Consider the following 57,152-nt stretch of genomic DNA (forward strand, 5'->3'; position numbering starts at 1 on the left):
CCCATCAAGCCCTACACCGATCCCCCACCCCACGACCCCGCCTGGGACACATACCCCCACCACACCACCTGGCTCAACCCCCACGACCCCCTCACAAGCCTCACCGGCTGAACCCCCCGACACCCCACGCCAGCCCCATCACCAACCGGGATGGGGCCTACAGGCGCGCCTGCATTCAGGAGGTGCGCCCGCAGCGGGGACCGGTCGTCGCCGGTTCAGCCGACGACGGCGGCGATGACCTGGACCGCCACGATCTTGGCGATGATCCCCAGGGCGAACAGCGCCGCGTAGCCGGCTTCGATGCGGTCGTCGTCGACCCGCTCGTTCGCGAAGGCGAGGATGGCCGGTTGCCCGATGTACCCAGCGAATCCGCCAGCGGCCCGCGGCGCAGACAGCCCCATCGTCCGGGCCCCGGCCAGGTAGGCGACGGCCGACACCAGCACGATCGCCGCAGCGAGCGCACCCGCCTTGAGCCCTGTTCCCGTGAGCGCCTGTTGCGCAAACATCGGGCCGGAGGCCAAGCCCACCGTCGCGAGGAACAGCAGGAGGCCCAGCTGGCGGATCGTGAGGTTGACCGACAGCGGGATGGACCAGAGCAGCGGCCCGGTGCGGTGCATGGCGCCGAGGACCATGCCCACCAGCAGCGGCCCCGCCGCGGGGCCGAGCGAGAAGTCGATGCCGCCGGGCAGGGGCACCGTGATGGTGCCCAGCAGCAGGCCGAGGACCAGGCCCAGGCCCAGCGCCAGGGCGTCGACCTCCGAGACCTTGCGCTCGGAGTCGCCGAAGAAGTTGCCGATCGTGTCGAGGTCGCGCTGCGGCCCCACGGCGAGCACGCGGTCGCCGAGTTGCAGGACGAGGTCGTCGCGGGCGAGCAGGTCTGCATCACCCCGCCTCACGCGGGTGATCACGCCACCGAAGCGCCCGGGCAGGTTCAGCTGGGCCACGGTGTGCCCCGCCACGTGGTTCGACGACACCACGAACCGGCGGAAGTCCACCGAGCCGCGGTCGGTGGTCAGTTCCCGGTCGAGCCGGGTGCCCAGGTATTCGACGGCCCGTCCCACGGCGTTGGGCGAGCCGACCACCAGCACCCTGTCGCCCGGCAGCAGTTCCTCCCCTGGCGACACGACGCGGGTTCGGCCGTCGCGCACCAGGTAGCTCATCTTGATGGCCTCGTCTGCCCACCCGGGCACCAGCCGCAGCGACGTCGTGCGGTCCACCTCCACGGATTCTGCGACGATCCCCTCGGCGTTGGCCGAGGCCTCGTCGCGGCGCCCGGGCCATTTCCGCTGCACGACAATCGCCACCACGACGATCGCCAGCACCACGCCCACCGGGTACCCCAGCGAATAGCCGACGGCGGCGTTGGCACTGCCCGTCGCCTCCGTCGCGGCGGCGAGGGCGGGCGTCGACGTGAGGCTGCCGGCCAGCACACCGGCGATGAGGCCCGCGTCGAGCCCGAAGGCACCGCCGAGCAGGATCGCCAGCACCGTGACGACCACGATGACGCCCACGGCCAGCCCCATCAGGGGCAGCTGGCGCCGCAGGTCGGCGAAGAAGGTCTCCCCAGCCGCGACGCCCACCGTGTAGACGAACAGCGCCAGGCCCAGCGTCGAGACGATGCCGAGCCCCTCCCCCAGGGACGGCTCCAGCGCGCCGACGAACAGCCCCACGAACAGGGCACCGGCGGCCCCGAACCGCAGCGGCCCGAACGGGATCATGCCGACGGCAGCGCCGAGCGCCACCACCAGCATGATGGTCAGCAGGGGCGAGGCGGTGAGCAGGTCGAGCACACCGGTCAGGCTACTCCCCGGTCACGCGAGCAGCTGACGCACCTCCGGTCCGATGGGCCGCGGCAGCTTGGACGACCCGCTGAGGAACTCGTCGACGCCCCTGGCGCACGAGCGGCCCTCGGCGATCGCCCACACGATCAGCGACTGGCCGCGACCGGCGTCACCGCAGACGAAGACCCCCGGCACGTTGGTGGCGTACGAGTCGTCGCGCTGGATGTTGCCACGCGCGTCGAGGGCGACGCCCAACTCCGCCACCAGGCCGGTCTGCTCCGGGCCGGTGAAGCCCATCGCGAGCAGCACCAACTGGGCGGGGATGTGGCGCTCGGTGCCCTCGACCGGCTCGAAGCGCCCGGCCTCGAAGCGGACCTCGACGATGTCCAGCCCGGCCACCCGGCCGTCGTCATCCCCGGCGAAGCGCATGGTCGACACCGCGTAGACACGGTCGCCGCCCTCCTCGTGCGCCGAGGACACCTTGAAGGTCATCGGGTAGGTCGGCCAGGGCTGACCCACGGGCCTCAGCTCCGGCGGCATCGGCATGATCTCCAGCTGGGTGATGGAGCGCGCGCCCTGACGGATCGACGTGCCGAGGCAGTCGGCGCCGGTGTCACCGCCACCGATGATGACGACGTCCTTGCCCTCGGCCGTGATCTGGTCCTCGACGCTCTGTCCCACGGCGACCCTGTTGGCTTGCGGCAGGAACTCCATCGCCTGGTGGATGCCGGCCAGCTCGCGGCCGGGCACGGGCAGGTCGCGCGCTGCGGTGGCGCCGATGGCCAGCACCACGGCCTCGTACTGCTCCCGCAGCTCGGCACCGGTGATGTCGACGCCGATCTCGACGCCCGTCTTGAACTGCGTGCCCTCGAGCACCATCTGCTTCAGCCGCCGGTTCAGCACCGACTTCTCCATCTTGAACTCGGGGATGCCGTAGCGCAACAGGCCACCGATGGCGTCGGCCCGCTCGTAGACGACGACGGTGTGCCCGGCGCGGGTGAGCTGCTGCGCGGCCGCCAGGCCCGCGGGGCCCGAACCCACCACCGCGACGGTCTTGGCGGTGTGCCACTCGGGCTGCTGCGGCACCACGCGGGAGTCGTCCCACGCCTTGTCGATGATCGCGACCTCGACGTTCTTGATGGTCACCGGGTCACGGTTGATGCCCACCACGCACGCGGTCTCGCAGGGCGCCGGGCAGAGCCGGCCGGTGAACTCCGGGAAGTTGTTGGTGGCGTGCAGGCGCTCCAGCGCGGGCTGCCACTCCCCCCGCCACACCAGGTCGTTCCACTCGGGGATGAGGTTGCCCAGCGGGCAGCCGTTGTGGCAGAACGGGATGCCGCAGTCCATGCACCGGCCTGCCTGCTTCGAGATGATCGGCAGCAGGGCCCGGCCGGGCGTACCGGGGTACACCTCCTTCCAGTCGTGGATCCGCTCCTCGACCGGGCGGCGGGCCGCCACCTCGCGCGGCGTGGTCATGAAACCCTTGGGATCAGCCATGTGCGGCCTCCATCATCAGCTCGGTGGTCTGGTTCTCGTCGAGGCCGTCGGCCAGCGACTGGGCCTGGACGGCCATGATGCGTGCGTAGTCACGCGGCTCCACCTTCGTGAAGCGCAGCGCCAGTTCGTCGTCGCCGAGTGCCAGCAGCGCGTCGGCAACCGACGAGCCGGTTTCCTGCCGGTGCTCCTCCATCAGTGCCCGGACGCGCGCGACGTCGGCGTTGGAGAGCTGCACCGGGTCGACCAGTTCGGTGTTGAGGCGCAGCGGGTTGAGGTCGAACACCCACGCCACGCCACCGGACATGCCGGCCGCGAAGTTGCGCCCGGTCGGCCCGAGGACGAGCACCTCGCCACCGGTCATGTACTCGCAGCCGTGGTCGCCCACGCCCTCGACGACGGCGGTCGCGCCAGAGTTGCGAACGCAGAAGCGCTCACCCACCCGGCCACGGAGGAACAGCTGGCCCGACGTGGCGCCGTAGGCGATGACGTTGCCCGCCACGATCTGCTCGGCAGGGTCGAACGACACGTCCGACGGCGGGGTCACGATCAGGCGACCGCCCGACAGGCCCTTGCCGAAGTAGTCGTTCGAGTCGCCGACCAGGCGCAGTGTCACTCCCCGGGGCAGGAACGCACCGAAGCTCTGGCCGCCGGTCCCGGTCAGGGTGAAGTCGATGGTGCCGGGCTCGAGCCCGACGCCCTCGGTGACGCGGGTGACGTGGTGGCCCAGCATGGTGCCGACCGTGCGGTCGACGTTGCGCACCGGCAGCGTGTGGCGCACCAACTCACCGTGTGTGAGCGCGGGCTCTGCGAGTCGGATGAGTTCGACGTCGAGCTTTGCGTCGAGGCCGTGGTCCTGCTCGACGGTGCGGTACAGGCGGGTGCCTTCGGGCACGTCGATCTGCGCGAGGATCGGCGAGAGGTCGAGGCCCTGGGTCTTCCAGTGGCCGACGGCCCGGGTGACGTCGAGCAGGTCGACGCGGCCCACCGCCTCCTCGATCGAGCGCAGCCCCAGCGAGGCGAGCAGTTCGCGCACCTCCTGCGCGATGAACTCGAAGAAGTTGACCACGTGGTCCGGGTCGCCGTGGAACTTGCCCCGGAGCTCCGGGTTCTGCGTGGCCACGCCCACCGGGCAGGTGTCCTTGTGGCACACGCGCATCATCACGCAGCCGGACACCACCAGCGGGGCGGTCGCGAAGCCGAACTCCTCGGCACCCAGCAGTGCCGCCACGAGCACGTCGCGGCCGGTCTTGAGCTGGCCGTCGCACTGCACGACGATCCGGTCGCGCAGCCCGTTGAGCAGCAGCGTCTGCTGGGTCTCCGCCAGGCCGAGCTCCCACGGGGCGCCGGCGTGCTTGACCGAGGTCAGGGGCGCGGCGCCCGTGCCGCCGTCGTGGCCGGAGATGAGCACGACGTCGGCCTTGGCCTTGCTGACGCCCGCCGCCACGGTGCCCACGCCGATCTCGGAGACGAGCTTGACGTGGATGCGGGCCGAGGGGTTGGCGCACTTGAGGTCGTGGATGAGCTGCTTGAGGTCCTCGATCGAGTAGATGTCGTGGTGCGGCGGGGGTGAGATCAACCCGACGCCGGGCGTCGAGTGCCGGGTGCGGGCCACCCAGGGATAGACCTTGTTGCCGGGCAGCTGGCCGCCCTCGCCGGGCTTGGCGCCCTGCGCCATCTTGATCTGGATGTCGTCGGCGTAGGTGAGGTACTCCGAGGTGACGCCGAAGCGGCCGGAGGCCACCTGCTTGATGGCGGAGCGACGCAGCGGGTCGTGCAGGCGCTCGGGGTCCTCTCCGCCCTCGCCGGTGTTGGACTTGGCGCCCAGGCGGTTCATGGCGACGGCGAGCGTCTGGTGCGCCTCCATCGAGATCGAGCCGTAGCTCATCGCGCCGGTGGAGAACCGCTTGACGATCTCACTGACCGGCTCCACCTCGTCGATGCTGATGGGTTCAGCGCCCTTGAGCTCCATGAGGGAGCGCAGCGTCATGATGCGCGCCGAGTTGTCGTTGACGAGGGCGGAGTACTTCTTGAACGCCTCGTAGTCGCCGGTCTGCGTCGAGTGCTGGAGGCGGAACACCGTCTCCGGGTCGAACAGGTGCGGCTCGCCCTCGCGGCGCCACTGGTACTCGCCGCCGTCGAGCAGGTCGCGGTGCGCCAGCGGGATGCCGTCGGCCGGGTACCCGAGCAGGTGGCGGGCCCTGATCTCCTCGGCGAGGTCATCGAGGCTGAGGCCGCCCAGTCGGCTGGTGGTGCCGGTGAAGTACTTCCCGACGACCTGCTCGCTGAGGCCGACGCACTCGAAGATCTGCGCGCCTGTGTAGGACGCCACGGTGCTGACGCCCATCTTGCTCATCACCTTGAGCACGCCCTTCGACAGGGCCTTGGCCACGTTGGCGATGGCCTTCTCCGGCGAGACGTCAACGTAGATCTCGCGGCGGGCCAGGTCCTCGGCAGACTCGAACACGAGGTACGGGTTGACGGCGGCCGCGCCGTAGCCCAGCAGCAGCGCGACGTGGTGCACCTCGCGCACGTCGCCGGCCTCGACCACGAGGCCCACCTGGGTGCGGGTCTTCTCGCGCACGAGGTGGTGGTGCACGGCGGCGGTCAGCAGCAGCGACGGGATGGGGGCCAGTTCCGCCGTCGAGTGGCGGTCCGACAGGACGATGGCGCGGGCGCCGCCGCGGATGGCGGCGGAGACCTCGTCGCAGATCTCCTCCAGCTTGCGCGCCAGGGACCGCCCGCCGCCGGCCACCTTGTACAGGCCCCGCACGACGTGCGTGGCGTAGCCCGGCAGGTCGCCGTCGCGGCCGAGGCGCACGATCTTGGCGAGCTGTTCGGAGTCGATGATCGGGCGGTTCATGATGATCATGCGCGCCGCCTCGGGCGCCGGCTCCAGCAGGTTGCGCTCAGGGCCGATCTTCGCCGTCAACGACGTGACGAGCTCCTCGCGGATGGCGTCGAGCGGGGGGTTGGTGACCTGCGCGAACAGCTGCTTGAAGTAGTCGAAGATCAGTCGGGGCCGGCGGCTGAGCACGGCGATGGGCGCGTCGGTGCCCATCGACCCGATGGCCTCGACGCCGGTGTTGGCCATCGGCGCGATGATCGCGCGCAACTCCTCGTGCGTGTAGCCGAAGACCTGCTGTCGGCGCGTGACAGAGGCGTGCGAGTGGACGATGTGCGCGCGGCTGGGCAGTGCGTCGAGCTCGATCTTGTTGTCGGCCACCCACTGCCGGTACGGGTGCTCGGCGGCGAGCGCGCCCTTGACGTCGTCATCGGAGACGACGGCGTGGCGCTCGAGGTCGACCAGCAGCATGCGGCCGGGCTGCAGCCGGCCCTTGCGCACGACGTCGGCCTGCGGGATCGGCAGCACGCCGGCCTCGGAGGCGAACACGACGAGGCCGTCGCGGGTCTCCCAGTAGCGCCCGGGGCGCAGGCCGTTGCGGTCGAGGCAGGCGCCGATGACCGAGCCGTCGGTGAACGTCATGCAGGCAGGCCCGTCCCAGGGCTCCATGATCATCGAGTGGTACTCGTAGAAGGCGCGCCTGTCGGGATCCATCTCGGCGTGCGACTCCCACGCCTCCGGGATCATCATCAGCACGGCGTGCGGCAGCGAGCGGCCGCCCAGGTGCAGCAGCTCCAGCACCTCGTCGAACGACGCCGAGTCCGAGCCGTCAGGGGTGCAGATGGGGAACAGCCTCGTCAACGAGCCGGGGAACTTGTCGCTGGTCAGCAGCGCCTCGCGGGCCCGCATCCAGTTGCGGTTGCCGCGCACGGTGTTGATCTCGCCGTTGTGGGCGATCATCCGGTACGGGTGCGCCAACTCCCAGGCGGGGAACGTGTTGGTGGAGAACCGCGAGTGCACCAGCGCGATGGCCGAGGCGATGCGGTCGTCGTGCAGCTCGGGGAAGACCTCCTCGAGCTGGTCGGTGGTCAGCATGCCCTTGTAGACGAGCGTGCGCGACGACAGTGAGGCGAAGTAGACGCCCACCTCGTGCTGGACGCGGCGCCGCAGCACGAACGTGAACCGGTCCAGGTCGATGCCCGCCTGGTCCTCGCGCCCGGCGACGACGAGGTGCTCGAAGTGGGGCATGACGCCCACCGAGATCGGCGACAGCGTGCGGGTGTCGACGGGGACCTCCCGCCAGGCCAGCACGTCGAGTTCGACCTCATCGGCGATGGCCTCGATGGCCCTCTTCGCCTCGGCGCGCTCCGCCTCGTCGGCGGGCAGGAACGCCATGCCGACGGCGTACTCCCCGGCGTCGGGGAGCTTGACGTCGAGCGCCCCGCGCAGGAACGCGTCGGGGACCTGGATCAGGATGCCGGCGCCGTCACCTGCCGCCTCGTCGGCACCGGTGGCGCCGCGGTGGTCGAGGTTGCGCAGGGCCTCGAGGCCCTTGGCCACGATGTCGTGTCGGGCGACGCCGTCGAGGTGCGCCACGAAGGCCACGCCGCACGCGTCGTGCTCGTTGACGGGATCGTAGAGGCCGACCTTTTCGCGCTGTGGGAACACACGTCTCGTCATGGCGGAACCTCCTGGGATTCGGGGCGTGACACCACCGGCTCCCGGTGGCCGGAAAGTACAGTAAGTCCGTGACTTTTTCCGGCGCAACGCAATCCGGGGTCATACGAAAGAGCTTAAAAAGCTTGTAACGCAACCGAAACGAAACGTCGGCCCGGGCCCCGTCCAGAGGTCCTAGAAGTACTCGGTCCGCAGCCGGTCGGTCTCCGTGACGACGGCCTCCCTGGTGTGCGGATCGTTGAGATCGGCCCCACCTGAGGGCACCGCGTACCAGTGGGTCTGCGGATTGGCTGAGAGGTCGCGCCGGCCGATCACCTGCACCTGGCCCCGGGGGCTGGCATCCACGACGGACTGCACCAGCGTCGAGGCCAGCACCCGTTCGCGGAAGGCCTCCGGCACCCGGTTCTCCTCGGTGAGGACGGCGTCGAAGCGCTCATTGTCCATCGTGCGCCACCTGAAGGTCGACGTGTCGCCGTTCCACGAGCCGCCGGCGACGCGCTCCCAGCGCCACACGCTCCACTGCCCGTCGCGCCGCAGCGCGAGTTCCTCCCTGGTGACGGCCAGCACGAGGTCGGCGTCACCGACGCCATGGGCGAGCACCTGGGGTTTGGCCCCGAGGAGGGTCTCGAGCCCGGAGAAGTCGACGCGGGTGGGCCGCTTGAAGATCGCCATGGCCACCATTGTGCCCTGTGGATAAGAAGTGTTGTCCGTTGCTGCTTCTCCACAGCCCACCGGGGGTGCGTCGGGGTGCTCCGCCGCGCCAGCAGGGTGGGCGGCATGAAGATACCTGAACTCGACCTCCCCCACGTGACGCTCGCGCCCGGGGAGGACGCTGAGTTGGCCCGTGCCGTCGAGGCCGGCGTCTACGCGCGTCACCTCTTGGAGCAGGGTGCTTCCGACGAGGGGTTGCAGGCCGTCGTGGAATCCGGCCGGCAGGCCGCCGAGCGCTTCGCCTGGGTGGGCATCCGCATGGCCCTGAAGTACGCCCGCCGCACGTCCTACCTGTCCGCGTTGCCGGAGGACGAGTTGTTCCAGGACTGCTGCGTGGCGGTGAGCGAGGCGATCCGCCGGTTCGACCACACGCGCCAGCTGCGGTTCACCACGTTCGTGCACGAGTACATCATGCGGGTCCTGGCCGACGGCGGGCGCCACCGGATCGGCAGGCCGCAGGTCAGCAGGGCCGACAGGCGGGCCGCCCGCGCCATCGTCGCCGCTCTCGAAGCCAGGGGGCTGGAGGAGTCCGAGACCGCCGTCGACCAGGTGGTCGCCTCGCTCGGCCTGTCCCCCACCGCCGCCCGCCGCGGCCGGATCAGGATGGTGAGCCTGGACACGGCGCTGCTGAGCGTCGCCGCAAACCAGCCCCAGCCGGAGCCCGGTTCCGAGCACGAACTCGACTTCCTGGCGCTGCTGGCGCCCCGCCACCGGCGAGTGCTGGAACTGCGGTTCGGGCTGGCCGGGCGTGCCCACACGTTGGTCCAGATCGCCGAGGTGATGCGGGCCTCGCCGTCGACGGTGGGCCGGTGGGAGCGCGACGCGCTCGATGCCGCACGCCTGCTGCTGACCGGGGAACGGATGACGGCGGCTGCCGCGTACGGCGAGGCCGCCGTCGGATGAGTGCGCAGCGGGCTTGGGCGGCAACGTCAGGCCAGGCCCACGAGCTGGAGCTCCTTGCGCTTCATCTCCAGCTGGGTGAGGTGGGCGAACTGCGCCCGGTGCCCCGTCGGGTCCTTGACCGGGTCTGTGCGCTGCAGCCTCGACTTCACGTCGGCGATCTCGCGGGTCACGCGGCTGAGCTGCAGCCGGGCGCTGTGGGCCAGTGAGTAGTTCTCGTCCGGCTCTCGGAACAGCGGCTCCACGAGCAGCGCGACGACCAACTGGGCGACCAGGTCGTTGGGGGCCGCGGCCCGCACCCGGTCCGTCCAGCCGTCGCCGTACGGCACGCCGGACAGCAGGCGGAACACCGCGCGGTAGCCCGGGTGGGTGAAGTCGTCCTCCTGCACCGAGTTCCACGCCGTGTCGAACGTGATGGGGTGCTGCAGCATGAGCTTGAGGGAGTCGCGCTCGAGCCTGAGGTGCGGGTCGTCGGGGTTGGGCCACCCCGGTTCGACGGCGGACTCCTCCGGTTCCGGCGGCGGGGGTGGCTCATGGCCGGGGCCGCCACGGCGGTTGAACCGCCCGGCCTCGCGTCGCACGTCGTCCAGGTCCATGCCTAGCACTCCGGCCAACTCGCGCAGGTACTGGTTGACCAGGGACTGGTCACGGATGGCGCTGATCAGTTCGGCACCCTCGCGGGCGGCGGCGAGCCGGCCGTCGGCGCGGTCCAGGTCATAGCTCTTGGCGATGTTGTTCATCACGAACTGGTAGAGCGGGATGCGGCGCGCCACCAGTTCCCGGACGGCGGCCTCACCCTGCTGCATGCGCAGGTCGCAGGGGTCGAGGCCGGTGGGTTCGACGGCGACGTAGGTCTGCGCGATGAAGTTCTGGTCGCCCTTGAACACCTTGAGCGCCGCGGCCTGCCCGGCCTTGTCGCCGTCGAAGGTGAAGATGACCTCGCCATGCAGCCCGCCCTGGCTTCCCATGAGCCGCTGCAGGAGCCGCGCGTGGTCCTCGCCGAAGGCGGTCCCGCAGGACGCGACGGCGGTCTCCACCCCGGCGAGGTGCGCGGCCATGACATCGGTGTAGCCCTCGACGATGACCGCCTGCTGCTTGCGGCCGATCTCGCGCCGCGCCAGGTCCAGGCCGTAGAGCACGTGCGACTTCTTGTAGACGGGCGACTCCGGCGTGTTGATGTACTTCGCGGGGAGCCGGTCATCGTCGTAGATCCGGCGCGCCCCGAAGCCGAGCACGGCCTGTGCGGAGTCGCGGATCGGCCAGAGCACCCGGCCGGTGAAGAAGTCGCGGCCGCCGTCGCGGATCAGGCCTGCGGCCTTCAGCACGTCGTCAGGGAAGCCCTTCGCCTTCAGCGTCTGATGCAGCGCCCAGCCGTGGCGCGGGGCGTAGCCGACGCCGAAGTGTTGTGCGACGGCACGATCGAAGTCCCGGCCGTGCAGGAAGCGGCGCCCCTCGACCGCCTCCGCAGATTCGAGTTGGGCTGCGAAGAACTCCTGCGCCGCCTCGTTGGCCTCGAGCACCCGCTTCCGCAGGCCCGGCTGCTGGCCGGGCGCGCCGTCGTCCTCGATCCGCAACTCGACGCCGAACCGGTCCGCCAGGATCTGCACGGCCTCCTGGAAGCCCAGGTTCTGCTGCCGCATGAGGAAGTTGATGACGTCGCCGCCCTCGCCGCACCCGAAGCAGTAGTAAAAGCCACGCGCGGGCGTGACCGTGAAGCTGGGCGTCTTCTCGTCGTGGAAGGGGCACAGCCCCTTGAAGGAGCCAGAGCCGGCGTTGCGGAGCATGACGTAGTCGCGCACCACGTCATCGATCCGGGCACGTTCCCGGACCGCCGCGATGTCCTCCTCGTTGATCCGGCCAGCCACGCCCGCAACTCTAGCCGGATCGGACAGCGCTAGGCTGCGGGGTGGATCGGAGGCGGGATGGAGATAGCAATCGGCTGGCCGTTGGTCATCGGTTTGGTGCTGCTGGTCGCGCTGGGGGCCGCCGTCGCACTCTGGGGCCGGGTGCCCGTGTGGCGCACCATCCCCTGGGTCGCGCTGCGGGCCGGCGTGCAATTGCTCGTGGTGTCGTTCATCGTCGGGTTCGCACTGTCGCACTGGGCGCTGGCCTTCGCATTCGTGTTCCTGATGTTCCTCGTCGGCGTCCTCACCACCGCGCAACGCACCGGAATCAAGGGCCTCCGCGGACAGCTGGCCGTCGCGGTGGCGATGGCGGCGGGTGCCGTGCCGGTGCTCGCGATCATCTTCGGCACCGGCACCGCTCCGTTGACCGGCCCGTCGATCGTGCCCATCGCCGGCATCATCGTGGGCAACATGATGACCGCCCACACGCTGACGGGGCGCCGCAACTTCGCCGAGCTGCGCAGCCGCCACGACGAGTACGAGGCGTGGCTGGCGCTGGGCGTGGAGCGCTCCGGCGCCATCCGCAACGTCATCTCCCCCACGCTCCACGAGGCCCTCATCCCGTCGCTCGACCAGACCCGCACCGTCGGCCTCGTGACGCTGCCGGGCGCCTACATCGGCGTCCTGCTCGGCGGCGGCTCGGCCTGGGAGGCCGCGGCCGCCCAACTGCTGGTGCTCGTGGGCATCAACGCCGGCCAGGTGTGCACCGCCGTGGCTGCGCGGTGGCTGTCCATGAGGACGTGGCTGCTCCCGCCAGACCTCGCGGACAAGCTCCACGCCTGACGCGCGCCCCGCGCCCGGCTGGGCGACGATCAGGCCCCGCGGCCGATGCCCCTGGGCAGCTTCGACGGGTCCCAACCCAACCGACGCTGGGCCTGTTCGAAGGCGAACCGGTCCGTCATGCCGCCGACATAGGCAACCGCGCCCCGCACCAGGTCGTCGCCGTGGTACTCCTGCGGCAGCGCCCTGGGGTTCTCGAGGTAGAAGTTCACCAGGTCCCGCAACACCGCCACCACCGTCGTCGACTGTGCCACCGACTCGGCCCGGGTGTAGATCCGCTCGTAGTTGAAGCGGCGCAACTCCGAGAGGGCCTCCGCCGTGGTCGCGTCCATGCCGACGGTGCCGGTGGCGGCCGTGGTGTCGATCACCGCGTTGATGAAGGTGGCCAGCTGCTGCCGACGGGTGGTGCCCGCCACGTCCCGGATCACCGGGGGCAGGTCGGCCAGGTCGACGATGCCGGCGTAGACGGCGTCCTCGAGGTCGTGGGCGCAGTACGCGATCCGGTCCGCCCAGCTCACGATCTCCCCCTCGATGGTGGCCGGCGCCGGACGGGACCAGGAATGGTTGCGGATGCCGTCGAGGGTCTCCAACGTCAGGTTGAGCGGCTCCAGCACCACGTCTGCACCCCAGGGGCCGTGGTCGTAGCCAGTCTCGATGAACTCGTCGAACGCATCCTCCGACGCGTGCCCACCGGGGCCGTGCCCGCAGTCGTGGCCCAGCGCGATGGCGTCGGTGAGCGTCACGTTGACTCCGATGCCGCGCGCCATGGCGATGGCGCACTGCGCCACCTCGATGGCGTGGGTCAGCCGCGTGCGTTGGTGGTCCGTCGGGTAGACCACCACCTGGGTCTTGCCCGCGAGCCGGCGGAACGCCGCCGAGTGCACGATGCGGTCACGATCACGCTCGAAGCAGGTGCGGAACCTGTCGGGCGCCTCCTCCCGTGCCCGGTTGCCTGCCCCACTGGCGAACGTGGCCTCGGGCACGTAGAGCGCCCGCTCCAGTTCTTCACGCTGCTCGCGCGCCCGGGCCGCCCTGGTGCGCACGCTGGCCGACGACGACTGGTGCGCGGTGATCACCTCGTCGCCGTGGCCGCGCATGGTGTGCGCCCAGAGCTTGGTGCGGGGCAGGATCTCGTTCATCGACCCCCACCCTAACGGGCTGCGGGGACCCCGTGCCGATCAACGCTCGGCGCGCGGCACCCACTGGGAGAGGTTCGGCCCGACGTAGACCTGCCGCGGGCGGTTGATCCGCTGCCTGGGGTCGTCGGCGACCTCCTTCCAGTGCGCGATCCAGCCCGGCGTGCGTCCGATCGCGAACAGGACGGTGAACATGTCGAGCGGGATGCCGATGGCCCGCAGGATGATGCCGGAGTAGAAGTCGACGTTGGGGTACAGCTGGCGCGAGGCGAAGTAGTCGTCGGCCAGCGCCGCCTGCTCCACCTCACGGGCGATGTCGAGCAGGGGGTCGTCGATGTGCATCGCGTCGAGGAGGTTGTGCGCGGCCTCCTTGAGGATCCTCGCCCGCGGGTCGAAGTTGCGGTAGACGCGGTGCCCAAAGCCCATCAGCTTGACGCCCGAGTGCTTGTCCTTGGCCCGGTCGACGTACTGCTTGGCCGTCCAGGAGCCCTCGTGGATGTGCTCGAGCATGTCGATGACGCCCATGTTCGCGCCGCCGTGCAGCGGCCCCCACAGCGCGTTGATGCCGGCCGAGACCGACGCGTACAGGTTGGCGCCGGACGACGCCACCATGCGCACCGTCGAGGTCGAGCAGTTCTGCTCGTGGTCGGCGTGCAGCACCAGGAACATGTTGAGCGCGTGCGCCACCTCGGGGGTGGCCTCGTAGTCCCGATACGGCACGGAGAACATCATGTGGAGGAAGTTCTCCGCGTACGGCAGGTCATAGCGGGGGTACGCGATGGGCTGCCCGATGTGGGACTTGTACGAGGCCGCCGCGATGGTGCGGGTCTTGGCCAGCAGGCTGGCGGCCGCCTCGCGGAATCCGTTCTCGTCCGTGAACCGGTGCTCGGGGATGTCGTGCGCCTGGAGCGCGTTGACCATCGCCGACAGGATGCTCATGGGGTGCGCGTTGACCGGGAAGCCGTCGAAGTGCTTGCGCATGTCGCGGTGCAGCGCCGAGTTCTCCGTGAGCAGCGAGCGGAAGTCCGCCCGCTCCTCCTCGTCCGGCAGTTCACCGAAGATCAGCAGTTCGGCGGTCTCGATGAAGCTGGAACGCTCAGCGAGGTCCTCGATCGGCACCCCGCGGTAGCGCAGGATGCCCTTCTCGCCGTCGATGAACGTGATGGCCGACTTCGCGGACCCGGTATTGGCATAGCCGTCATCGAGCGTGATGAGGCCGGTGTCCTTCCTCAGCCGGGAGATGTCGATGGCGCGTTCACCCTCGGTCCCGGTGACGATCGGGAGCCGGTGCTCGACGCCGTCGATGATGATGGTGGCAAATTCCTGCATGGGCACCTCCATGGCGAGGCCCGCATTGATGGGCCGGGACCCCCAACCTACCGACAGGGCGTCGCCGTCCTCCCCGGGGGTTGCGTTAACCGCCCGAGACGTCCAGTTCGGCCTCCGAGAGGTCCAGCTCACAGCCCGAGGTGTCGTCGTACCAGCCGTGCGGCAGCACCACCTTCCCGCGGGGCGAACCCTGCCGCCCGCGGGGAGTGCCCAGTTCCGCGACGGGGAACTCGGCGTCGGCGTCCAGGAGGCCCACCAGTTCCGCGAGCTCCTCGACGGACGAGACCATGGCGAACCGTCGCCGCAGCTCACCCACCGGGTAGCCCTTGAAGTACCAGGCCATGTGCTTGCGCAGGTCCACGATGCCCCGGGGCCCCATCACCCGGGTCAGCAGCTCGGCGTGCCGCAGCAGCATCTGGCCGACCTCGCCCAGCTTCGGGCGCAGCCGCTGGCCCTCGCCGCGGAAGGCGGCAGCCAGGTCGCCGAACAACCACGGGCGGCCGAGGCAGCCGCGGCCGATCACCACGCCGTCGCAGCCGGTCTCGGCCATCATGCGCAGGGCGTCCTCGGCCTCCCAGATGTCGCCGTTGCCGAGCACCGGGATGTCGACCTCGTCGACCAGCTCCTTGATGCGTGCCCAGTCGGCCTCGCCGGAGTAGGCCTGCTGCACCGTGCGGCCGTGCAGGGCGATGGCTGCGGCACCCTCCTCCTGTGCGATGCGGCCGGCGTCCAGGAACGTCTCATGGTCGTCGTCGATGCCGATGCGGGTCTTGATGGTCACGGGTACGCCGAACTCGTCTGCGGCCTTGACGGTCTCCCGCACGATGGCTCGCAGCCGGTCGCGCTTGTACGGCAGGACGCCGCCGCCGCCCTTGCGGGTGACCTTGGGCACCGGGCAACCGAAGTTGAGGTCGATGTGGTCCACCCGGTGCTCCGTGATGAGGACGCGCGCTGCGCCGGCCATCGCGTCGGCGTCGACGCCGTAGAGCTGAACGGAGCGCGTGGTCTCACCCGGGTCGAACTGGAGCATGTCGCGGGTCTTCTGGTCCCCGACGACCAGCCCGCGCGAGGTGATCATCTCGCAGACGTAGAGGCCGGCGCCCTGCTCACGGCACAGCTGCCGATACGCCGCATTCGTCACGCCCGCCATGGGCGCCAACACGACGGGCAGGTCCACGACGACGGCGTCGGGGTTGCTCGGGGCGTGCAGGCGCAGGGGTGCGGCGGTGACGGTCATGGGGTGTTTCCTCGGGGGTCGGCGACGGACCAGTCTAACCGTTGGCCCACCGCGAGCCCGAACCGTCAGAGGCCGCGGGGCACGTTCTCGCCGAGCTCCTCGGGTGGCAGGAAGGCGCTGGGCTCGTCGATGGCGCGCGACAGCAGCGGGGTGAGCAGCATCTTGGCGTCGTAGCCGCTGAACGACCGCCGGTATGCGCCGACCGACTCCCAGCGCGACACCAGCGCCCAGAGCTCCGGGTCGTCGAGGTTCTGCACCAGGTCCATGCTGAGGCAGCCGGGGCGCTGCGCCCACCACTCGACGGCGGGGGCGGCCTCGGCGGCGAAGCCGTGGCCCGGAGACGCGAAGCGGCTGATGGCGAGCATGGTCCCACCCTACCGTTTGACTCCCGGCGCCCCTCTGTTGATAATGGTTCTCATGAAGCTCAGCATCCGTGCCTCCCTCGTCGCCGCCGCGGCCTCCGCCCTCGTCCTCACCGCCTGCGGTTCCCCTTCCTCCGGAGCCGCGGGCGGTGACGGGCCCACCGTCACCGCGGCGTTCTACCCGCTGCAGTGGGCAACCGAGCGGGTGCTGGGCGACACGGCGGGCAGCGTCGAGGTGCTGACCAAGCCGGGCGGCGAAGCCCACGGCCTCGAGTTGACCCCCCGCCAGATCGCCTCCCTCACCGAGTCGGATCTCGTGGTCTACCTGGACAAGTTCCAGCCCGAGGTCGACTCGGCCGTGGCGCAGACCGGCACCGAACGGGCGCTGGACGTGGCGGACGTCATCACGCTCGCCCCCATCGCCGAAGCACATGCCCACGACGAGCACGCGGAAGACGAGCACGTGGAAGACGAGCACGCCGAGGAGGACGCCCACGCCGAGGAGGACGCCCACGACCACGGCGACTTCGACCCCCACTTCTGGCTCGACCCCGAGCGCATGGGCACCGTCGTGGAGGCCATCGCGGAACGACTCGCCGAGGTGGACGCGGAACACGCCGAGACCTACCGCGCCAACGCCGCTGCCGCCGTCGCCGAACTCGAAGCCCTCGACCAGGAGTACCGCGACGGCCTGGCAGAGTGCCAGCGCCGTGAGTTCATCACGACGCACGCCGCCTTCCAGTACCTGGCAGACCGCTATGACCTGGAGGAGATCGGCATCTCCGGCATCAACCCCGACGGCGAGCCCTCGCCCGCCCGCATCGCCGAGGTGCACGAGGAGGCCGAGCGCCACGGCGTGACGACGATCTTCTTCGAGACCCTGACCTCCGACGCGGTCGCCCGGTCCATCGCCGGCGACCTGGGCCTCAAGACCGCAGTGCTCGACCCGCTGGAGGGAGTGACCGACGACTCCCCCGGCGAGGACTACCCTTCCATCATGCGCGCCAACCTGGAGGCGCTGAGGAGTGCCAATGAATGCAACTGACCCGCTCGACGCGCGGGGGCTCTTCGTGTCGCTGGGCGGCATGCCGATCCTGCGCGACGTGAGCATCCACGTGGACAGTGGCGAGGCCGTCGCGCTGCTGGGCGGCAACGGCTCCGGCAAGTCCACGCTCATCAAGACGCTGCTGGGCCTCGTGCCCTACCAGGAGGGCACCGTCGAGCTGTTCGGCGAGCACCTGCCCGGGTTCCGTGACTGGTGGCGGGTGGGTTACGTGCCGCAGCATTCGGCCATCACGGTGCCGAACGCCACCGTCCGCGAGATCGCCGCGTCGGGTCGCCTCGCGCATCGCAAGCCGTTCCAGTGGCTGGGCCGCGACGACAAGGTGGCGCTCGACGAAGCACTCGAGCTCGTGGGGCTCAAGGATCGCATGCACTGGCCGTTCGGCTCCCTGTCGGGCGGCCAGAAGCAGCGCGTCCTCATCGCCCGCGCCCTCGCCTCGCACCCCGACCTCCTCGTCATGGACGAGCCGCTCGCCGGCGTCGACCTGCACAGCCAGTCGGGACTGGCCGGGCTGCTGGGCCGGTTGCGCGACGACGGGTTGGCCCTGCTGGTCGTGCTCCACGAGCGCGGCTACATGGACCCCATCCTCAGCCGGTCCGTCACGCTCTGCGACGGCCGGGTCGTCGACGACGAGCACCCCTCGGCCGCGGCGTGCGCCGTCGACGAGGAACCTGCCTCCGCCTTCGGCGTGACGGATCCCATCTCGGGAGTGCTCGCATGATCGACATCCTCACGCTCCCCTTCATGCAACGCGCCCTCGTCGCGGCGCTGCTCAGCGGGCTCATCGCGCCGGCCATGGGCACCTTCATCGTCCAGCGCAAGATGAGCCTGCTCGGCGACGGCCTCGGCCACGTCGCCATCATGGGCGTCGGCCTGGCGCTCATGACCGGCACCGCACCCCTGCCGCTGGCCGTGCTGACCTGCGTGATCGGTGCGGTCATCGTCGAGTTGCTCCGCCAGCACGGCAAGGCCTCCGGCGACCTCGCGCTGGCCATCCTGTTCTACGGCGGCCTCGCCTCCGGCGTCCTGATGGCCGGCATCGCTGGGCAGGGCGCCGCCGGCCTCTCGGGCTTCCTCTTCGGGTCGCTCACGTCCGTGACCCAGGCCGAGATCTACGTGATCGTCGTGCTGGCCGTGATCATCCTCGGCATCACCATCAGCCTGGCACCGCGGCTGTTCGCGGTCTCGGTCGACGAGGCCTACGCCCAGGTGCTGGGCATCCGGGTCAAGTGGCTCAACCTCCTCGTGGTGGTGCTCGCCGCCGTGACGGTCACCGTGTCCATGCGCACCGTCGGCCTCCTGCTGATCAGCGCCCTGATGGTGATCCCCGTGGCGACCGCTCAGCAGTCGTTCGTGGGCTTCACGGCCTCGTTCTTCGGCGCGATGGGGATCGGGGCGCTCGCGGCAGTCGGCGGCACCGTCGGTTCCTTCTACCTCGATACCGCCACGGGCGCCACCATCGTCGTGACCTCCATCGTCCTGCTCGGCGTGTCCTGGTTGGTGGGCAACAGGTTGCGGCGCGCGAACCGTTTCATCCCGTACGTCGAGGACCACGGACAGCACCCGCACGAGCCCGCCGAGAACCACGACGACAGGCACGCACACCAGCAAGGTGTCACCGTCATCCAGCACGGCGACCACCTCGACTACGTCCACGACGGGCACCGACACGCCCGGCACGGAGATCACTATGACGAGCACTGACACCCCCCGCACCGCCACGCGTCACACCTGGCAGCGAGCCGCCGTCCGCGACCTGATGGAACGCGTCGAGGAGTTCCGCACCGCACAGCAGGTGCACGACCTGCTCCGCGACGAGGGCGCCAAGGTGGGTCTCGCGACCGTGTACCGGGCCCTGCAGGCGATGGCCGAGGCCGACGAGGTCGACGTGCTGCGCACCCCCGAGGGCGAGCTGGCCTACCGGTCCTGCTCGAAGGGGCACCACCACCACATGGTCTGCCGCTCCTGCGGCTATTCGGTCGAGATCCAGGCCGATGAGGTCGAGGAGTGGGCGGCGCTGATGGCGCGCAAGCACGGCTTCACCGACGCGGGCCACGAGTTGGAGATCTTCGGCCTCTGCCGCGACTGCTCGAAGCAGCAGGTCAGTCTCGGCTGAGGATCTCCTCGATGACGACGGCGACCCCGTCGTCGTCGTTGCTCAGGGTCACGTGGTCTGCGGCGGCCCGCGCCTCGGGCTCCCCGTTGGCCATGGCGACGCCCAGCCCGGCCCAGCGCAGCATCTCGAGGTCGTTGATGTTGTCGCCGAACACCACCACGTCGCTGCGGTCGATGCCCCGGGCCTCGCAGTAGCGGGCCAGCGCACTGGCCTTGGTCACGCCGTCGCGACCAACCTCGAGGAACGGCGCGCCGGACGTGGTGGCGTGACAGCCGGGCACCGCGAGTTCACGCGCCGCGGCCAACAGGTCGTCGGGGGCCACGTCGTCGTCGCGGAGCACCAGCTTGAGCGACGGCTCCGCCAGCACCTCGTGCCGCGGGCCGAACCAGTGGCGCACCGGCCACAGGGTCTCCAGCGCACCCGGGCCCTGGAGGCCCGTGTAGCCCTCCTCCGCCATGTAGCTGTTGCCGGCCGACCGGACGGAGACCACCTTGATGCCCGGGAACAGTTCCAGCATCCGGTCGGCGATCTCGCGCTGCGAGGCCAGTTCCATGGTCTCCTCGAACAGCACCCGGCGGGAGTCGAGGTTCATCGCCACGGCGCCGTTGGAGCCGATGGCGTCGCCGTCGAGCGCGGTGCCGTCGACGATGGCGGCGATCGAGTAGGGCTGCCGCCCCGAGATCGCCATCACCTCGATGCCGGCGTCCTTGGCCGCGCGGAAGGCCGCGCGGGTCCGCTCCGAGATCTGGTGGGAGGTGGTGATCAGCGTGCCGTCGACGTCGGTCGCCAGGAGTCGTGCCATGTCACTGACCCTACCGTTCGAAATACGGCAGCGATCTGAGTGCTCGGTCGAGATGCCACGTCGCGTAGGCGATCACCATGCCGTCGACACGCTTGGCCGTAGCCACGTCGGTGGCCGTCGCCGTGGGCCAGTCGCCGGCCAGGAGTGCGCCGAGGTGGGTGATGCCCTCGGGCTCCAGCTGCGCCGAGCCGGACGTCCGGCAGCCGGTGCACACTGCCCCGCCGCCCTGCGGAGAGAACCACCTGACCTCGGCGTTGTCGCAGCCGGCGCACCGGGTCGTCGCGACGGCGTAGCCGGCCACCGCCAGCGCCCGCAGCAGGTAGGAGTCGACGACGAGGGGGTAGGGCCGCAGCGGATCCTCCAGTGCCTTGAGGGCTCCCGCGAGGAGGCGGTACTGCTGGACGGCGGGGCTGCCCTCCTCGGACACGAGCCGGTCTGCGGTCTCGACGAGCACCTCGGCGGCGGTGAAGCGGGAGTAGTCCGCGGCCAACCTGCTGACGTGCATGGCCTCGACCTGCGTCACGACCTCCAGCGACCCGCGGCCCTCGGCGAACTGGATGTCCACCTGGCAGTACGGCTCGAGGCGGCCGCCGAAGCGGCTCGAGGTCTTCCGGATGCCCTTGGCCACTGCCCTGACCTTGCCGTTGCGGCGCGTCAGGAAGGTGATGATGCGGTCTGCCTCACCGAGCTGGTGGGTCCGCAACACCACGGCTTCGTCACGGTAGGTGGGCACCCACCGATGATAGGCCGGTAGTCTCGTTGCGTGCCTGAGCCTCGCCGTCGCCCCACCCCGCATCCCAGCGGCGCAACGCCGCCGCAGCTGAAGGGTGCCGTCCCGCGCCACGTAGCGATCGTCATGGACGGCAACGGCCGCTGGGCCAAGCAGCGCGGGCTGAAGCGCACCGAGGGCCACGCGATGGGTGAGGCGTCGCTGCTCGACGTGGTGCACGGGGCCATCGAGCTTGGCATCCCGTACCTGTCGGCGTATGCGTTCTCCACCGAGAACTGGAAGCGCTCCCCTGACGAGGTGCGCTACCTCATGGGCTTCAACCGAGACGTCATCCACCGTCGCCGTGACGAACTGAACGACCTGGGCGTGCGCATCCGCTGGGCGGGTCGTCGTCCGCGCCTGTGGGGTTCGGTCATCAAGGAGCTCGAGGTGGCGGAGGAGATGAGCGGCACCAACACGACGCTGACTTTGCAGTTCTGCGTGAACTACGGCGGCCGGGCGGAAATCGTCGACGCTGCCCGGGAGATCGCGCGGCTGGCCCGGGACGGCCGGCTGGATCCCGACCGGCTCACCGAGGACCGGTTCCAGAAGTTCCTCGACGAGCCGGAGATTCCCGACGTGGACCTGTTCCTGCGCTCCTCCGGCGAGCAGCGGATCTCGAACTTCCTGCTGTGGCAGTCGGCCTATGCCGAGTTCATCTTCATGGACCGGCTGTGGCCCGATTTCGACCGCCGCGACCTCTGGGCGGCCGTCGAGCAGTACGCCCACCGTGAGCGCCGCTTCGGCACCGCCTGATCCCCAGCGCTTGGTCGAGGGGCGACTCGTTCCCTGAGCCAGGCGCCGCGCGCCTGGTCGAAGGGCCGACGACCCCGCTCCCTGAGCCAGGCGCCCCGCGCCTGGTCGAAGGGCCGACTCCCCGCTCCCTGAGCCAGGCGCCCCGTGCCTGGTCGAAGGGCCGACTCCCCGCTCCCTGAGCCAGGCGCCCAGCACCTGGTCGAAGGGCCCCAAGCAAGCAGACCACCTCACCGCTCCTTCGACCGGCCGCAGACGGCCGGCTCAGGAAACCCCGACGACCCGCTCCCTGAGCCAGGCGCCCAGCGCCTGGTCGAAGGGCCCCAAGCAAGCAGACCACCTCACCGCTCCTTCGACCGGCCGCAGACGACCGGCTCAGGAAACACCGACGACCCGCTCCCTGAGCCAGGCGCCCAGCGCCTGGCCGAAGGGCCCCAACACTCAGACCACCTCACCCCTCCTTCGACCGGCCGCAGACGACCGGCTCAGGAAACACCGACGACCCGCTCCCTGAGCCAGGCGCCCCGCGCCTGGTCGAAGGGCCCCAACACGCAGACCACCTCACCCCTCCTTCGACCGGCCGCAGACGACCGGCTCAGGAAACACCGACGACCCGCTCCCTGAGCCAGGCGCCCCGCGCCTGGTCGAAGGGCCCCAACACACAGGCCACCTCACCGCTCCTTCGACCGGCCGCAGACGGCCGGCTCAGGAAACACCGACGACCCGCTCCCTGAGCCAGGCGCCCAGCGCCTGGTCGAAGGGCCCCACCAGACCACCTCACGCCTCCTTCGACCGACCGCGGACGGCCGGCTCAGGAAACACCACCGCTCCTTCGACCGCCGCAGACGGCCGGCTCTGGACACGCTCATTCGAAGTCGGGCGGAAGCTCTCTGGGTAGCGGGCGCAGCAGCTGGCGACGCAGCTCGATGACCTTCTTCGCGTGCTCGTCGAGCGCGATGTCACCCAGGAACTTCGGTTCCCAGGACGGGACGGGGCGCTTGCGACCCTCGGCGTCGACGCCGCAGTAGACGAACGTGCAATGCGTGGTCTCGCGCAACTCACGTGTGCGCGGGTCGCCGGAACGCACGGAGATCGACACGTGCATGCTGGTGTTGCCCGTGTGGATCAGCCGGGCGTCGACCTCCACGAGGTCGCCGATGAACATCGGCCGGTAGAACCGGACGCCACCTGCGTAGACCGACGACACCGGACCCGCGTGCCACCGCTCCGCCACGATGCGCGCAGCCGTGTCGATCCAGGCCATCACGTAGCCGCCGTGCACCTTACCGCCCCAGTTCACGTCCGTCGGCGCAGCCAGGAACCGGAGGGTCTCACGGCAGACCTCGGTCTCCTCGCTGTAGATCTGGGTACGCATGTCGGCCTCGATGGCGCGCCGGGCCGCGTTGAGCTCCACGGCGCGGGCGTGCTGCTCGAGCTCCCACTCGTCCTGGGGGAAGAACTTCGGGACCGGCACCGGCTTGCCGTCGTCCATGGCGACGAACTGCAGGATGCACTGCGTGTTGAGGACACGTTCTCCGGAGCGCGGGTCGCCGCTGGTCACGGTGCACACGATCTGCATCGACGTGGTGCCGGTGAACACCACGCGGGCCTGGACGACGACGAGGTCACCGACCCGGATGGGCTTGACGAAATGCGTGTTGCCGACGTAGCCGGTCACGGCATAGGTGCCGGCCCAGCCCACGGCGGCGGCGTAGCCGGCCTTGTCGATCCATTCGAGCACCTTGCCGGCGTCCATCATGCCGCGCACGTTCGCGTCGAAGGGTTCCGCCAGGAATCGCAGGGTCACCCCGCGTCGTTGTTCACTCATCGGCACTCCTCGTCCGGATCCGAGCCTAGTGCGGTTCGCTCAGCCGAGCCGAGCGAATTCCGCCGTACGGACGACGGCGACCCCCACCGCATCGCTGGCCGTCAGGTCGACGACGGCCCGGATGCGCCAGTCGTGGTTGCCGTCGGGGTCGTGGATCACCTGGGTGACCTGCCAGGTGTCCTTGCCCTTCTCGAGGCGGAAGAGGTCGGGCCCGCGGGCGTCCCCGTCGAGCAGTACCTCGTCGTAGTCGTCCCAGTAGTCGCCCAGCGCGTCGTCCCAGGCATCGCGGTCCATCAGCACCTCCAGCGGCGGCTCCGTGAGCGCGGCGGCCGCTTCGTCGAGGCTGCCCAGCTCCTCCCACTTGTCAGCTGCGATCAGCTCGACACGGCGGAACATCGCGGTGCGGATCATGGCGGTGAAGGCTCGCTCGTTGCCCGTGACGGGGCGCGGCGGCGGCGGGGGCGCGCCCTGGGCAGCGAGCGCGGCGGCGGCCGCGACCTTGTCCGGGTCAGTCAGCGACTCCCACTCGTCGAGCAGCGACGAGTCGGTCTGGCGGACGGTCTCCCCCAGCCACTCGACGATGTCGTCGAACTCGTCGGTGCGGTACTCGTCGGGCACGGTGTGGCGCAGGATGCGGTAGGCATCTGTCAGGTACCGCAGCACGGTGCCCTCGCTCCGCTGCAGCTTGTAGAGCGAGATCAGCTGCGTGAAGTTCATGGCGCGCTCCCACATGTCGCGCACCACCGACTTCGGCGACAACCCGCTCGGGTCCACCCAGGGGTGGGCGCCCGCATAGATCTCGAAGGCGGCCTCGAGCAGTTCGGCCAAGGGCTTTGGCCACGTGACCTCCTCGAGCAGTTCCATCCGCTGGTCGTACTCGATCCCGTCGGCCTTCATCTGCGCGATGGCCTCGCCGCGCGCCTGGTGCTGCTGGCCGAGCAGGACCTGGAACGGGTCCTCCAGCACCGCCTCCATGACCGAGACGACGTCCAGGTGGTAGGTGGGTGAGTCCGGGTCGAGCAACTCCAGGGATGCGACGGCGAAGGGTGCCAGCGGCTGGTTCAGCGCGAAGTTCTCGCTCACGCCGTCACCGAGGCTGCACCAACTGCCGGTGGCGTCCGGCTGGCCGAGCTTCACGAGCACGCCGGAGTTCAGCAGCCCCTTGGTCAGGGCGAGCGCGCGACGCCGCAGGCCCTTCTTGCGTTCGGTGGTCTCGTGGCTGGATTCGATGAGGTGCACCATGGCCTCGTAGCCGTTGCCGGGGCGCTGCGCGATGTTCAGGATGGTCGAGTGGGTGACCTGCATGCGCGAGACGAGGTTCTCCGGCTCGGCGACGATGATCTTGTCGTAGGCCTCCTCGTTCCAGCCGACGAAGCCCTCGGGCGGTTTGCGGCGCACGACCTTGCGGCGCTTCTTCTCGTCGTCGCCCGCCTTGGCCAGCGCGCGCTCGTTCTCGATCACGTGTTCGGGGGCCTGGACGACGACGAACCCGACGGTGTCGAAGCCGGCTCGGCCGGCGCGTCCTGCGATCTGGTGGAACTCGCGGGAGCGGAGCCGGCGCACCCTGTTGCCGTCGAACTTGCTGAGGCCGGTGAACAGGACGGTCCGGATGGGCACGTTGATGCCGACCCCGAGGGTGTCGGTGCCGCAGATGACCTTGAGCAGGCCGGTCTGGGCGAGCTGTTCGACGAGGCGTCGGTACTTCGGCAACATGCCGGCGTGGTGCACCCCGATCCCGCGGCGGACCAGCCCGGAGAGGGTCTTGCCGAAGCCGGGCCCGAACCGGAAGGCGCCGATCTCCTCCTGGATGCGCTCGGCGTCGTGCTTGGTGATGAAGTTGAGGCTGAACAGGCTTTGCGCCCGCTCCAAGGCCTCGGCCTGGGTGAAGTGGACGATGTAGACCGGCGCCTTCTGCTCCTGCACCAGGTCCGTGACCTTCTCCTGCAGCGGGGTCAGCGAGTACTCGAAGATCAGTGGGACTGGGCGTTCGGCGTCGTCGACGATGCTGGTGGTGCGCCCGGTGCGCTCCGAGAGTTGCGACATGAGACGGTCGACGTCGCCCAGCGTGGCGCTCATCAGCAGGAACTGCGCCTGCGGCAGTTCCAGCAGCGGCACCTGCCAGGCCCAGCCCCGGTCGGGCTCGGAGTAGAAGTGGAACTCGTCTGCGATGACCATGCCGACGTCGGCGTCACGGCCCTCGCGCAGTGCGATGTTGGCCAGCACCTCGGCCGTGCAGCAGATGATCGGGGCGTCCGCATTGACAGACGCGTCGCCGGTGACCATGCCGACGTTGTCGGCGCCGAAGACCTGGCACAGGGCGAAGAACTTCTCGCTCACCAGGGCCTTGATGGGGGCGGTGTAGAAGCTGACGCGGTCGGTGTTCAGCGCCGCGAAGTGCGCGGCCAGGGCCACCATCGACTTCCCCGACCCCGTCGGCGTGGCGAGGATCAGGTTGTTGCCGGAGAAGAGCTCGATCGCAGACTCTTCCTGATGGGGGTACAGCGAGATGGACTCGCCTTCCGCCCAGGCGGTGAAGTGCGCATAGAGGGAGTCGGCATCACCGGCTACGGGGTCGGTGAGTCTCGGCATGCGTGCCAACCTACCATTGCCGCCTCACGAGCCCCTTCGGCCGGGCGCTGGGCACCCGGCCGAAGGGAGTGGTGGTCAGCGGGCGGAGCGGTTGAGGGCGCTCAGGATTGCCTTCATCGACGCACTCGTGATCGACGGGTCGATCCCGACGCCCCAGAGCACCTCGGCGTCGTCGCCCTCGCCGATCTCGCATTCCACGTACGCCGCGGCCTGCGCGTCGCCACCGCTGTCCAGTGCGTGTTCGGTGTAGTCGAGCACCCGCACGTGCGCGCCCGCCTCCACCAGGCCGTCGACGAACGCGGACACGGGGCCGTTGCCCTCGCCGCCGATCTCGACGCCCTGGCGTGACGGCCCGTCCACGGTGGCATGGACGACGAAGCTGCCGTTGCTCGACGTGCTGCCGGCGCTGGTCAGGCGCCATGGGCCCTCGGTGAGGTACTCACGGTTGAAGATCTCGAAGATCTCCTGCGGCGTGATCTCGCTGCCCGTCGACTCGGTGTGCTGCTGCACGGCGCGGCTGAACTCGATCTGCAGGCGTCGCGGCAGGTCCATCTTGAACTCGGACTTCATCAGGTAGGCCATCCCACCCTTGCCCGACTGCGAGTTCACGCGGATGACCGCCTCGTAGGTGCGGCCCACGTCATGCGGGTCGATGGGCAGGTACGGGGCCTCCCAGGGCATCTCGGTGACCTGCTTGCCGGCCTCCTCAGCCAGGTATTCGAGGTGCTCCAGGCCCTTCTTGATGGCGTCCTGGTGTGAACCGGAGAACGCCGTGTAGACCAGGTCCCCGGCGTAGGGGTGGCGGGGATGCACGGGCAGGCCGGTGCAGTACTCGACGGTACGGCGCACGTGGTCGATGTCGTGGAAGTCCAGCTGCGGGTCCACGCCCTGCGTGTACAGGTTCAGCGCCAGCGTGACGAGGTCGACGTTGCCGGTGCGCTCGCCGTGGCCGAACAGGCAGCCCTCGACGCGGTCCGCCCCGGCCATCTGGCCCAGCTCCGCGGCGGCGACGGCGGTGCCCCGGTCGTTGTGCGGGTGCAGCGACACCGCGACGTGCTCGCGGTGCTTCACGTTGCGGATGAAGTACTCGATCTGGTCCGCGTAGGTGTTGGGCGTGGAGCGTTCGACGGTGGCCGGCAGGTTGAAGATGATCTCGCGACCCTCGGCCGGCTGCCACACCTCCGCGACGTTGTTGCAGACCTCGACGGCGAAGTCCGTGGGGGTCTGCGTGAAGATCTCCGGGGAGTACTGGTAGCCGAATTCCACGTCGCGCAGGTGCTTGTCGGCGTACTTCATCACCATCTCGGTGCCCCGGCGCGCCATCTGCACGCACTCCTCCTCGGAGATGCGGAACACGACCTCACGGAACAGAGCGGCGGTGGCGTTGTACATGTGGATGGTGGCCCGCTTGGCGCCGATCAGCGACTCAGCGGTGCGGCTGATGAGGTCCTCACGGGCCTGGGTCAGCACGGAGATCGTCACGTCGTCGGGGACGCGGTCCTCCTCGATGAGTTGCCGCACGAAGTCGAAGTCCGTCTGCGAGGCCGATGGGAACCCGACCTCGATCTCCTTGTAGCCGATCTCGACCAGCAACTCGAACATGCGCATCTTGCGCGAGGGGGTCATCGGGTCGATGAGCGCCTGGTTTCCGTCGCGCAGGTCGGTGGACAGCCAGCGGGGCGCCTTCTCGATGCGCTTGGCGGGCCACGTGCGATCAGGTACGTCGACCGGCACGAAGGGGGTGTAGCGGTGCACCGGCATGCCCGTGGGCTGCTGGACCGGCTTGGGCTGCGGGCGGTGATGGATGTCAGTCATTGGAGTTCTCCTGGGCTGGGGTTCAAGTGCCAGACACGACGAAGCACCGCAGCGAGGAGATCCGGCTCAGAAATTCTGGGCCTCGCTGCGGCAGCCAAGGAGCAGGGTGTGCCGTGCCACGAGCGTCACAATAGCACCGCGAGCCGCCGTTGCAACCGGTCGTCCGCGTCAGCGCAGGTCGCGTCGGCGGAAGCCGATGAAGCCGATCGCCAACAGCGCCACTGCGACACCGCCCACCCACGCCAGCCCGGTCCAGCTGGGGTCGTCGGCCACCACGGTGGGCACGTGGTGCAGCGGGCTGATGGCCATGGCCCAATCCGGGAAGTCGAACGTGGGGCCGAGCAGTGTGATGCCGAAGGTCGCCACGATGACGGCCCAACCCACGAGCCGGACCGCAGGGCGGGCGCCCACCGCGGCGACCGAGACGGCCACCAACAACCACACGGCCGGCACCGTGACCGCCGCCTGGAGCAGCACGTCGGCGAAGGCGACACCGGCCCCCGAGGCGTCCGCGACCAGGCCCATGCCCGCCCCCGCGACCAGGGTGACGGCCGCGCTGGCCGCCAGGGCCACCGTCACGTTTCCCGCCAGGTAGCGCCACCTGCTGATCGCCCCGGCGACGAGCGGCTCCACCCGGTCTGCCACCTCCTCCGTGTACACCCGCATGACCACCTGCGCCCCGACGACGGCGGCGATGATGCCGACGAGGTGCAGGATCGTCGCCACGAAGGCGAAGTTGAGTTCGTCGACGTCCAGGGCACCCGCTGCGATGAAGCTGGCCATCGCCGGGTTGTCCGCGATCACGTCCTGCACGGAGACCACCAGGCTCCCCCACACCGCACCCAGGAAGGCGAGCGCGACCATCCAGACGACAAGGGACGTGCGGTGCAGTCGCCACGGCAGCGCATCGACGGTGAACCTGGCCGCCCCGGCCGGGCCCGGCCGCTGCGCCACCATGCCGAGGCCCAGGTCTCGGTGTTCCTGCAGGGTCAGGGCCACGGCCAGCAGCACGACCACGAGGCCTGCTGCGGCCAGGAGCGGCAGCGGATCGTTGTCGGTGGCCACCCCCGTGCGGCCCAGCCACCCGAACGGTGTGAGCCACTCGGTCCAGTCCGGCGCGCCGCTCATGCCGAGGTAACCGCGCAGCACGTAGCTGCCGCCGAGCACCGCCACTGCGAGCGTGCTGGCCGTGCGCGCGTCGCTGCTCAGTTGCGCAGCCACAGCGGCGACGCCCGCGAACATCAGCGCCGAGGCCGCGAAGTTGGCGGAGATCATCAGGGTCGGCGCGAGTTCTCCCCCGGACAGCCACGTCAGCAGGAAGCACACGACGAACAGCAACAGGGATGCTGCGGCCGCCAGCCCCACGGCCACGACCAGGCGTGCCCGGCGCGTGATGACGCCCGAGGCGATCAGTTCCGCGCGGCCCGAGTCCTCATCCGCGCGGCTGTTGCGCACCACGATCAGGATCGCCATGAGTCCGGCGAAGAAGGCGCCCAGCCCCCCGGCGCGCCAGGCGTTGAACCCGTCGTTGGTGAGCAGTTCCCGCGCCGGGCCGAAGATGAGCTCGAGCGCCGGGTTGGCACCCAGTGCCCTGGCCAGGGAGATCCGGTCCGACTGCTCTGGGAACACCCACCGATACCCCAGGATCGAGGTGGCCGACAGCACCGAGATGAGCATCACCCACGGGGCGATGTTGCGCGCGTCCTGGTGCAGCGCCACCTTGAACAGGTGGCGCACCCCCGAAGCGGGAGTGCGCATCTCAGCCCTCCCCGTAGTGGCTGAGGAACAGGTCCTCCAACGACGCGGGCGAGACCTTGAGTGCCCGGATCCCCAGGGGGACCAGCGCCGCCATCGCGGCGTTGATGTCCTCTGGTTCGACGGTGGCGCTCATCCGCCCCTGTCCATCGATACGCGCGTCGTGCAGCATCGGCAGTGTGGCGACGTCGGCATGTCTCGACGCGAGGGTGGCGGTGATCTCCACCCGGTTGAGGCCCTGCAGTTCAGCGAGGGTCCCGGTCTGGACGATGCGGCCCTGGCGGATGATGCTCACCCGGTCGGCCAGCGCCTCCACCTCGGTGAGGATGTGGCTGGACAGCAGCACCGTGCGGCCCTGCTCCTTGACCCGACGGATCTCGTCCTGGAACACCGCCTCCATCAGCGGGTCCAGGCCCGACGTCGGCTCGTCGAGGATGAGGAGTTCGACGTCGGCGGCGAGCGCCGCCACGATGGCCACCTTCTGACGGTTGCCCTTGGAGTACTGACGGCCCCGTTTGGTGGGATCGAGTTCGAAGCGCTCGAGCAGCTCGGCGCGTCGACGGGTGTCGATGCCACCTCGGAGGCTGCCGAGCAGGTCGATGGCCTCCCCACCGGTGAGGCCTGGCCAGAGCGAGACGTCGCCCGGTACGTAGGCCAGCCGCCGGTGGAGCGCCAGCACGTCGCGCCAGGGGTCACGTCCCAGCAGCTCGAGCGTGCCACCGTCGGCCCGCAGGAGCCCCAGCAGGACCCTGATCGTGGTGGACTTGCCGGAGCCGTTCGGCCCCAGGAAGCCGAGCACCTCGCCCCTGCGCACGCCGAGGTCCAGCCCGTCGAGCGCGGTGAACCTCCCGTACCGCTTGACGAGCCCCTCGATCCTGACTACCAGGTCGCTGTCTCCCATGGTGGTTCCTCCCCCCTGGAAATGACGACTCCCGCCGGACGGGGTCCGGCGGGAGTCGAAGTCGGGTCCACTCAGGCGATCATTTCACCGAACCGGCGGTCAGGCCACCGATGAGGCGCTTCTCGATGAAGGAGAAGAGGATGATCACGGGGACGATGGCGACCAACGCCACGGTGAACAGGTACTGCCAGTCCTGGACGTACAGGCCGAGGAACCTCGGCATGGAGACCGTCAGCGGCTGCAGGTCGTTCTGCTGGACCAGGATGAGTGCCGCCGCGAACTCGTTCCACGAGTTGACGAAGACGAACACGATGGCCGTCACGATGCCCGGCCACACCAGCGGCAGCGAGATGCGGAACATCGTCTGCAGGCGGCCGAGGCCGTCGATCAGGGCCGCCTCGTCCACCTCCTTGGGCACGGAGGCGAAGAACGCCTGCATGATCCAGATCGCGAACGACAGGTTGAACGCACCGTTGATGAGGATCAACGCCCCCCACACGGCGTACCCGGACCAGCCCTTGAACTCCTGGAAGAGGCCGACCGCGAGCACGGTGGGCTGCAGCATCTGGGTGCACAGCACCAGCAGCAGGAAGACCATGCGGCCCGGGAACCGGAAGCGGGCGATGTAGTACGCCGCCGGCGTGGCCACCACCAGCACCAGCAGCGTGGCGCCCACGGCGATCACCGTCGTCGACAGCAGGGACGACGCCGGGTTGACCGACGAGGACCACACGTCGAGGTAGTTCTGCCAGCGCGGTGACTCGGGGAAGTAGACCGGCGGGATGTCGGTGACCTCGAGCCGGGTCTTCAGCGACGTGATGAACATCAGCGCGTAGGGGAAGCCGAAGAACAGCACGATCACCAGGGAGCCGATGATCACGCCGATGAGGCTGGGCTTCTTGTCGATGCCGCCGCGGAGCTTGTGTTCAGACTTGACCTTCGCCATGGCTCAGGCCACCTCCTTCGTGGGCTGCACGATGATCAGGTAGATCGCGATGATGACGAGGCAGAACAGGAAGTTCAGCACCGACAGGGCCGACGAGACGCCGGGGCCGAGCGAACTCTGGTACTCGTACATCAGCGTGGTGGTGATGTGTCCGCGGTGGTAGCCGGGGGTCTCCTGCAGGATGCGCAGGATCGGCAGCGAGTTGAACACGTTGATGATGTTGATCAGCGCGGCCACCGCGATCGCGGGGCGCAGCAACGGCAGCACGATGTGCCAGTAGCGCTGCGGGGCCGTGGCGCCGTCGACGTGCGCGGCTTCGAGCACGTCGCTCGGCACGGCCTGCAGGCCGGCGAGAATCGTGTAGGTCGTGAACGGCAGCGAGACGTAGATGGCGACGAACACAGCCACCCAGAACGCGGACGTCGGGTCCTTCGTCCAGGCCTGCGCCGACTGGAGGATCCCCGTGTCGACGAGGAGCCGGTTGAAGAGACCGACGTTCTGCTGCAGGCCGTAGCGGAACACCGTCGCCGTCATGACGACGGAGCAGGCCCACGGCAGGATGATGAAGAGGCGCAGGAGCTTGCGGCCGCGGAAGGGCTTGTTCAGGAACTGCGCGAGGATGAGGCTGAGCACGACGGTCACGACCACCACCACGACCACCCACACCACCGTGTTGGTCATGATGCGGGCCACCGGCACACCCGGGAAGGTCAACGCACCGGCCTTGCCGATGTAGTTGTCCAGCCCGATCGGGTCCGGCGAGCGGAGGATGCCCTTGTTGTTGTACTTGAAGAAGGACGTGTAGATCATCAGGCCTGCGGGGTACAGGACCACCGCGACGATGAGGATCAGCGTGGGGAGCAACCACGGGAGAGCACGCAGCGTCTCCCATCCTCCTGAGATCTTCCGCTTCTTCTGTTGCTCCACCATCATGGGGGTGGCTGTCAACGACACCTGTGGTCGTCCCTTCTCGCTCGTGTCACTGGGATTGCGTGGGTGCGGGGTGGCACGGGGATTCCCGTACCACCCCGCAACCCTGTGCGGTTCGTCAGCTCTGGGCTGCGACCTGCGCCTCGATCTGCTCCAGCAGAGCGGCGGGCTCTTCGGTACCGATCTTGTACGCATTCTGCTTCAGAGCGGTCTGCAGCGCATCCCATGCCGGGTGCGAAACCGGCTGGAACTTGACGACCGACAGCGCGTCGAGGAACGCCGCCTGGTTGCCCTCGGCCTCGGACTTGCCCTTCTCGATGGTGGAGGTGGTCACCGGCAGGAGGCCGGTGCCCTTGTACCACGGCTCGTAGAGCTCATCGGAGTAGAGGTAGTTCAGGTACGCGGCGGTGGCCTGCTTGCGGGCCGCGTCGTCGTTGTTGAACGCGAGGATGAAGTCGGTCACGCCGATGGCAACGCCTTCGCCGTCCTTCGAGGGAACCGGGGCCAGCGCGACGTTGATGCCCTTGGCCTCTGCGTCGCCGACGACCTGGCCGTGACCGATCGCCATGGCGAGCTTGCCGGCGGCGAGCAGGTTGGTGGTGTCCTGACGGTTGTCCTCGAGGTTGGGCTGGGTGTAGCCCGCGTCGTACATCTTCTTCATCTGGGTGAAGCCCTCGATGGCGACGTCGGAGTCGGCCTTCAGGTTCTCACCGTCGATCCAGTTGCCACCGGCGCCCCAGACCCAGAGGGAGGACTCGACCTGAGCCTCTTCCTCACCCAACGGCATGCCGTAGGCGTAGATGTCGTCACCGAGGGCGGTGATCTTCTCAGCAGCCTCTTCCAGCTCGGCCCAGCTCTTCGGCGGCTCGGCGACGCCGGCCTGCTCGAACAGGTCGGTGTTGTAGACGAGCATGCGGGCAGAGGCGATGTCCGGAGCGGCCCACTGGGTGCCGTCGGGGCCCTTGCCGTTGCTCATGAGGCCGGCGTCGATGTTGGCGACGGTCTCCTCGCTGAGCAGTTCATCGATGGGGTACAGCAGACCGGCCTCGGCGGACGACGAGAACGCGTTGTCGTTGAGGATGTCGGGGTAGTCGTTGGCCTGGATGCGCGACTGGACGGTCTGCGCGAAGTTCTCCCAGCCGTCGATCTGCAACTCAACGGTGACCTTGGGGTACTCCTCGTTGAACTTCTCCGTGATGCGGTTCCAGTCAGCTTCGGAGCTGTCCGAGTAGGAGGGGGCGAGGATCTTGATGGTGGTCTCGAGGTCGGCCGGGGCGACTTCGCCAGCGCCGTTGTCAGCAGGGGCCTCATTGCCGTTGCCGTTGCCACCGCAGGCAGTCAGGGCGAAGGCGCCGACGATGGCGGCCACGCCGAGCTTGTAAACACGCTTCTTCACGTGTGTGTCCTTTCCTTCAGGTCAAGGTCAACCGGGCGGTTGTTGCGTTGATACTAGGAACTCCCCGCCGGACTGACCACTCCAGCACACCACGTCGTAATCAAATAGTTACCGTTAACAGCCTAATGCGCAGATGAGCTGCGCACTTGGCCCGCTTGAACACTATTGTCCGCTCATCGCGCGAGTTGTCATCACAAGTTGAGCGATTCTCGTTCAGAATCCCAGGCGGTTGAGGTGTTTCGCGTCTCGCTGCCATTCCTTGAGCACCTTGACGTGCAGCGTGAGGTGAACCCGGGTGCCCAGCAGCCGGTTGATCTGTTCGCGGGCCGTGGTGCCGATCTCCCTCAGCCGCGATCCCCGGTGGCCGATGATGATCCCCTTCTGGGAATCGCGTTCGACGACGATGGTGGCGAACACGTCCGTGAGTGGCTTGTCCTCCGGCCGATCGGGCCGGGGCAGGATCTCGTCGATCATCACGGCGATGGAGTGCGGGAGTTCCTCGCGGACGCCCTCCAGGGCGGCCTCCCGGATGAGTTCCGCGATGAGGGTCTCGGTGGGCTCGTCGGTGATCTCGCCGTCCGGGTAGTACTGGGGCCCCTCGGGCAGCAGGTTGATCAGGGTGTCGCGGACCACGTCGACCTGATCGCCCTCGGTCGCCGAGCAGGGGACGACCTCGGCCCACTCGATGCCGAGTTCCTCGGCCACGGCCGCGACGTCCACGAGGTGGGAGAGGATGCGTTCCTTGCTCACCAGGTCGGTCTTCGTCGCCAGGGCCACCAGCTTGGGCTTCTGCTCGAGCTTGGCGATCTCCCCGATGATGAACTTGTCCCCCGGTCCGATCCGCTGGTCGCAGGGCAGGCAGACGCCGACGACGTCGACCTCGCTCCACGTCTCGTAGACGAGGTCGTTGAGCCGCTGGCCGAGCAGCGTGCGCGGCTTGTGCAGGCCCGGCGTGTCGATGAGGATGAGCTGCCCGTCGTCGCGGGTGACGATGCCGCGCACCACGTGCCGCGTGGTCTGCGGCTTGCTGGACGCGATGGCGATCTTCTGCCCCACCAGCGCGTTCGTCAGCGTCGACTTGCCGGCGTTGGGACGCCCAACGAAGCAGGCGAACCCGGAGCGGTAGGTGTCAGTCATCGTGGTTCTCCTGTTGCGCGTGTGCTGCCAGTTCCGTGGGGTCGAGGCGACGCACGAGCACGGTGCCGATCTGGTGGCGTCTCCCGACGGCGCGGTCGGCGACGAGCTCCAGGTCTCCCACGACGGCACGTGAGCCGGGGATGGGGACGAGGTTGAGCTGTTTGGCCATGAGGCCGCCAGCGGTCTCGACGTCGTCGTCCTCGAGGTCGATGCCGAACAGTGCCCCGAGCTCGTCGAGCGGCAGCCTGGACGAGATGCGGTAGCGGCCGTCGCCGAGTTCCGTGACGGCCGGGGTGTCCTGGTCGTACTCGTCGACGATCTCGCCGACGATCTCCTCGATGATGTCCTCGATGGTGGCCAGGCCGGCGGTGCCGCCGAACTCGTCGATCACCATGACCAGGTGTGAGTGGCTGAGCTGCATCTCCCGCAGGAGTTCGCTCACCGGCTTGGAATCCGGGCAGAACGCGGCCGGGCGCATGATGTCCGCCACGGTCTCAAGGCGCTCGGCGTCCGGGAAGTCGTGGATGCGCTTGGCGACGTCCTTGAGGTAGGCGACGCCGAGCACGTCGTCGAGGCTCTCGCCGATCACCGGGATCCGGGAGAAGCCGGAGCGCAGCGCCAGGGACAGGAGCTGCCGCAACGTCTTGTCGCGCGTGACGAACACGACGTCCGTGCGCGGCACCATGACCTCCTTGACGATGGTGTCGCCCAGCTCGAACACCGAGTGGATCATCCTGGACTCGCCGGCCTCGATGAGGTCCTGTGCCTCCGCGATGTCGACGAGCTCTCGCAGCTCGGCCTCGGTGGCGAACGGACCATCGGCGTAGCCGCGCCCGGGCGTGAGCGCGTTGCCCAGGTAGATCATCAGCTGGGCGACGGGGCCCAGCACGGTGGTCAGGCCGGTGAGCACGGGCCCGAACGCACGCAGCGTGGCCTCCGGCTTCTGCCGGCCGATGGTGCGCGGCGCCACTCCCCACAGGATGAAGGAGACCACCAGCATGATCGCGATGGTCACCAGCGCCCGCTGCCAGTCCACGCGGAACTGCGTGAACATCACGATGGTGGCCACCACGATGGAGCTGATCTCCAGCGCCATTCGCGCGAACATGACCGCGTTGATCGTGGGCGCGGGGTCCTGCGTGATCAGCAGGATGCGCTCGCCCTTGCGGGCGTCGTCCTCCGCGAGGCGTTCGGCACGGGACTTGGTGATGACGCTCAGCGCGGTCTCCGCCGCGGCGAGCAACGACGCGCCGAGGGCGCACAGGAGGGCAACGCCCAGTTCAATCCATTCGGACTGCGTCACGGGATCCGATCAACTCGCTCACTCGGGAACTTCTGTGCGTCGGAGTCTAACGCAGGCGGCGGGGCCGCAGCAGCCGCCACAGCACGCCGACGGCGAGCACGACGACGCCGCCCAGCACCGACTGCCACGGCAGCGTGGCCACGAGCACCAGGCACAGCACGGCGCCGAGGACCTGCCAGGCCTTGTGGTAGCGCCTTTGCTCGGGGTCCTGGGTGAAGGCGGAGACGTTGGCGACGAAGTAGTAGAGCAGCACTCCGAACGAGGAGAATCCGATGGCGCCACGAAGGTCCGCCACCAGCAGCAGGCCGGTCAGGACCACGCCCAGCAACAGCTCGATGCGGTGCGGCACCTTCGTGCGTGGATGGGTGTGGTCGAAGAAGCGGGGCAGGTCCCCCTCCCGTGACATCGCCAGGAACGTGCGGCCGATGCCGGAGAGCAGCCCGAGCAGGGCCCCGGCGATGGCGGCCACCGCACCCCCGACGAGAACCGCGGAGGCGACGGGGTGGCCGGTCACCAGCCGCGTCAGCGGTGCCGGCGAGAGGGCCAGCACCTCGATGTCCACCAGGGTCAGCAGCGTCACCGCCACCACCGCGTAGAGCACGAGCACGATCAGCAGCGCGGTGATGATCGCCCGGCCGATCGTCCGTTCGGGGTTGCGCACCTCCTCCCCCATGGTGGCGATGCGGGCGTAGCCGGCGAAGGCGAAGAACAGGAGGCCGGCGGCCTGCAGCACGCCGTAGGCACTGCCGTCGATCTCGGCGAAGCCGAAGCTGGCGTCGCCGCTCCCTCCGAACCACCCGGTGCCCAGCGCGGTGGCGATGCCGACGATGGCCAGCGTCGCCAGCACCTTGGCGACCTGCGCCGTGCGGGTGACGCCCAGCAGGTTGACCCCGACGAGAGCCCACACCGCAGCGATGGCGACGGGCTTGTGCCAACCGTCGGGGGCCAGGTAGGCCGCGAAGGCCAGGGCCATGGCGGCGACGGAGGCGGTCTTGCCGATGACGAAGCTCCACCCGGCGAGGTAGCCGGGCCACTCCCCCAGCCGCTCCCGCCCGTAGACGTACGTGCCGCCTGCCGCCGGGTACTGCGCCGCCAGTTGGGCCGACGAGGTCGCGTTGGCCCAGGCGACGACGGCGGCGATCACCAGCGCCACCAACAGGAGATCGCCCGCAGCGGCTGCCGCGGGCGACCAGACGACGAAGACGCCGGCCCCGACCATGGAGGCGACCCCGATGGCGATGGCGTCCCACAGCCCCAGGCTGCGGCTCAGTTGGGACCGGGATTGGGGGCCAGTGGTCATTGCTACTCCTGTCAGGGCAACCTCTGTCGGCCCCACACTGTCAGGACTTGCCCGGCCTGGCCAATTCCCAAGCGGCGATGATCCGGTCGTTGAGGCCGAACATGACGGCCTTCTCCTCCGGCTCCGCGTGGTCGTGCCCCAGCAGGTGCAGCAGGCCGTGGATGAGGAGGTACTCGGCCTCCGCGTCGGGCTCGCGACCGTTCTCGGCCGCCTGCCTGGCGGTCACCTGCGGGCACAGCACGATGTCGCCGAGCAGCCCCATGGGCGGATCCTCGTCCTCGTCCGGCGCGCGGAGCTCATCCATCGGGAAGCTCATCACGTCCGTGGGCCCGGGCAGGTCCATGAACCGCTCGTGGTACTGCGCCATGGTCTCCTCGTCGACCAGGACGATGGACAGGTCCGCCTGGGGATGGATGCGCAGCTTGTCCAGCGCGAACCGGGCCAGCTCGATGAGGCCCAGCTCGTCGGCCTCGACGCCCGACTCGTTGTTGAGGTCGATCACTTAGGCGTGCCTCCGCTCGGTGGACAGGCTCTCGAACTGGTCGTAGGCGGCGACGATCCGGCCCACCAGCTTGTGGCGCACGACGTCGCGGTTGGTGAGCGTGCAGAACTCGATGTCCTCCACGCCGTCGAGGATGCGCTGCACCCCGCGCAGGCCACTCTTGACGCCGCCCGGCAGGTCGACCTGCGTCACGTCGCCGGTGACGACGATCTTGGAGTTGAACCCCAGCCGGGTCAGGAACATCTTCATCTGCTCCATCGACGTGTTCTGGGCCTCGTCGAGGATGATGAACGCGTCGTTGAGGGTGCGGCCACGCATGTAGGCCAGCGGTGCGACCTCGACGGTGCCGGAGGTGAGGAGCTTCGGCACCGACTCGGCGTCGACCATGTCGTGTAGCGCGTCATAGAGGGGGCGCAGGTAGGGGTCGATCTTGTCGTTGAGCGTGCCCGGCAGGAACCCCAGGCGTTCGCCCGCCTCGATCGCGGGACGCGTGAGGATGATGCGGCTGACCTCCTTGGCCTGCAGCGCCTGCACGGCCTTGGCCATCGCCAGGTACGTCTTGCCGGTGCCGGCGGGCCCGATGCCGAACACGATGGTGTGGCGGTCGATGGCGTCGACGTAGCGCTTCTGGTTGAGCGTCTTGGGGCGGACGTGGCGGCCGCGCGACGAGATGATGTTCTGCGTCAACACCTCCGACGCGGAGGCATTGGGCTCGTCGGCCATCTGGAGGACCCGTTCGACGGTCTCGCTGGTGAGTCCCTGGCCGGTGCGCAGGATGGTCACCAGTTCCGTCAGCACGTCTGCGGCCCTGGCCACCTCGGCGGCCTTGCCGGAGAGGGTGACCTGACCGCCGCGCACATGCAGGTCTGCTTCCAGGCTCTCCTCCAGGATCCGCAGGTACTCGTCGCGGGGGCCCAGGAGGTTGACCATGTCGATCGACGCTGGCACGGCCACGGTGCGGACGGCGTGCTGCTGGTCGAGAGAGTTGCTGTTCAGGATGTTTCCTCTGGGTGGTTCTCAGGGCGCGGTCGCGCCGAAGTCACAGTCTACGTCCACGCGAGGCCTCATTCGAGGCGCTCGTCGTCCTCGTCGTCGGAGATGATGTGCATCGCTGCCTCCTCGGCGCTCGCGGCGCCGCCGCTGAAGCCGACGTCGATCCCGAGGGTCTCGCTGCCGCCGGCGCCCTGGACCCGCATCAGGCGGCCGGCGCGTTCACGGCCGACCTCGCGCGGCTCGTCGTTGGGATTCCAGTCGCCCTCCTGCTCCGCGGCACGGTCGGGGATCTCCTGCTTGACGCGCATGTCGATGGTCTCGCCCTGCCGCATCTCGGCCGGCGTGTTGCCGAAGCCCATCGCCGGGGACCAGTCATCGGGCGTGATGTAACCCTCGTCCAGGACGTCGTCGACCCCGCGGTAGATCAACGAGTCGTCCGGCTGGAGCTGGTCCAGCTGCACTGATTCTTCAGGAACGCTCTCGGTGATGTCATCCATAACCTGAGTTTGCCACCCGGCGCCCGACGGTGGGTACAAACGCGCGGGCCGCGACCCGATATATAGTGCGCGGGTGCCTGCCACCCTCGATGAAGAATCCATGACCACCCAGTTCGCCACCCGCCAGCGGGGCGTCTACGACATCGTCGTGGCGCTGTTCTGCGCGCTGCTGTTGATCTCGAACGTCTCGGCGGTCAAGCTCATCCAGTTCGGGCCTGAGGTGGAGCTCTTCGGCTTCCCGATCCTGCCGATCATCACCGACGGCGGCGCGTTCCTGTTCCCGCTCACCTACGTGCTGGGCGACGTGCTGGCCGAGGTCTACGGCATGAGGGGCGCCAAGCGCGCGATCTTCATCGGCTTCGCGGTGTCGATCCTGGCGTCCCTCACGTTCCTCCTCGTGGGCGCCGCTCCCCCGGCCGCGGACTGGGGCGACCAGGCGGCGTTCGAGGCGGTGCTCGGGTTCGTGCCGCGCATCGTGGCCGCGTCGGTGCTGGGCTACCTGGCCGGTCAACTGCTCAACGCGTGGGTGCTGGTGAAGCTCAAGAAGCGCACCCGCGAGGGCGGGCTGTGGGCCCGCCTGCTGGGCTCCACCGTCGTCGGAGAGGCCGCCGACACCGTGATCTTCTGCATCGTTGCGTTCGCCGGCATCATCACCGGCGGGACGCTGCTGAACTACATCCTGGTGGGCTACGTCTACAAGGTGCTGGTCGAGGTGATCTTCCTGCCGGTGACCTACCAGGTCATCAAGCTGGTCAAGCGACACGAGCCCACGTACGGAGCCTGAGGGTCCTGCCGCCGGCCGTCCGCGGCCGGCTCAGGAGACGCGTCGGCCGGCGTAGAAGCGGCCGAGGAACTCGCTGCGGAACGCGCCGAAGGTGCCGTCCTTCAGCGTCAGGCGCATCTGGTCCACCAGGCGCACCGTGAAGCGCTCGTTGTGGATCGTCGCCAGCGTGGAGGCCAGCATCTCCTTGGCCTTGAACAGGTGGTGCAGGTACGCGCGGGTGTAGTGCGTGCACGTGTAGCAGTCGCAGCCGTCCTCCAACGGGATGAACGAGCGACGATGCGCTGCGGTGTTGACGTTGTAGCGACCGTCCGCGGTGTAGATCGCCGCGTTGCGGGCCACCCGGGAGGGGTTGACGCAGTCGAACGTGTCGGCGCCCATCTCGACGGCGGCGAAGAGGTCGTCGGGTTCCGAGATGCCCAGCAGGTGGCGGGGCTTGTCCTCGGGCAGTTCGTCGACCATCCAACCGATGATGCGGCCCAGGTTCTGCTTCTCGAGGGCACCGCCGAGCCCGAAGCCGTCGAACCGCTGGCCGTCGACCTCGAGGGACGCCAGGTCACGCGACGCCCGCCGCCGGAGGTCCTCGTACTGCGCGCCCTGGATGACGCCGAACAGCGCCTGGTACGGCTTGCCCACGCGCTCCGCGGTGAGGCGGGCGTGCTCCCTGAGGCAGCGCACCGCCCATGCGTGGGTGCGCTCCACGGAGTCCTCCTGGTACTCACGGGTGTTCATCAGCGTGGTGAGCTCGTCGAACGCGAACATGATGTCGGCGCCCAGCTCGTGCTGGATCCGCATCGACACCTCGGGCGTGAACCGGTGCCTGGTGCCGTCGAGGTGCGACTTGAACGTCACGCCGTCGTCGTCGACGTGCGCGCGCCTCGTCTTGCCCTCGGCGATCACGTCGTCGTCCGCCATGCCCTTGGTGTCCATGGCCAGCACCTTCTTGAACCCGGCGCCGAGGCTCATCACCTGGAAGCCGCCGGAGTCGGTGAACGTGGGCCCCGGCCAGTTCATGAACCTGCCGAGGCCGCCCGCCTCGTCGACGATGTCAGAGCCGGGCTGCAGGTAGAGGTGGTACGCGTTGGCCAGCACCGCCTGTGCGCCGGTGTCGGCCACGGATTCGGGCAGCACCGCCTTCACCGTCGCCTTGGTGCCCACGACGATGAAGGCCGGCGTCTCGATGTCGCCGTGCGGGGTGTGGATGACGCCCGCGCGGCCAGGGGCGTCGTCGAGGCTGTGGGTGACGTCGAACGAGAAGCTCATCGGCGGGCAAGCACGTCGAGTTGGGCGAGCGCGACGGCGGCCGCGGTCGACGTGCGCAGCACGCCGTCGCTGACCAGCACCGGCTGGGCGCCGGCGCCGACGAACGCGTCGAGTTCGTCTGGCGAGATGCCGCCCTCGGGGCCCACGATCACCAGGCCGAACCCCTCGTCGGGCAGTTCGACCTGCGCGATGTGCAGTTCTGCGTCCTCGTGCAGCACGAGCGCGATGTCGGCTTCGCGGATGGCGGCGAGCACCTGGGCCGTGGAGGCGGCCTCGACGGCGGGCGCGCCGAACCGGCGCGACTGCTTGGCCGCCTCGCGGGCGGTGGCGCGCCACTTGTCGACTGCCTTGGCGCCGCGTTCGCCCTGCCAGCGCACGATGGAGCGGGACGCCTGCCACGCGATGATCCGCTGAGCGCCGAGCTCCGTGGCCATCTGCACCGCGAGGTCGCTGCGGTCGCCCTTCGCGAGCGCCTGCACCACGCCCCAGCGCAGCGGCGGGGCGTCGTCGTCGAAGACCTCGGCCACCTCGACGGTGAGCTCGCGCTTCGCCACGTCGACGACCTCGCCTCGCAGGCCCAGCCCCTCGCCGTTGGCCAGCAGCACGCCCTCGCCCACGGCGATGCGTTTCACGCTGACGGCGTGGTGCGCCTCGTCGCCGGTGACCACGACGCGCTGCCCCGGGCGGACGGTGTCGTCGAAGTCGGCGAAGAAGAGCGGGTCGGTCACGAGAACCACTCGCTCAGCTTGCCGAAGACCCCGCCCTTGCCGGGCTTGGCGGTGACGGCCTCCGCCCGGGTCTCGTCGCGGGCCACGGCCAGCTGGCGCAGCAGTTCACGCTGGTGGTCGTCGAGCTTGGTGGGCGTCTGCACCAGCAGGGTCACGCCCAGGTCGCCGCGGCCGCCGCCCCGCAGCCGCGGCACGCCCCGGCCCTTGAGCGCGATGCGGGTGCCCGACTGGGTGCCCGACGGCACCTCCAGCTCGACCGTGCGGTCCTCCACGTCGGACTTGTCCCACTCGGACTCGAGCGTGGTGAGGCTGACGGTGGTGCCGAGCGCGGCCGCAGTCATGGGCAGCTTCACCACCATCTCGAGGTTGTCGCCGTCACGGCGGAACGACTCATGCGGGTTGACGCTGAGTTCCACGTACAGGTCGCCCGCAGGGCCCCCGCCGGGGCCGACCTCGCCCTGGCCCTCGAGGTGGATGCGGATGCCCGTCGAGACGCCGGCGGGGATCTTCACCTGCAGCGTCCGCGTGGTGCGCACGCGGCCCTCGCCGGAGCACTCGCCACACGGGCGCGGGATGATCGTGCCGTAGCCCCGGCAGGTGGGGCACGCCTGCGAGGTGCGGATGTCGCCGAGGAAGCTGCGCTGGATCTGCGTGATGTCGCCGTTGCCGTTGCAGGTGGCGCAGGTCACCGGCTCCGAGCCGGGCTCGCCGCCAGAGCCGGAACACTTGGGACACACCACCGCGGTGGCCACCTTGACGGGCTTGGTGACGCCGAACACGGCCTCGTGCAGGTCCAACGAGACGCGCACCAGGGCGTCCTGCCCCTGTCGCACGCGCGAGCGCGGACCCCGGCTGCCTGCCTGGCCGAACATCGCGTCGACCAGGTTGGTGAAGTCGAAGCCGCCTGCGAAGCCCCCGCCGAACCCGGAGAAGCCCGCACCGGCGGCACCCGACATCGGGTCACCGCCGCGGTCGAAGACCGCGCGCTTGTTGGGGTCGCTGAGCACCTCGTAGGCCTCGCTGAGCTCCTTGAACTTCTCAGCTGCCTCCGCGTCGCCATGGGCGACGTCGGGGTGGACCTTCATGGCGCGGCGGCGGTAGGCCTTCTTGATGCTCTCAGGCGTGGCGTCGCGTTCGACGCCGAGGATGGCGTAGTAGTCCTTGCTCATATCTTCTTTGCGTTCAGCCTTCGATCAGGAATCTGCTCACGTAACGCGCCACGGCGCGTACCGCGGCGATGGTGGACGGATAGTCCATCCGGGTGGGGCCGACGACGCCGAGGCTGGCGCCGAAGTCCGCCCCGTACCCGGAGGCCACCAGCGAGGTCGACTGGAAGCCATGGGCAGTGTTTTCCTGCCCGATGCGGACGGTGACCTCGTCACCGGCCGCTTCGCCGAGCAGGCGCATGAGGACGACCTGTTCCTCCAACGCCTCCAGCAGCGGTCTCATGTTGGCCTCGAACGCTGCGCCGGCGAGGTTCGGCACGCCCGCCACGACGACCTGCGACGCGGGCTCGGCCGCAATCGTCTCGAGGACCGAAGCGATGACCGGCGCGGCGAACGCGCGGTCCTCCGGTGCGATGGTGTCGAGCAGCCCGACGAGCGCGCCCGCCGCGTCTGCCGGCCCGCGCCCGATGGTGGCGGCCGCCACCTTCTGGCGCAGGCCGTGGAGCCTGCCCTCGTCCGCCGTCGGCGCCTCGAGGACGGTCTGCTCGACGCGGCCCGAGGACTGCACGACGATCACCATCATGCGCTCGGCGGTCAGCGACACCAGTTCGACGTGGCGGATCACGTCATGCTGGGCCACGGGGTACTGGACGATGGCCACCTGACGGGTCAGCTGCGCGAGGAGCCGGACGGTGCGCATCACGAGGTCGTCGACGTCCGCGGTGCCGTTCATGAACGACGTGATGGCGTTGCGCTCGGCGCCGGAGAGCGGCTTGATGCGCGCAAGCTTGTCGACGAACAACCGATACCCCTTGTCGGTGGGGATGCGCCCGGCGCTGGTGTGGGGCTGGGTGATGTAGCCCTCCTCCTCCAGCGCGGCCATGTCGTTGCGCACGGTGGCCGCGGACACGTCTAGCTTGTGCCGTTCGACGAGGGCCTTGGAGCCGACCGGCTCGCGGCTGGCCACGTAGTCGGTCACGATGGCCTTCAGGACTTCGAGCTTGCGGTCGTCGAGCTTGCGGTCGTCGAGCATGTCACCTCCATCAGGTCGCGCCGGGTCTGCCGTTGGCACTCTCGTTTGCCGAGTGCCAGTGTACCGCCCCTACGATGGAAGGCATGACACTCGACTGGACCCCCGTCACCGACCGCGTCTTCGTCACCACCGTGCAACCCCACAGGGTCAACATCGGGCTGGTCGTCGGCGACAGGGAGGCACTGCTGGTCGACACCGGCAACTCGCCCGAGCAGGGCGCCGAGATCCTGGCGTCGGCCCGTGCCAAGGCCGGGGTGCCGGTCACGCACGTGCTGCTGACCCACGACCACCACGACCACGTCAACGGGCTGGCCGGCATGGAGGGGGTCACGTCGATCGCGCACGAGGACCTCGCCGCCGTCGAGGTCACGCGCACGTTCTCGATGGCGCTGGCCGTGGACCTGGGCAACCTCCGGGTCGAGGCGCTGCACTTCGGCGCCGGCCACACCGACCACGACGTGATGATCTACCTGCCCGGGGAGAACGTCGTGTTCGCCGGGGACCTGCTCGAGGAGGGCGCGGACCCCCAGGTCGACGACCGCGGCTCGCTCAGCAACTGGCCCACGGTGCTCGACGGCGTGCTGGGCGCCGCCAACGCCACGACGAAGTTCGTCCCGGGGCACGGTGCCGTCGTGGACCGGGACTTCGCGTTCATCCAGCGCGCCGAGATCGGCATGATCTACGGGCAGACCGAGATGCTGATCCACCAGGGCACCAGGCTCGAGGACGCCGCCATCGCCACCGAGTGGCCGTTCAGCGCCGAGACGCTGGCCGTCGCCCTCCCGAAGGCGTACGCCGAGTTGAAGGCACGCGGCGTCGAGCCGAAGCGACACCTTCCGCTCATCTGAGCGGCCGCGGCTCAGACGATGGGCCAGTTCTGCTGGGCGGCCATCCAGCTGAGGGTGTCGCCGGCCACCAGCAGCCCGCCGCGGGAGCGGGACGTGAGGCTGTAGTTCATGCCGTCGATCGTGCGGCTGATGCCGCCGCTCTCCACCACCATGAGCGAGCCGGCCAGGTGGTCCCACGGGTGCAGGCTCGAGTAGAACATGAAGTCGAAGTCACCGTGCAGCACCGCCGGGTAGTCGAAGCAACACGCGAAGTGGCTGCGGACGACGGGGCTGAGCTTGCCGTCGGCGTCGAAGCCGCGCAGCTTGCGCTTCGACGAGGCGCCCAGCGGAGGCCGATCGTGGCGCTGCCTGACGATGGGCGCGCCGTTCAGTCGGACGCCCGCGCCGCGTTCCGCCACGTAGGCGCGGCTCGTCTGTGGCTGCCAGATCCAGCCGCGCGTCGTGACACCGCCCCGGACCTCCGCGAGGATCACGCCGTGCTCCTTGCGGCCGTGGACGAAGTTGCGGGTGCCGTCGATGGGGTCGATGATGAACGCGTGGTCGGCGTTGCCGAGGCCCTTCAGCAGCGAGGGGTCCGCGAACACGGCCTCCTCCCCCACCACGATCGCGCCCGGGAAAGACTCCTTGAGCAGACGGGTGAGGTGCACCTCGGACTCATGGTCTGCGATGGTGACGAGGTCGCCCGGCTTCTTCTCATTGACGTCGTCGTCGGCCAGGACCTTGAAGCGGGGAGTGATGATCTCCGCAGCAGTCTCCTTCAGCAGGCCCAGAATCCCATCGGTGTCCATGACCTCACCTTAGTGGCCGGACACCCTTCAGGCGTCGAGGTGGTCCTGCGTCACGAAGTCGATCAGCGTCTCCACCTTGGTGTTGAGCTGCGGCTCGAGGTCGCGCCAGCTCTTGACGCGCGCCAGGATCGCCTGCCAGCCGCGCGCGATGTCGGCCTGGTCGGCATGGGGCAGGTTCAGCGCCTTGAGGGTGCCGAGCTTGAAGTCGACGTCGCGCGGCACCGTCGGCCATGCCTTGCGGCCGATCCGTTCGGGGCGCACGGCCTGCCAGATGTCGATGAACTCGTGGCCCTCGACCAGCACGACGTCGCGGTACCCGGCCCGGTAGACCTCCTGGGCGATGCGCGACTCCTTCGAGCCCGGCACGAGGTGGTCCACCAGGACGCCCAGCCGGCGCCCGGGCTCCGGCCCGAACTCCTGCACGATGCGCGGGAGGTCGTCGATGCCGCCCAGGTACTCGACCACGACGCCGACATGGCGCAGGTCATCACCCCAGACCTTCTCGATGAGTTCTGCATCGTGGCGGCCCTCGACGTAGATGCGGCTGGGCAGCGCCACCTTCGCCTTCGTCGGCTCGGTGCCGACGCGCGAGCCGGAGGCGGTGTACCGGGGCTTCACCGGGCCTCCCCGCAGTGGGGCGCGCAGCGCCACCGGTTCGCCCTCCAACAGGAAGCCCGGGCCGAATGGCGCCGAGCGGCGCTTGCCGTGGCGATCCTCGAGCACGACCAGGCCGTTCTCCCATCCGACGACCGCCCCGCAGAAGTCGTCGAACTCGACCACCTGGTCGAGTTCGACGGCCACGTCACGGGTCTTCTTCAGATGGGCCTTCTGCCAGCCCGGTGCCAAGACGTCTCGTGAGTATCTGTCCACGGCGGGAGACGCTATCAGCGCAACTCCACCTTCTTGTCGAACGACACAGACGCCCAGGCGATCGCCACCGCGGTCAGCACGTACATCATCAGGAACACGCCGACGGGAAGGAGGTTCTGCGCCTCGGTGGTGAAGATGTTGACCACGCCGACCTCCAGCTCCACGCCAGCCTCCGTGAACACCAGGTAGAGCGGGATGAATGCCCCGAGCAGTCCGGCGACCTGACTGGCGGTGTAGAACAGGAACCACACCAGGATCGGGCCGCCGACCCCCATCTTGCTGCTCCACGCCTCGCTGCCGATGGCGGCTGCGAAGTAGTAGGAGGCGAGCCAGACGAACGGCCACAGCAGGACCAGCACGAGGCACGCCGCCACGGCCCACCCCGGAAGCACGTCCCCGATCATCGCCAGGGTGTCGCTGACGCCCTGGTTCAGGTCACCGACCGTGCCGCCTCCCACGACGGTGAAACCGATCGCCGCGACGTAGCCGAGGCCCAGGCTCACGACCAGGGCCACGAGCGACAGGACATAGGCGTACAGCAGCTTGACCCAGTAGATCGTCGACCCCTTCACGGGCAGGGCACGGGTGAGGTAACCGGTCTTGGTGTAGGAGGAACGGTAGAAGTCGATGCCGAGCCACACCGGGATGACGGTGGGCACGGCGAACGTGCCGATCGCCCCCAGCACGGTGAACAGCGAGTTGAGCGGGGCCGGCAGGAGCACCGCCGCAAGGGTCGCGAGGCCGACGACGAGCCCTGCCCCGGCGATGATGGTGAGGTACCAGCGCAGCGTGCGCCGAACCTCGTGCTTGATCAGTTTGCCGACCATTGGTAGACCTCCCGGAACAGCTGGTCGATGGACAGGTTGCGCTCGGCCCGCAGGTCGTCGACGGCGCCCTGCAGCAGGATTCGCCCGTGCCGCATGAAGGCGACCGAGTCGAGGACGGGCTCGAGGTCGTGGATGAGGTGCGTCGAGATCAGCAGGAGCGCGTCTTCCGGCAGGTCACGCACGATGGCCTGCAGCAACACGTCGCGGGCCGCCGGGTCCACGCCGGAGATGGGTTCGTCGAGCAGGAACACCTTGGCGTCGCGCGACATGGCCAGCGCGATCTGCACCTTCTCGCGCATGCCCTTCGACAGCGTGTTGAGCTTGCGGTGGGTGTCGAGCTGGAAGAACTTCAGCAGGTCGCGGCACTTGGCCTCGTTGAAGTCGCTGAAGAAGTCCTGGAACATGCCCACGCAGCCGTCGATGGTGTCGCCATCGGCGAGGAAGCTGGCGTCGGGCAGGAAGCTGACCATGGCCTTGGTGTCGGGGCCGATGCGCCTGCCGTGCACGAGGACGTCGCCGTCGTACTGCGTGAGCGCACCTGCCAGCACCTTCAGCAAGGTGGTCTTGCCCGAGCCGTTCTCCCCGAGGAGCCCGACGATCTGGCCGCCCTCGAGCGAGAGCGTGAGGTCGTTGAGGGCTGGGAACGCGCCGTACTTCTTGGTCAGGTGGGCGATCTTGATCGCCGGTGAATTCATTCCTGTGCTCCTTCTGCGGGGGCCGACCATCGTCGGCCCAGTAGGTCGCGGGCGGCGGTGAGGCTCATGCCGAGCCCCTGCGCCCGCCGTGCGAAGTCGTCTGCTGCGCCCGCCGCGAGGCCGAGGCGGGCCTGGTCGATGTCGGCCAGGTCGTCTGTGACGAACCGGCCCGTGGTCCGCTCCGACCGGGCCAGGCCCTGCCGCTCGAGTTCGGCGAGGGCCCGTTGGACCGTGTTGGGATTGACCTTCAACTCCCCGGCGAGGTCACGGACCCCGGGGATGCGCTCCCCCGCCGGCCACTGGCCGGTGACGATGCGGCGGGTGAACTCGTCGACGAGCTGAAGCCAGATCGGGATGCTGGGGTCGAACTCCATCTTCCCTCCTGCTGTCTTACTGTATTAGGTGCTTAATACAGTAGCACGCTGACGGCACGCGCGCCACCCCACTTCGATTGCGTGCCGGTCTCGTTCAGGAGGCGGAACGCTCGAGGAATTGGATGTCGCGCGCGAAGGAGTAGACCACCAGTGCCACGGCGAGCGCCGTTGCCCACTGCGCCAGCCAGACGGGGACGACCGGGGCGAGCGCCAGCACCGTGACCACCGCCTGAAACGCCCCGATCAGCCGGCGGGACTGCCTGAACGGCAGCTCACCCAGCCAGACGGGCCGGACACGGCCCACGAGGAGGAACAGGTAACGGGCAGTGCCCATCACGAGCACCCACGGGGCGATCGGGACCAGGGCGACGCTCAGCGTCAGGAGGACCGCGGCGTCCACGGCGATGTCCCAGCGTGCCCCCCGCTCGGTCACCGTGCCGGTGGCCCGGGCCACCGCGCCGTCGACGGCGTCGAGCAGGACCGTGGGCACCGCGAGGAGGAACAGCGGCCAGTTGCGCTCCGGTAGGGCCCCGAGGAGGGTGCCCACCACCAGCAGCCCACACACGACGCCCATCCCCGCCCGCATCACGGTGACCCGGTCCCCTGGGGTCAGTCGCAGCGCCGAGAGCGTCCTCATCTGCCTATGATGCCCTCGTGAGGAGGTGCGATGGTGCTCCGCATCCGATTCGCGCACTGGCGCAGCCCGCAGGCCAGCGGCGGCAACCGCTACGACGAAGAACTCGTCGCCGGCCTGGCCTCCCATGGCATCGAGGTGGACGTGACCCGCGTCGAGGGGGCGTGGCCGTTGGCCTCGCCCGAGCAGCGCCGGGGCTTCGTCGAGCTGCTCGCCGAGGGTGAGCACTGGCTGGTGGACAACATCGTGGGCTCGGCAGAGCCTGGGGCGATCCGTGCCGCCACCGGCCGTGGTGCCAGGGTGACCCTGCTCATGCACTACTTCCCAGCCGACGACCCGTCCCTCCCCGCTTCCGAGCGGGCTCGGCTGGCCGACAGCGAGGCGGAGTCCGTGGCAGCGGCGACCCGGGTCGTCGTGCCGAGCGCCTGGGCCGCGGGCCAGGTGGCGATGCGCTACGGCCGCGGCGACGCGGTGGTGGCCAGGCCGGGCGTCGAACCCGCCGGAGTCGCCGACGGCTCGTCGGGTGCGCCGACGCTGCTCTGGCTGTCACGCCTCACCGACGGCAAGGACCCGCTCACCTTCGTGCAGGCCCTGTCCCGGCTGACGGACCTTGCCTGGACCGCGCGGCTGGTCGGCCCCGACGACGTCGACCCGGACCTGTCCGCACGGGTGCGGCAGTTCGTCGTCGACTCCGGGCTGAGCGGGCGGGTGACCGTCGAGGGGGCCCGCACCGGCGCCGACCTGGAGGAGGCGTGGCGGGCCGCGAACCTCCTGGTCCACACGTCGCGGGCCGAGATGTACGGCATGGTGGTGGCCGAGGCCGCTGCCCGCGGCATCCCCGCGATAGTGACCGAGGCCACCGGGGCCACGGAGGCCAGGACGGCCGGGGCCGAGTTCGTGCCGGGCGACGTCGAGGGCCTCTCCGAGGCCCTGCGGGCTTGGCTCAGCGACGGGGAACTCAGGGCCAGCTGGCGTGCCGAGGCCCTCGAGCGTCGGGGCACCGTGCCGGGCTGGGACCAGACCGTCGCATCGGTGGCGGCCGCGCTGCAGGGCTGACTACCAGCGCAACTGCTCGGGCGCCACCCGGCCCAGCACGCGGGACTCGACGAACTCCACGATGCCGTAGGCGACCAGGGCCAGCAGGGTGACCACCACGACGGTGGCCCACAGCGAGGTGTACTGGCTGGTGGCCGCGTCCACCGCCATCCGGTTGCCCAAGCCGGATCCGGTGGCCAGCCACTCGGCGACGGTGGCGGCCAGCAGCGCGGTGGGCGCGGCGATGCGGGCCGAGGCGAAGAAGGCCGGCGCCATGGCCGGCAGTCGCCCCAGCCACAGGATCCGCGCGGGAGGGGTGTCGTAGGTGGCGAAGACGTCGGCCACCTGCCCCGGCAGCCGGCCCAACCCGTACAGGCAGGCGACCATGGTGGGGAAGAAGGTCATGATCGCCACCACCACTGCCGTGCCGACGGCGCCCCGCCCCAGCGCCGCCACCAGCAGCGGCGCGATCGCGATGATCGGCACGCACCTCAGTGCCACCGCCACCGGGGTCAGGGCCTCCCGGGCGCGGTCCGAGAGGGAGAAGAGGGCCGCCATGAACACGCCGGCGACCAGCCCGGCGAAGTAGCCGGGCAGCGCCACCGTCGTCGTCTCCCACAGTGCGGTCAGCAGGCCGGCACGGTTGGCCCCCGCATCCGGGGACGACACCAGCCACTCCCAGACGTGCCAGGGCCGCTTGGCGAAATAGGGGTTCAGGCCGACGGCGGCGAACCCCAGTGCCCAGGCGCCCACGACGACCAGTGCAGCGACGACGGCTCCGCCTGTGGCCGACGGCACCCGGCGCCACCCCGGCCGCCTCGTGGCGTTCGACGGTGCGAGCAGCACGGGCGGGGTCTCGGGCGCGATGCGGCGCGCCACGGCGGCCACGCCGAGGTAGCCGAGCAGCGAGACCGCGGTCGCGAGCACCATGAGGGCCCACAACCCATCCGTGTCGAGGCTGCGCAGCGCCAGGATCGACAGCACGCCGATCCCCCGCTCCGCGCCGGTGAACTCGCCGACCAGGGCACCGAGGAATGCGGCGGGCACGGAGGTCTGGAGCCCGGCCATGAGGTACGGCAACGAGGTGCGGGCACGGACGGTGACCAGCGTGGCCCAGCGGCCGCGCCCATAGGTGGCGGTGAGGTCGAGCCAGGAACTGGGCAGCGCCCGCAGCCCCACCAGCAGCGGGACGAGGGTGAGGTAATAGACCGCCAGCGCGGCCAGCGTGATCTGTGGGCCGTCGCCACGGCCGTAGACCAGCCTGAGCAGCGGGCCGAGCGCGACCAGCGGGAGGCAGTAGACCACCAGGGCCAGGCGGAGCACGAGCCGCTCGGCCCACGGCAGCAGCACCACCAGCAGCGCGAGCAGCACCGCGGCCGCGTTGCCGAACAGGTACCCCCAGAGCGCCTCTCCCGTGGTGTAGGCCAGGCCGCGGCCATACACGGCCGCGTTGTCGACGAGCTTGGCCACGATGCCCGAGTGCACCCCGATGAGGTGGCTGCCGGCCAGCAGCGTCCTGCCGAGCAGTTCCCAGCCGGCCACCACCAGGAGCCAGGCGAGGGCGCGGCGCCCCGTCCTCATGCGGCGCCGTCGACGGCGAGGAGCTCGCCGATCTCCTCGACCAGCCGACGGAACGGCTCGGACCGCAGGTGTGCCTCCGTCCGGGGCCGCGACAGGTCGACGGTGCGGTCGGCGACGATGGCCCCGGGACGTGGCGACATCACCAGCACCCGGTCAGCCAGGAGGACCGCCTCGGTGACGGAGTGGGTCACCAGCAACGTGGTGGTGCCGGTGTCCGACCAGAGTGGGGGCAGTTCGATGTTGAGCCGCCGTCGGGTGAGTTCGTCGACGGCGCCGAACGGTTCGTCGAGCAGCAGCAGCCGGGGCTCCGTGACGAGGCAGCGGGCGATGGCCGCCCGTTGCCGCATGCCGCCCGACAGCTGGGCCGGGCGCGCGTGCTCGAAGCCTTCGAGGCCGACCATGCGGAGCAGTTGCAGGACCCGCGGGGAGTCGGCCGGTTGGCGGGCGAGCCTGCGAGCGAGGGCCACATTGCCCGCGGCCGTCCGCCACGGCAGCAGGGACGCGTCCTGGAACGCGATCGCCACCTCACCCCGCCGTCGCACCTCCCGGGGATGGTCCGCGCCGACCAGCACCGTGCCTCCAGGATCGGGCCCTTCGAGCCCGCCGATGAGGCGCAGCAGCGTTGACTTGCCGCAGCCCGAGGGGCCGACCAACGCCGTGACGGAGCCTGCCTCCAGCGTGAGGTCGAGCGGGCCCAGCGCCAGCAGCGGGCCGTGCGCGCCGTCGAACGTCTTGGCCAGCGACCGGCACACGACCTCCGGCCCCGGCGGCGCGGCCCCGACGCTCACGCCTCGGGCCCGTCCCCGTAGATCTCCTCGAGGATGGAGCGGTCCCACAGGCCGGCGTCTGCCCCCTCGATGCCGAGGAGCTCGAACAGGGCCAGGTTGTCCGCCACCTGCTCGTCGGAGAACCAGCCGAAGCCGTGCTCGTCGGTGAGGTCGGAGAACATCAGGTCCAGTTGGACGTCGGCCTGCTTGCGCTGCGTCTCGAGGTCCAGGCCGGCGTCCGGGTAGGTCTCCATGGTCAGTTCCGCGGCGGCCTGCGGGTCTTCGCGATAGAGCTGCCAGCCGCGGAAGTCGGCGCGCAGGAGGCGGACGAGCTGGCTGCGCTTCTCCTCGTCCTCCAGGCTGGAGCGCAGCACCGTGTAGGTCTGGCTCATGGGGTTGTAGCCGAAGTCGGCCAGCAGCATCGAGTGGCCCTCGACCCCCTGCACCGCCAGCGCCACGGGCAGGTCGTTGTAGAAGCAGAAGAGGCCGTCGACCTGGTGGGCGGTCAACACGGCGGGGTCGTACTGGCTGGGCACGAACTCCACGTCCGCAGCAGACAGCCCGTTGGTGGTGAGGAAGGCGTCGAGCCCAGGGGTGTCGGCGCCGGCCACGCCGATGCGCTTGTCCACGAGGTCCTGCGGCGTCTTCAGCGGGGCGTCGGCCAGCGAGAGGATGGTGCCGGGGAACTTCTGGCACTGGGCGCCGATGATGACCAGCCCTGCGCCCTCCTGGTTGGCGCGGGCCACGCCGTCGGCCACCGAGATGTTGACGAGGCTGCCGCCGCTGACGGTGTTCGCATCGCCCGCCACGTTGGGCCCGCCCGCGGCGAACTCGACATCGAGGCCCTGTTCCTCGAAGATGCCGCGCTGCTTGGCGAGGTACGTCCCGCCGAACTGCACCGAATGGGTCCAGGAGAGCTGGTAGACGACGGGGTCGAGGCCGCCGGGCGCCGCTGCATCGCGGCCGCAGCCCACGAGCCCCACCACCGTGGCCGCACTGAGCGCACCGAGAACCGTGCGCCGCGTGAGGATGGGAGAGTACATGGCTGCCTCCAGAGCGTCAGTGGCGCTCAGTCTAGGAGGTCGCGGATCACCCCGTCGGCCAAAAGTCGACCTGACTGGGTCAAGCGCAGCCGCGAGCCGTCGTCGATCGCCAACCCGGCCGCGACGACCCCCGGCACGCGGGCCAGCTCCGACGGCGTCAGCACCTGCAACGGCATGCCCTCGGCGAGCCGGAGTTCGAGGAGGACGCGCTCGACACGGCGGTCATCGTCCGAGAGCACCTCGCGGGCGAGCGCCGGTGAGTCGCCGGCGGCGAGGGCGGCCGCGTAGCTGCGGGGGTGCTTGCGGTTCCAGAACCGCACCCCTCCGACGTGCGAGTGGGCGCCGGGGCCGATCCCCCACCAGTCGGCCCCACGCCAGTACGCGAGGTTGTGGCGGCACTCCCCTCCCGGGCGCGCCCAGTTGCTGACCTCGTAGTTCGCCATCCCGAGGGCGCTGAGGGTCTCGTCGGCCACGAGGTACTTGTCTGCCAGGTCGTCGTCGTCGGGCATGGGGATGTCACCGCGCCGCACCTGCAGCGCCAGACGGGTGCCCTCCTCCACGATCAAGGAGTAAGCGCTCACGTGGTCGACGGGGGTTGCCGTGACGGCGTCGAGGCTGGCGCGCCAGTCGTCCATCGATTCCCCGGGCGTGCCGTAGATGAGGTCCAGCGAGACGTGCTCGAAGCCGGCCTCGCGCGCCCAGTGGGCCGCGTCGAGGCCACGACGGGGGGTATGGGTGCGCTCCAATACCTGCAGCACGTGCGGCACCACCGACTGCAGGCCCAGCGAGATGCGGGTGAAGCCGCCCTCCCGGAGCCGCTCCAGGTACGGCGGCGTGAGCGTCTCGGGATTGGCCTCGGTGGTGACCTCGGCGTCGGGCGCGAGGCCGAACCGGTCGTCGATGGCGCGCAGCAGGCCGGTGAGGGCCTCGGCGGGCAGCATCGTCGGGGTGCCCCCGCCGAAGAAGACCGTCTGGACGGGGCGACGGTCGCCCAGGACGCGGGCCGCGAGGTCGAGTTCCGCATGGGCGGCGCCGAGGTACGTGTCGGGCGAGAGGTCGCCGAGTTCGCTGGGGGTGTAGGTGTTGAAGTCGCAGTAGCCGCAACGGGTGCGGCAGAAGGGCACGTGCACGTACACCGACAACGGCGCGCTCGAGGAGCGCGCGGATTCGGGGAGGGAACCGTCGGCCGGGGCCGGGTCGCCGTCAGGGAGCTGTGCCACCGCTACAGCTTAGGGCGTGTCCCGGAAGGCCCCGCTAGATTGGGGCGGTGCCCAGCCTCGCCCACCTCGTAGCAGACGGCTGTGGACTGCCGTTCGCGGCCGCAGCCGACGACCTGCGCAGGGCCGTCACGGCGCGCGGCGTCGCCGTCGTGGAGGCACCCCCGGGAACGGGCAAGACGACATTGGCGCCAGCAGTGGTGGCGGGGTGCGTCGACGGACGAGTGGTGGTGACGCAGCCTCGCAGGGTGGCGGCGAGGGCCGCGGCCCGCCGGCTGGCGCAACTCACCGGCACCGCCGTCGGCGAGGTGGCCGGCTTCACGGTGCGCGGCGAGCGGGTCATGTCGCCCGGCGCGCGGATGGAGATGGTCACACCCGGGGTGCTGCTGCGGAGGCTCCTGCGGGACCCGTCACTCGACGGCGTGGGCGCCGTCATCCTCGACGAGGTGCACGAGCGCGGATTGGACACCGACCTGCTGACCGCGCTGCTCGCCGAGGTGAGGGAACTGCGCGACGACCTGGCCGTGGTGGCGATGTCGGCGACGCTGGACGCGGCCGGCTTGGCCGGCCTGCTCGGAGGCGATCGCCCGGCACCGGTGGTCGGCGTGCCCGCCGTGCTGCACCCGTTGGCGGTGCGCTGGGCGCCCGGGCCGCTGCCGCTCGACGCGAGGGGGACGGCGCGGGGGTTCCTCGACCACGTGGCGCACACCGTCGAACAGGCGTTCCGCGACAGGCCGGACGACGGCGACGTGCTGGTCTTCCTCCCCGGCGTGTGGGAGGTGCGGACGGTGGCGGAGCGGTTGCGCGGCAGGCTGGCCGCCGAGGTGCTCGAGCTGCACGGCCAGGCCGCCGCGCGCGATCAGGACCGGGCGGTCGCCGGCCGCCGGCCCGGGGAGTCGCCCCGGGTGGTGGTGTCGACCAACCTGGCGGAGTCGTCGTTGACGGTCGACGGCGTGCGCGTGGTTGTCGACGCCGGCCTGTCCCGCGAACCACGGCGCGACTCCGGCCGAGGCATGTCGGGGCTGGTCACCGTCCGGTGCGCCCGATCCTCCGCCGACCAGCGCGCCGGCCGCGCCGCTCGGCAGGGGCCGGGCGTGGTGTGGCGGTGCTACGACGAGCGGACGTATCTGGGGCTCCGGGCGCAGGTGACGCCGGAGTCGCAGACGGCCGACCTGACCGGCGCCCTGCTGAGCCTGGCCGCCTGGGGCGCGCCCAGGGGCGAGGGGCTGGCGCTGCCGAGCCCGCTGCCGTCGCTGGCCGTGGCCGAGGACGAGGCGGTGCTGCGCTCCCTGGGCGCCGTGGACGACGACGGCAGGGTGACCGCGCAGGGCCGGCGGTTGGCCGGGATCCCCGCGGCACCCCGGTGGGCGCGCGCCCTGGTGGACGGCGCCGAGCTCGTGGGCAGGCGGACGGCGGCCGAGATGGTGGCGGCGGTCGAGTTGGACGTGGGCGGCGACCTCACCGTCGCGGTCTCTGGGCTGAGGCGTGGCGGGCCGGAGTCGCGGCGGTGGCGCGCCGAGGCAGACCGCCTCGAGCGGCTGGTGTCGCCGTCGGAGGGCGCCGGCGGGGTGCCGGGGGCCGTGGTGGTGTTGGCCTATCCGGAGAGAGTCGCCCGGCGGGTCGGCACCTCTCACCTGTTGGCTTCGGGCACGCGCGCCGCGGCGCCCCCGCACCTGGCTGCGCAGGAGTGGTTGGCGGTCGCGGAGGTGACCCGGGCGGAAGGGGCCAGCGCGGCCGGCACCGGGGCAGTGATCCGGTCGGCCGCGCCGGTGGACGAACGGACCGCTCGCGCGGCCGCGGCACACCTACTGCTCGACGAGGTCCGCGGCGAGCTGGTCGACGGGCGGCTGCGGGCCCGGCGCGTGACGGCGCTGGGGGCCATCGAGCTGTCGTCGACGCCGGTACCCGCTGCCGAACTGGGCCCTGACGCAGTGCGGAGCGTGCTGCTCGA

General features: G+C 69.8%; 50 protein-coding genes (1 of these 50 running past the window's edge). 11 read left to right on the forward strand and 39 right to left on the reverse strand.

Going from position 1 to position 57,152, the window contains the following annotated elements:
• Positions 1-215: 215 nt before the first annotated feature.
• From ABEA30_RS13580 to ABEA30_RS13595, 4 genes are all read right to left on the reverse strand, one after another.
• Complete coding sequence (locus ABEA30_RS13580) at positions 216-1,799, reverse strand: aspartate:alanine exchanger family transporter (RefSeq protein ID WP_386085087.1); 1,584 nt, start codon at positions 1,797-1,799, stop codon at positions 216-218.
• 12 nt (positions 1,800-1,811) lie between these two features.
• Positions 1,812-3,278: a glutamate synthase subunit beta gene (locus ABEA30_RS13585; protein WP_345583751.1), complete on the reverse strand. Its 1,467-nt coding sequence runs from the start codon at positions 3,276-3,278 to the stop codon at positions 1,812-1,814.
• Positions 3,271-7,800 (reverse strand): glutamate synthase large subunit, encoded by a 4,530-nt coding sequence (gltB, locus tag ABEA30_RS13590; protein WP_345583753.1) that lies wholly within the window; start codon positions 7,798-7,800, stop codon positions 3,271-3,273. The genes ABEA30_RS13585 and gltB overlap by 8 nt, the downstream gene beginning before the upstream one ends.
• Before the next feature lie 171 nt (positions 7,801-7,971).
• Positions 7,972-8,469 (reverse strand): hypothetical protein, encoded by a 498-nt coding sequence (locus tag ABEA30_RS13595; protein WP_345583755.1) that lies wholly within the window; start codon positions 8,467-8,469, stop codon positions 7,972-7,974.
• Positions 8,470-8,574: 105 nt separating this feature from the next.
• Here ABEA30_RS13595 and ABEA30_RS13600 point away from each other — a divergent pair, with 105 nt between their 5' ends.
• Positions 8,575-9,411 (forward strand): sigma factor-like helix-turn-helix DNA-binding protein, encoded by an 837-nt coding sequence (locus ABEA30_RS13600; protein ID WP_345583757.1) that lies wholly within the window; start codon positions 8,575-8,577, stop codon positions 9,409-9,411.
• A 26-nt stretch (positions 9,412-9,437) separates the two neighbouring features.
• Here ABEA30_RS13600 and dnaG read toward each other — a convergent pair whose 3' ends face one another.
• Positions 9,438-11,273: a DNA primase gene (dnaG, locus tag ABEA30_RS13605; protein ID WP_345583759.1), complete on the reverse strand. Its 1,836-nt coding sequence runs from the start codon at positions 11,271-11,273 to the stop codon at positions 9,438-9,440.
• Between the two features lie 93 nt (positions 11,274-11,366).
• Here dnaG and ABEA30_RS13610 point away from each other — a divergent pair, with 93 nt between their 5' ends.
• Positions 11,367-12,095: an ABC transporter permease gene (locus ABEA30_RS13610; protein WP_386085084.1), complete on the forward strand. Its 729-nt coding sequence runs from the start codon at positions 11,367-11,369 to the stop codon at positions 12,093-12,095.
• A gap of 29 nt (positions 12,096-12,124) precedes the next feature.
• On the opposite strand, the gene ABEA30_RS13615 is transcribed toward ABEA30_RS13610, so the two are convergent.
• From ABEA30_RS13615 to ABEA30_RS13630, 4 genes are all read right to left on the reverse strand, one after another.
• Positions 12,125-13,231 carry an HD domain-containing protein gene (locus tag ABEA30_RS13615; RefSeq protein WP_345583763.1) on the reverse strand — a complete coding sequence of 369 codons (1,107 nt, stop codon included), beginning with the start codon at positions 13,229-13,231 and terminating at the stop codon, positions 12,125-12,127.
• Positions 13,232-13,270: 39 nt separating this feature from the next.
• Complete coding sequence (locus tag ABEA30_RS13620; RefSeq protein WP_386085080.1) at positions 13,271-14,569, reverse strand: citrate synthase; 1,299 nt, start codon at positions 14,567-14,569, stop codon at positions 13,271-13,273.
• A 73-nt stretch (positions 14,570-14,642) separates the two neighbouring features.
• A complete protein-coding gene (gene dusB, locus ABEA30_RS13625) occupies positions 14,643-15,794 on the reverse strand; it encodes a tRNA dihydrouridine synthase DusB (protein ID WP_345583767.1) in 1,152 nt (383 codons plus the stop codon).
• Positions 15,795-15,859: 65 nt separating this feature from the next.
• Entirely contained in the window at positions 15,860-16,159 is a 300-nt protein-coding gene (locus ABEA30_RS13630) for an antibiotic biosynthesis monooxygenase family protein (RefSeq protein WP_345583769.1), read from the reverse strand.
• Between the two features lie 52 nt (positions 16,160-16,211).
• On the opposite strand from ABEA30_RS13630, the gene ABEA30_RS13635 reads away from it, so the two are divergent.
• From ABEA30_RS13635 to ABEA30_RS13650, 4 genes are read left to right on the forward strand one after another with little or no spacing between them, the layout of a single operon-like run.
• Positions 16,212-17,201: a metal ABC transporter substrate-binding protein gene (locus tag ABEA30_RS13635; protein ID WP_345583771.1), complete on the forward strand. Its 990-nt coding sequence runs from the start codon at positions 16,212-16,214 to the stop codon at positions 17,199-17,201.
• A complete protein-coding gene (locus tag ABEA30_RS13640; RefSeq protein WP_345583773.1) occupies positions 17,188-17,940 on the forward strand; it encodes a metal ABC transporter ATP-binding protein in 753 nt (250 codons plus the stop codon). Before ABEA30_RS13635 ends, ABEA30_RS13640 begins: the two co-directional genes overlap by 14 nt.
• The gene (locus tag ABEA30_RS13645) at positions 17,937-18,923 is read left to right on the forward strand and encodes a metal ABC transporter permease (RefSeq protein WP_345583775.1); all 987 of its coding nucleotides are present in this window, start codon (positions 17,937-17,939) and stop codon (positions 18,921-18,923) included. Before ABEA30_RS13640 ends, ABEA30_RS13645 begins: the two co-directional genes overlap by 4 nt.
• On the forward strand, positions 18,910-19,335 hold the full coding sequence (locus ABEA30_RS13650) for a Fur family transcriptional regulator (RefSeq protein ID WP_345583777.1): 426 nt from the start codon (positions 18,910-18,912) through the stop codon (positions 19,333-19,335). Before ABEA30_RS13645 ends, ABEA30_RS13650 begins: the two co-directional genes overlap by 14 nt.
• Here ABEA30_RS13650 and ABEA30_RS13655 read toward each other — a convergent pair.
• Positions 19,322-20,137, reverse strand: coding sequence for a Cof-type HAD-IIB family hydrolase (locus ABEA30_RS13655; RefSeq protein WP_345583779.1), 816 nt, complete (start codon positions 20,135-20,137; stop codon positions 19,322-19,324). The two genes, ABEA30_RS13650 and ABEA30_RS13655, sit on opposite strands and share 14 nt — an antisense overlap.
• Positions 20,138-20,147: 10 nt before the next feature.
• The gene (recO, locus tag ABEA30_RS13660; RefSeq protein WP_345583781.1) at positions 20,148-20,870 is read right to left on the reverse strand and encodes a DNA repair protein RecO; all 723 of its coding nucleotides are present in this window, start codon (positions 20,868-20,870) and stop codon (positions 20,148-20,150) included.
• 123 nt (positions 20,871-20,993) lie between these two features.
• Between recO and ABEA30_RS13665 the strand changes: the two genes are divergently transcribed.
• On the forward strand, positions 20,994-21,662 hold the full coding sequence (locus ABEA30_RS13665) for an isoprenyl transferase (RefSeq protein ID WP_425584640.1): 669 nt from the start codon (positions 20,994-20,996) through the stop codon (positions 21,660-21,662).
• An 862-nt stretch (positions 21,663-22,524) separates the two neighbouring features.
• Here the strand turns inward: ABEA30_RS13665 and ABEA30_RS13670 are convergent.
• The 14 genes from ABEA30_RS13670 to ABEA30_RS13735 form a co-directional block, all read right to left on the reverse strand.
• The gene (locus ABEA30_RS13670; RefSeq protein ID WP_345583783.1) at positions 22,525-23,487 is read right to left on the reverse strand and encodes an acyl-CoA thioesterase; all 963 of its coding nucleotides are present in this window, start codon (positions 23,485-23,487) and stop codon (positions 22,525-22,527) included.
• A 39-nt stretch (positions 23,488-23,526) separates the two neighbouring features.
• Positions 23,527-26,076, reverse strand: coding sequence for a DEAD/DEAH box helicase (locus tag ABEA30_RS13675; RefSeq protein ID WP_345583785.1), 2,550 nt, complete (start codon positions 26,074-26,076; stop codon positions 23,527-23,529).
• A 75-nt stretch (positions 26,077-26,151) separates the two neighbouring features.
• Positions 26,152-27,891, reverse strand: a complete 1,740-nt coding sequence (gene leuA, locus ABEA30_RS13680; protein WP_345583787.1) for a 2-isopropylmalate synthase — start codon at positions 27,889-27,891, stop codon at positions 26,152-26,154.
• A 168-nt stretch (positions 27,892-28,059) separates the two neighbouring features.
• A complete protein-coding gene (locus ABEA30_RS13685; protein WP_345583789.1) occupies positions 28,060-29,649 on the reverse strand; it encodes an ABC transporter permease in 1,590 nt (529 codons plus the stop codon).
• A gap of 1 nt (position 29,650) precedes the next feature.
• A complete protein-coding gene (locus tag ABEA30_RS13690) occupies positions 29,651-30,547 on the reverse strand; it encodes an ABC transporter ATP-binding protein (RefSeq protein ID WP_345583791.1) in 897 nt (298 codons plus the stop codon).
• 79 nt (positions 30,548-30,626) lie between these two features.
• Complete coding sequence (locus ABEA30_RS13695) at positions 30,627-31,493, reverse strand: carbohydrate ABC transporter permease (protein ID WP_345583793.1); 867 nt, start codon at positions 31,491-31,493, stop codon at positions 30,627-30,629.
• 3 nt (positions 31,494-31,496) lie between these two features.
• Entirely contained in the window at positions 31,497-32,447 is a 951-nt protein-coding gene (locus ABEA30_RS13700) for a carbohydrate ABC transporter permease (protein WP_345583795.1), read from the reverse strand.
• 94 nt (positions 32,448-32,541) lie between these two features.
• Complete coding sequence (locus ABEA30_RS13705; protein WP_345583797.1) at positions 32,542-33,819, reverse strand: extracellular solute-binding protein; 1,278 nt, start codon at positions 33,817-33,819, stop codon at positions 32,542-32,544.
• Between the two features lie 213 nt (positions 33,820-34,032).
• Positions 34,033-34,956 carry a GTPase Era gene (gene era / locus ABEA30_RS13710; protein WP_345583799.1) on the reverse strand — a complete coding sequence of 308 codons (924 nt, stop codon included), beginning with the start codon at positions 34,954-34,956 and terminating at the stop codon, positions 34,033-34,035.
• Positions 34,949-36,259 (reverse strand): hemolysin family protein, encoded by a 1,311-nt coding sequence (locus tag ABEA30_RS13715; RefSeq protein WP_345583801.1) that lies wholly within the window; start codon positions 36,257-36,259, stop codon positions 34,949-34,951. Before ABEA30_RS13715 ends, era begins: the two co-directional genes overlap by 8 nt.
• A 46-nt stretch (positions 36,260-36,305) precedes the next feature.
• Entirely contained in the window at positions 36,306-37,559 is a 1,254-nt protein-coding gene (locus tag ABEA30_RS13720) for an APC family permease (RefSeq protein ID WP_345583803.1), read from the reverse strand.
• Positions 37,560-37,599: 40 nt separating this feature from the next.
• Positions 37,600-38,061: an rRNA maturation RNase YbeY gene (gene ybeY, locus ABEA30_RS13725; protein ID WP_345583805.1), complete on the reverse strand. Its 462-nt coding sequence runs from the start codon at positions 38,059-38,061 to the stop codon at positions 37,600-37,602.
• Entirely contained in the window at positions 38,062-38,991 is a 930-nt protein-coding gene (locus ABEA30_RS13730) for a PhoH family protein (protein WP_345583807.1), read from the reverse strand.
• Positions 38,992-39,125: 134 nt separating this feature from the next.
• Positions 39,126-39,551 (reverse strand): DUF5709 domain-containing protein, encoded by a 426-nt coding sequence (locus ABEA30_RS13735; RefSeq protein WP_345583809.1) that lies wholly within the window; start codon positions 39,549-39,551, stop codon positions 39,126-39,128.
• Between the two features lie 73 nt (positions 39,552-39,624).
• On the opposite strand from ABEA30_RS13735, the gene ABEA30_RS13740 reads away from it, so the two are divergent.
• Complete coding sequence (locus tag ABEA30_RS13740; RefSeq protein WP_345583811.1) at positions 39,625-40,335, forward strand: queuosine precursor transporter; 711 nt, start codon at positions 39,625-39,627, stop codon at positions 40,333-40,335.
• A 30-nt stretch (positions 40,336-40,365) separates the two neighbouring features.
• Here the strand turns inward: ABEA30_RS13740 and tgt are convergent, their stop codons facing one another.
• The 4 genes from tgt to hrcA are packed head-to-tail and all read right to left on the reverse strand — an operon-like array spanning position 40,366 to position 44,522.
• On the reverse strand, positions 40,366-41,595 hold the full coding sequence (gene tgt, locus ABEA30_RS13745; protein ID WP_345583813.1) for a tRNA guanosine(34) transglycosylase Tgt: 1,230 nt from the start codon (positions 41,593-41,595) through the stop codon (positions 40,366-40,368).
• Positions 41,592-42,323, reverse strand: a complete 732-nt coding sequence (locus tag ABEA30_RS13750; RefSeq protein ID WP_345583815.1) for a 16S rRNA (uracil(1498)-N(3))-methyltransferase — start codon at positions 42,321-42,323, stop codon at positions 41,592-41,594. Before ABEA30_RS13750 ends, tgt begins: the two co-directional genes overlap by 4 nt.
• Positions 42,320-43,492, reverse strand: coding sequence for a molecular chaperone DnaJ (gene dnaJ, locus ABEA30_RS13755; protein ID WP_345583817.1), 1,173 nt, complete (start codon positions 43,490-43,492; stop codon positions 42,320-42,322). Before dnaJ ends, ABEA30_RS13750 begins: the two co-directional genes overlap by 4 nt.
• A 13-nt stretch (positions 43,493-43,505) precedes the next feature.
• On the reverse strand, positions 43,506-44,522 hold the full coding sequence (gene hrcA, locus ABEA30_RS13760) for a heat-inducible transcriptional repressor HrcA (protein ID WP_345583819.1): 1,017 nt from the start codon (positions 44,520-44,522) through the stop codon (positions 43,506-43,508).
• Positions 44,523-44,605: 83 nt separating this feature from the next.
• Between hrcA and ABEA30_RS13765 the strand changes: the two genes are divergently transcribed.
• On the forward strand, positions 44,606-45,370 hold the full coding sequence (locus ABEA30_RS13765; RefSeq protein WP_345583821.1) for an MBL fold metallo-hydrolase: 765 nt from the start codon (positions 44,606-44,608) through the stop codon (positions 45,368-45,370).
• 11 nt (positions 45,371-45,381) lie between these two features.
• Here the strand turns inward: ABEA30_RS13765 and ABEA30_RS13770 are convergent, their stop codons facing one another.
• The 6 genes from ABEA30_RS13770 to ABEA30_RS13795 form a co-directional block, all read right to left on the reverse strand.
• Entirely contained in the window at positions 45,382-46,158 is a 777-nt protein-coding gene (locus ABEA30_RS13770; RefSeq protein WP_345583823.1) for an inositol monophosphatase family protein, read from the reverse strand.
• A gap of 27 nt (positions 46,159-46,185) precedes the next feature.
• Complete coding sequence (locus tag ABEA30_RS13775) at positions 46,186-47,028, reverse strand: DUF3097 domain-containing protein (RefSeq protein WP_345583825.1); 843 nt, start codon at positions 47,026-47,028, stop codon at positions 46,186-46,188.
• Between the two features lie 14 nt (positions 47,029-47,042).
• Positions 47,043-47,855, reverse strand: a complete 813-nt coding sequence (locus ABEA30_RS13780) for a hypothetical protein (RefSeq protein ID WP_345583827.1) — start codon at positions 47,853-47,855, stop codon at positions 47,043-47,045.
• On the reverse strand, positions 47,840-48,550 hold the full coding sequence (locus ABEA30_RS13785; protein ID WP_345583829.1) for an ABC transporter ATP-binding protein: 711 nt from the start codon (positions 48,548-48,550) through the stop codon (positions 47,840-47,842). The genes ABEA30_RS13780 and ABEA30_RS13785 overlap by 16 nt, the downstream gene beginning before the upstream one ends.
• Positions 48,547-48,924, reverse strand: coding sequence for a GntR family transcriptional regulator (locus tag ABEA30_RS13790; protein WP_345583831.1), 378 nt, complete (start codon positions 48,922-48,924; stop codon positions 48,547-48,549). The genes ABEA30_RS13785 and ABEA30_RS13790 overlap by 4 nt, the downstream gene beginning before the upstream one ends.
• 94 nt (positions 48,925-49,018) lie before the next feature.
• Positions 49,019-49,561: a CDP-alcohol phosphatidyltransferase family protein gene (locus ABEA30_RS13795; RefSeq protein WP_345583833.1), complete on the reverse strand. Its 543-nt coding sequence runs from the start codon at positions 49,559-49,561 to the stop codon at positions 49,019-49,021.
• A 30-nt stretch (positions 49,562-49,591) separates the two neighbouring features.
• Here ABEA30_RS13795 and ABEA30_RS13800 point away from each other — a divergent pair, with 30 nt between their 5' ends.
• Positions 49,592-50,614: a glycosyltransferase family 4 protein gene (locus ABEA30_RS13800; RefSeq protein ID WP_345583835.1), complete on the forward strand. Its 1,023-nt coding sequence runs from the start codon at positions 49,592-49,594 to the stop codon at positions 50,612-50,614.
• On the opposite strand, the gene ABEA30_RS13805 is transcribed toward ABEA30_RS13800, so the two are convergent.
• From ABEA30_RS13805 to hemW, 4 genes are read right to left on the reverse strand one after another with little or no spacing between them, the layout of a single operon-like run.
• Positions 50,615-52,174, reverse strand: a complete 1,560-nt coding sequence (locus ABEA30_RS13805) for an ABC transporter permease (RefSeq protein WP_345583837.1) — start codon at positions 52,172-52,174, stop codon at positions 50,615-50,617.
• Positions 52,171-52,962: an ABC transporter ATP-binding protein gene (locus tag ABEA30_RS13810; RefSeq protein WP_345583839.1), complete on the reverse strand. Its 792-nt coding sequence runs from the start codon at positions 52,960-52,962 to the stop codon at positions 52,171-52,173. The genes ABEA30_RS13805 and ABEA30_RS13810 overlap by 4 nt, the downstream gene beginning before the upstream one ends.
• A complete protein-coding gene (locus ABEA30_RS13815; protein WP_345583841.1) occupies positions 52,959-53,984 on the reverse strand; it encodes an ABC transporter substrate-binding protein in 1,026 nt (341 codons plus the stop codon). The genes ABEA30_RS13810 and ABEA30_RS13815 overlap by 4 nt, the downstream gene beginning before the upstream one ends.
• Before the next feature lie 26 nt (positions 53,985-54,010).
• Complete coding sequence (hemW, locus tag ABEA30_RS13820) at positions 54,011-55,204, reverse strand: radical SAM family heme chaperone HemW (protein WP_345583843.1); 1,194 nt, start codon at positions 55,202-55,204, stop codon at positions 54,011-54,013.
• Positions 55,205-55,251: 47 nt separating this feature from the next.
• Here hemW and hrpB point away from each other — a divergent pair, with 47 nt between their 5' ends.
• On the forward strand, positions 55,252-57,152 hold the 5' portion of the coding sequence (gene hrpB, locus ABEA30_RS13825) for an ATP-dependent helicase HrpB (protein WP_345583845.1). The gene runs 586 nt beyond the window's last position; the window shows 1,901 of its 2,487 coding nt (coding positions 1-1,901); it begins with the start codon at positions 55,252-55,254; its stop codon lies beyond the right edge, outside the window.

It is taken from the genome of Tessaracoccus lubricantis, assembly GCF_039544535.1.
GTDB lineage: Bacteria > Actinomycetota > Actinomycetes > Propionibacteriales > Propionibacteriaceae > Arachnia > Arachnia lubricantis.

Bases quoted from the DNA above. Each gene is read 5' to 3' on its own strand.
- hrcA (WP_345583819.1), bottom strand. From the start codon at position 44,522: ATGCTCGACGACCGCAAGCTCGACGACCGCAAGCTCGAAGTCCTGAAG.
- ABEA30_RS13815 (WP_345583841.1), bottom strand. From the start codon at position 53,984: ATGTACTCTCCCATCCTCACGCGGCGCACGGTTCTCGGTGCGCTCAGT.
- ABEA30_RS13620 (WP_386085080.1), bottom strand. From the start codon at position 14,569: ATGGAGGTGCCCATGCAGGAATTTGCCACCATCATCATCGACGGCGTC.
- ABEA30_RS13655 (WP_345583779.1), bottom strand. From the start codon at position 20,137: ATGGCACGACTCCTGGCGACCGACGTCGACGGCACGCTGATCACCACC.
- ABEA30_RS13635 (WP_345583771.1), top strand. From the start codon at position 16,212: ATGAAGCTCAGCATCCGTGCCTCCCTCGTCGCCGCCGCGGCCTCCGCC.
- ABEA30_RS13675 (WP_345583785.1), bottom strand. From the start codon at position 26,076: ATGCCGAGACTCACCGACCCCGTAGCCGGTGATGCCGACTCCCTCTAT.
- ABEA30_RS13670 (WP_345583783.1), bottom strand. From the start codon at position 23,487: ATGAGTGAACAACGACGCGGGGTGACCCTGCGATTCCTGGCGGAACCC.
- dnaJ (WP_345583817.1), bottom strand. From the start codon at position 43,492: ATGAGCAAGGACTACTACGCCATCCTCGGCGTCGAACGCGACGCCACG.
- dusB (WP_345583767.1), bottom strand. From the start codon at position 15,794: ATGACCGTCACCGCCGCACCCCTGCGCCTGCACGCCCCGAGCAACCCC.
- ABEA30_RS13735 (WP_345583809.1), bottom strand. From the start codon at position 39,551: ATGGATGACATCACCGAGAGCGTTCCTGAAGAATCAGTGCAGCTGGAC.
- ABEA30_RS13600 (WP_345583757.1), top strand. From the start codon at position 8,575: ATGAAGATACCTGAACTCGACCTCCCCCACGTGACGCTCGCGCCCGGG.
- ABEA30_RS13640 (WP_345583773.1), top strand. From the start codon at position 17,188: ATGAATGCAACTGACCCGCTCGACGCGCGGGGGCTCTTCGTGTCGCTG.
- era (WP_345583799.1), bottom strand. From the start codon at position 34,956: ATGACTGACACCTACCGCTCCGGGTTCGCCTGCTTCGTTGGGCGTCCC.
- ABEA30_RS13785 (WP_345583829.1), bottom strand. From the start codon at position 48,550: ATGAATTCACCGGCGATCAAGATCGCCCACCTGACCAAGAAGTACGGC.
- tgt (WP_345583813.1), bottom strand. From the start codon at position 41,595: ATGAGCTTCTCGTTCGACGTCACCCACAGCCTCGACGACGCCCCTGGC.
- ABEA30_RS13720 (WP_345583803.1), bottom strand. From the start codon at position 37,559: ATGACCACTGGCCCCCAATCCCGGTCCCAACTGAGCCGCAGCCTGGGG.
- ABEA30_RS13650 (WP_345583777.1), top strand. From the start codon at position 18,910: ATGACGAGCACTGACACCCCCCGCACCGCCACGCGTCACACCTGGCAG.
- leuA (WP_345583787.1), bottom strand. From the start codon at position 27,891: ATGACTGACATCCATCACCGCCCGCAGCCCAAGCCGGTCCAGCAGCCC.
- ABEA30_RS13690 (WP_345583791.1), bottom strand. From the start codon at position 30,547: ATGGGAGACAGCGACCTGGTAGTCAGGATCGAGGGGCTCGTCAAGCGG.
- ABEA30_RS13770 (WP_345583823.1), bottom strand. From the start codon at position 46,158: ATGGACACCGATGGGATTCTGGGCCTGCTGAAGGAGACTGCTGCGGAG.
- gltB (WP_345583753.1), bottom strand. From the start codon at position 7,800: ATGACGAGACGTGTGTTCCCACAGCGCGAAAAGGTCGGCCTCTACGAT.
- ABEA30_RS13585 (WP_345583751.1), bottom strand. From the start codon at position 3,278: ATGGCTGATCCCAAGGGTTTCATGACCACGCCGCGCGAGGTGGCGGCC.
- ABEA30_RS13615 (WP_345583763.1), bottom strand. From the start codon at position 13,231: ATGAACGAGATCCTGCCCCGCACCAAGCTCTGGGCGCACACCATGCGC.
- ABEA30_RS13685 (WP_345583789.1), bottom strand. From the start codon at position 29,649: ATGCGCACTCCCGCTTCGGGGGTGCGCCACCTGTTCAAGGTGGCGCTG.
- ABEA30_RS13800 (WP_345583835.1), top strand. From the start codon at position 49,592: ATGGTGCTCCGCATCCGATTCGCGCACTGGCGCAGCCCGCAGGCCAGC.
- ABEA30_RS13780 (WP_345583827.1), bottom strand. From the start codon at position 47,855: ATGGTCGGCAAACTGATCAAGCACGAGGTTCGGCGCACGCTGCGCTGG.
- ABEA30_RS13765 (WP_345583821.1), top strand. From the start codon at position 44,606: ATGACACTCGACTGGACCCCCGTCACCGACCGCGTCTTCGTCACCACC.
- ABEA30_RS13645 (WP_345583775.1), top strand. From the start codon at position 17,937: ATGATCGACATCCTCACGCTCCCCTTCATGCAACGCGCCCTCGTCGCG.
- ABEA30_RS13805 (WP_345583837.1), bottom strand. From the start codon at position 52,174: ATGAGGACGGGGCGCCGCGCCCTCGCCTGGCTCCTGGTGGTGGCCGGC.
- ABEA30_RS13795 (WP_345583833.1), bottom strand. From the start codon at position 49,561: ATGAGGACGCTCTCGGCGCTGCGACTGACCCCAGGGGACCGGGTCACC.
- ABEA30_RS13790 (WP_345583831.1), bottom strand. From the start codon at position 48,924: ATGGAGTTCGACCCCAGCATCCCGATCTGGCTTCAGCTCGTCGACGAG.
- ABEA30_RS13665 (WP_425584640.1), top strand. From the start codon at position 20,994: ATGGACGGCAACGGCCGCTGGGCCAAGCAGCGCGGGCTGAAGCGCACC.
- ABEA30_RS13695 (WP_345583793.1), bottom strand. From the start codon at position 31,493: ATGGCGAAGGTCAAGTCTGAACACAAGCTCCGCGGCGGCATCGACAAG.
- ABEA30_RS13630 (WP_345583769.1), bottom strand. From the start codon at position 16,159: ATGCTCGCCATCAGCCGCTTCGCGTCTCCGGGCCACGGCTTCGCCGCC.
- ABEA30_RS13730 (WP_345583807.1), bottom strand. From the start codon at position 38,991: ATGGTCAACCTCCTGGGCCCCCGCGACGAGTACCTGCGGATCCTGGAG.
- ABEA30_RS13595 (WP_345583755.1), bottom strand. From the start codon at position 8,469: ATGGCGATCTTCAAGCGGCCCACCCGCGTCGACTTCTCCGGGCTCGAG.